Below are 57671 nucleotides of genomic sequence, written 5' to 3' on the forward strand. Positions count from 1 at the left end.
TACTTTTGAATTTTATTCACCACTACAATGCATCATTACTGATTTAGTACTACCACACTCACTACCATCCCCAAGAATTGCTCGCCCTCGTCTTTTCCATGTCAAATTTAATTGGGTTATCAGGCCTGGAGATAGAGAAAGCCAGCCATTAAAGCCAGTATCTATAATTGCATCCTGGGAAAAATAAAACCATCATGACGACGAATAGACAACTGAATAATTGCTTCAAACTCAGCATTTACAAAGCCACTAATCATGAAATTTTCCGGCTACTTTGTCCAAAACGGCGTACATAGCGAGAACCAATCCGCACCATCCAAATTTGAGCATCAGGGTGACGGGCTTCAAGACGATTGGCAGTAGTGATTTCACTAGAATCTACTTCAAAATCTCCTGTTTCAAGATCAATCGCGACGACTTTTCCCTGATTGTCGAACTCCACTTGAGCACGAATCTGAGTTTCATAGAGTGCATCCCCACGCCGGGCAAACTCTTCTTTGGTATATCGGGGGTGTCTAACAGTCACAGGCTTAACCTTAATTGAGTCATCACCTCTCCATTCTAATTGGAGTCCCCATAATCCAATCGCACTTTATAAAATGTCCTGCCGAAGAAACCGCTATCATGGAGTGTCTGGTAGCTTACAAATCTTTCACCCTCAAACTGAATTATGCCCTTAGCTGCGATCAAACGAAGTTGGGCCAAGCTCCCCCTCATTGCCGAACTCACGACCAAGCTCCAACAGCAACAATCCCTGCATCTGACTGGCATCCCCCGACTGGTCAAGGGCCTGGTTGCCTCGACTTTAGCGCAATCACAGCCGCTCCTGGTCATCACTGCCACCTTAGAAGAAGCCGGACGTTGGGCCGCGCAGTTGGAAATGATGGGTTGGGGGTCAGTGTTGTTCTATCCCACCTCCGAAGCCTCACCCTACGATCCCTTTGACATGGAAGCCGAGATGGCCTGGGGCCAGTTACAGGTTTTAGCGGAATTGGGTCGGGAAAACTCGAATTTAGCCATTGTCACCACCGAGCGCGCCCTCCAGCCCCATTTACCACCCCCGGATTTATTTCAAGACTATTGTTTACGGCTTGAGGTCGGTCAGGAAAGCAATCTCAAAGCACTGAGTCAAACCCTGGCCAATTTGGGTTATGAGCGAGTTCCCTTGGTTGAATCGGAAGGGCAATGGAGTCAGCGGGGCGACATTCTCGATATTTTTCCCGTCTCGGCGGAGTTACCGGTGCGTTTGGAGTGGTTTGGAGAACAATTAGAAAAACTGCGGGAATTTGATCCGGCCAATCAACGCTCACTTGATGCCATCCCCAAACTTGTTCTCACCCCTACCAGTTTTAGTCCCCTGATTGACCAGGCCCTGAGTCAGTCGCAAAAATCACAGATTCAAGCCCTTCTTACCCCCCCAGAACAAGAACAATGGCAAGCGGGAACACCCCCCGAAGGAATGCGGCGATTTTTAGGATTAGCGTTTGACCAGCCCGCCAGTTTAATTGATTATCTAGCTCCGAATACATTGGTGGTTTTAGATGAGCCGGAACAGTGCCGTCAACATAGTCATCACTGGTATGAACAAATTGAAAGCCATTGGCAAGAGGTGAATCAACGGTCGTTAATGCCCGCGACCCATCAAACCTTTGTAGACTGTTTAACTCAAATTGATCCCTATCAACAACTCAAGCTGAATGAACTCGCGGAAGTGAATCAGGGGTTAAATTTATCCAGTCGCCCAGTACCAGCCATCCCCCATCAATTTGGCAAACTTGCTGAAACCATCCGCCAAGAACGGGAGAAAAAGTTTACGGTTTGGCTCATTTCGGCCCAACCCAGTCGCTCAGTGGCATTGCTTCAAGAACACGATTGCCCGGCCCAATTTGTCCCTAACCCCAAAGATTTCCCGGCCATTGATAAGCTCCAGGCCCAGCGAGTTCCAATCGCATTGAAATATTCGGGACTAGCCGAGTTAGAAGGGTTTATCTTACCGACTCTGCGCACCGTTGTTGTCACCGACCGGGAATTTTTTGGGCAGCATAGTCTGGCCAATATGGGCTATGTCCGTAAACGCCGCCGGGCCGCCTCGAAACAAGTGGATGTCAACAAACTCCAGCCCGGCGATTATGTCGTTCATCGGCAGCACGGGATTGGGCGATTTCTCAAACTCGAACCCCTGTCAATCAGCCATGAAACCCGCGAATACTTAGTCATTCAATATGCCGATGGAGTCCTACGGATTGCCGCTGATCAATTTAATACCCTCTCCCGCTTACGCACTGGACAAGACACCCCACCCCAGTTAAATAAACTCAGTGGACAGGCCTGGGAAAAGACAAAGCAAAAAGTTAGAAAAGCAATCAAAAAAGTTGCGGTTGACCTGCTCCAACTCTATGCCCAACGGGCCCAACAACAAGGGTTTCGCTATCCCCCAGATCAGCCTTGGCAAGTGGAAATGGAGGATTCATTCCCCTATCAGCCGACACCGGATCAACTCAAAGCCACGCAAGACGTGAAGCAGGATATGGAATCGGATCGGCCCATGGATCGCTTGGTCTGTGGCGATGTCGGTTTTGGTAAAACTGAGGTGGCGATTCGGGCGATTTTCAAAGCCATTACAGCCGGGAAACAAGTTGCGGTTTTGGCTCCCACGACAATCCTGACTCAACAGCATTACCACACCTTGAAAGAACGCTTTGCTCCCTATCCAATTCATGTTGGCTTACTCAATCGGTTTCGCACCGGGGAAGAACGGAAAAATATCCTCCAACGCTTGGCCACTGGGGAATTAGATGTAGTCGTGGGCACCCATCAACTGCTCGGCAAAGGCGTAAATTTCCGCGACTTGGGCCTGCTCGTCATTGATGAAGAACAACGATTTGGCGTGAATCAAAAGGAAAAAATTAAATCCCTCAAAACCCAGGTGGATGTTTTAACCCTCAGTGCGACACCGATTCCCCGAACCTTGTATATGGCCTTGTCCGGTGTCCGAGAAATGAGTGTAATTACTACGCCGCCGCCATCCAGACGACCGATTCAAACCCATTTATCCCCCTATGACTTGGAAGCGATCCGTTCAGCCATCAGACAGGAGTTGGATCGGGGCGGGCAGGTGTTTTATGTGGTGCCGCGGGTGGCCGGGATTGAGGAGGTGGCTGGGAGATTGCAACTGATGGTTCCTGGCGCGCGGATATTGGTGGCCCATGGGCAAATGCAGGAAGGGGAACTGGAATCCACGATGTTGGGATTTTCTAATGCTGAGGCGGAAATTCTCGTCTGTACGACCATTATTGAATCCGGTTTAGATATCCCCCGTGTCAATACCATTCTGGTGGAAGATGCCCAAAAATTTGGCCTGGCCCAACTCTATCAACTCCGGGGGCGGGTGGGGCGGGCCGGAATTCAAGCTCATGCCTGGTTATTTTATCCGCGCCAAGAATCTCTCACCGATGAAGCACGGGCGAGATTGCGGGCGATTCAGGAATTTACCCAACTCGGTTCTGGCTATCAACTGGCGATGCGGGATATGGAAATTCGCGGTGTCGGGAATCTCTTGGGAGCCGAACAACACGGACAAATGGATGCAATTGGCTTTGATTTGTATGTGGAGATGTTGGAAGAAGCCATTGCCGAAATTCGGGGTCAGGAGATTCCCACGGTGGAAGATACCCAAATTGATCTGAGTGTCACGGCCTTTATCCCTGCTGACTATATTCCCGACATGGAACAAAAGATGAGTACCTATCGCGCTATTTCTGCCTCCCAAGATGGCCTGGCGTTGAAACAGGTATTACTCGATTTAACGGATCGCTATGGTGTACCGCCGGCCCCGGTGATGCAACTGATTCGTGTCGTTGAACTCAAACAAGTGGCCAAAAAACTTGGCTTTTCTCGCATCCGGCCCGAATCTAAACAACACGTGATTCTCGAAACCCCGATGGCAGAACCGGCCTGGACTGTGTTAGCGAGCAATTTACCCACCCACCTACAAACCCGATTTGTCTATAGTCCAGGAAAAGTCACCGTGCGGGGCCTGGGGATGCAAACGGCGGATAAACAGCTAGAAAGTCTAATTGATTGGTTAGGTAAACTACAGATCAATGTCGTCAAAGCTGGGCAACAGGGTAATTGACCGCTTGAGAAATCTAAATCGCTCTTTCAGGATTCACGCAAAGTACCTTTATCGCCATTCTAAGCAAGAGTAGGATACTGGGAATATATAGTAATTAAAAATAAGACTTATAGATTACGAGTAGAGTAGTCTCGAATAATGTCATCTATCTTTGTATTCGGTGGTGCGTACTGCCTCCGTTTTTTTAACGCAGCAAAATCGTACTCTATCTTGTTATAGACCAACGGTCGTGCGAAGCAGTCTGGAGAATATTTAGTTAGGAACCGTGAGCTTCGGTAACACCCATGTGGATAGCTACGTCTCTACGAACGTTGCTCTACAAAACAGTCAGCATCAACACTTCCCTTAATGAGCATGGGGGCTAGAAGTTCATCGTTACATCGGCTCATCAGCAGATTATCCCGTGTCTCTCGTTTCCCTGGCCGATTGCCAAAGAGCTTGACCCCTCGTTTTGCCCAACCCCACGGCTGATAGACGCGAGTGTCAAATCCACATTCATCGATGTAAACCAGGTGAGAAGACCCATGTCTCTTCACAATCCCTTGCAACTGCTTCAGGTAGGCTTGACGCTCATGCGTATCTCGTTCTTGATATTTGTGCTGTTTTTTTTCGAGTAATCTGCATGGCTTTCAGGGCAGACCAAATCGCATTAATGTTCACCCCAAAATGAGCCGCTCTATCACTGAGACAGGCATTAGGATAGTCGTGGACGTGGCGTTCTAGGGCAGACCAATCCAGCTTCCGTTGGCGGCGTTTAACGACGGTCGGGCGCAAGTCCTCACGATTTAACCAGTTATAAACTGTTGCCGGGCACACTTGAAAAAAGCGAGCAGCTTCCGCCTTACTGCCTCCCTCCCTCACAAACGTCACAACACGGGTGCGCAAATCCATACTGTAAGGCATTCGCTTTCCTGTCTCTATTTCTTAATTGTAAATACTATATTGGCAAAATCTGGGGGTGAAAGAGTTTGATACCCCTCTGCCGCAAGTGGATGATGTGCTTTATTTTCCGGGGAAGGGAAGCTATATCTGCCATACATCCCCAGTGACCGAGAGCGGCATAATTCCCTGGATTGACGCGGAGCCGGAAGTCTGGCAACCGTTGGCAGGGGATATTCGTTGGGGGTTTCTCTATCGATTCAGTAGCAATACGTCTGATGGGCTGCCCAATCCTACGGCTGGTTATTTTCGGTTTAGTGCGGCTTCCGGCTCAACTCTAACCATTCGGATTCACGCCGAAGATTACGAAGGAAATGATCTGAGAAAACTGCTGGACACCCTGTATTACAAGGCGATTATCTATATTTCCCGTCCCAATCCCAACGATCCTGCTTATCGGATATTCAAGCTCAGTAATAATGGCATCCCTGGCGGTAGCGCGGATTTAACAAGCTATGACCGGGCCTGGACGTTTGCTCAAGTTTTGGGCAGTCAAGGGACGCTTGAGGATAACGAGGTTCTCCGGGTGATGATTTTCCCGGCGGGTGACAAGGGAGATACTGGGCTTAACGGTGATAATGGGGCTGATGGGGTTGATGGGCAGGACGGCAATGATGGGTTTGACGGCATCACAATCCCCATGCGGTTTTCGACAGCAACGGAGGCGGGGGCAGCGGGGGGGCGAGTCCGGCGGAATAATGCCAGTTTTGCCTCAACGACTACGCTTTATTTCAGTAACGAAGACCTGAACACGGTTAACACTACGCCTCTTTTAAGCCTGATCAATTCCGGTTCAGTGGTGCATTTGCGGAAGCTGGACAATACGGCCTATGCGTTTTACAAGGCTTTGGGGTCGGTGGTGGCTGAGTCTGGGTATCTCAGTCTGCCCGTGGAGTATTTGGCTCATCTCGGGAGCTTTGCAGATGAGACGGATTTAAGTGTCGGGCTGATGTTGCGGGGGCCGGCCGGTGAGTCCAATGCTGATGTTTGGCTCCTAGAACCCTGTCGGGCGGCAACCACAGAATCCATTACACTGTCTGGACTGCAAACCGTTGACGGGGTTTCCTTGGCGGGTGGTGATCGGGTGCTAGTTAAAGACCAGGGCAGTGCTACCGCTAACGGAATTTACCTAGCAGCTTCTGGTTCTTGGGAACGGGCTACGGATTTGGATGATGCCGCTAAGTTTAGACAGGGCCTGGGCGTAGCTATCTTGGCCGGCACTGATCAGGAAAATACGATTTGGCTCCTCAAAAGTGCCGTCTCAACCCTTGGCGCAGACCCAGTGAATTGGGAACAGGTGCAAGGCTCCGGGGAGTCCGGTGGAGGCGGTACTCTAGGTAGCTATCAGGTATTAACGGGCAATAACACAGTTCCAGCGGTCAACAACACCTACCTGATCCTCCCTGGAAATTCCGTAACAGAGATTATTAGGCTGCCTGCCAACGAGGATTGCGAGGTGGGCGATTGGCTAGAGTTTATGTCAGATGCTACTCAGCAGGTAGTTCTGAAGGCAAACGTGGATCAGGCGATTATCGTGAGCCAGTCCGCGAACTATACCCTGAACGATATTCCGGCCAGTAATTTCAGGCTCTATGCCTCTAACGGAGGAAACACTTACGAAGGTGTGGGTTGCCGTTTGGTCTATCTCGGGACGGACGAAAACGAGCAGCTAAAGGAGTTTGATATTAATGGCGATCCCGTGCTGGACGAGTACGACAATCAACTTTACTACACCCCTGTTGGTGGCACTGGGGTCTGGAAGCTGTTTTATTCGACCAGCTACCTGAGCAGTTGATAAGTTTCACTTATATGTGATCATTTAATTCTGGATCAAATCTGTCAGAGAGAATGATCCAAAAATCATGATTTCTTGATCCAGAATTTGGTGACTCGTTACAGTGCTCAACGCCTTACGGCATCTAAGGTAGAGGCAACCCTAGTGATTGTTAACGTAAACAATTCACTTAAGTGCTCAACGCCTTACGGCATCTAAGGTAGAGGCAATGGCCTCTGGGGTGATTCAGTTTGCGACTGATGCGTGCTCAACGCCTTACGGCATCTAAGGTAGAGGAACCAACGGTTCAGTTTGGACTTTGTCCCACGCTTTATGTGCTCAACGCCTTACGGCATCTAAGGTAGAGGAACGGCCTCTCACTAGGGGCCTTTCTTTATGGAGAAAAGTGCTCAACGCCTTACGGCATCTAAGGTAGAGGAACTGATCACTTTGACCACGGCCCCTTGATTGGAGATGTGCTCAACGCCTTACGGCATCTAAGGTAGAGGAACGAGTTCGGAAAACTCGAGGCTTTCGGCAAGAAAGCGTGCTCAACGCCTTACGGCATCTAAGGTAGAGGAACGCTACCAAGTGCGGAAGTAACTGCCGCTAAGGGATGTGCTCAACGCCTTACGGCATCTAAGGTAGAGGAACCGTTCCGCAACATGCTCGCGCTGCCGTTCCTGCTCGTGTGCTCAACGCCTTACGGCATCTAAGGTAGAGGAACACGGTAAAGTCGAATGTCCGAGAAAAGAACGACAAGTGCTCAACGCCTTACGGCATCTAAGGTAGAGGAACACCAAACTTAAAGCAACCTGTTTCGGTGAAGCGGCAGTGCTCAACGCCTTACGGCATCTAAGGTAGAGGAACTGGATAAATCAGTGGTCATCTCGGCCAATACCTCTAGGGGTGCTCAACGCCTTACGGCATCTAAGGTAGAGGAACTGAAATCAGACGAATTGACTGATGAAAATGTTGAAGTGCTCAACGCCTTACGGCATCTAAGGTAGAGGAACTTCCACAATTACCCGCCGTAACCAGGCCCCCTTTTGTGGGTGCTCAACGCCTTACGGCATCTAAGGTAGAGGAACGTTATCAGTGGGTAATTTGAAAGACTTACAGATTGTGCTCAACGCCTTACGGCATCTAAGGTAGAGGAACTTAGCTTGGTCAATTCAGCGATTTTAAGACTTTCAAGTGCTCAACGCCTTACGGCATCTAAGGTAGAGGAACTTAGAAAGTAAGCATTATCCCCAAAGTGCTTAAGGCGTGCTCAACGCCTTACGGCATCTAAGGTAGAGGAACCGCCATACGGGATGACGTAGCTCTCAGTTTCTTGGGGTGCTCAACGCCTTACGGCATCTAAGGTAGAGGAACTAGCGTCTAGAGCTAACTCAGCACTAGCAGTAAGTTGTGCTCAACGCCTTACGGCATCTAAGGTAGAGGAACACCAAACTTAAAGCAACCTGTTTCGGTAAATCTGCAGTGCTCAACGCCTTACGGCATCTAAGGTAGAGGAACCGCCTAACGGCCGCTTTATCCTTCCCCTTACGCGTGTGCTCAACGCCTTACGGCATCTAAGGTAGAGGAACCTGTAAGCTATATTTAATTCACTTAATACAGCTTTCGTGCTCAACGCCTTACGGCATCTAAGGTAGAGGAACCCTGGTAGTTGGATATTTTGTAACCGTTCATTATTTCGTGCTCAACGCCTTACGGCATCTAAGGTAGAGGAACAAGGTTATACTTTCGGCACTGCAATAATTAACGGTGTGCTCAACGCCTTACGGCATCTAAGGTAGAGGAACGCTACAATCCGCTCTGGCATAACCTTTGTCTTAATGTGCTCAACGCCTTACGGCATCTAAGGTAGAGGAACTGTAAGATATATTTAATTCACCTAATACAGCCTTCGTGCTCAACGCCTTACGGCATCTAAGGTAGAGGAACAAACCATTCGTTGTAATCTTGCAAATCGTTTAATAGTGCTCAACGCCTTACGGCATCTAAGGTAGAGGAACTTAGACGGTGCTAGTGCAGCACCCAAATCGCAGAAGGTGCTCAACGCCTTACGGCATCTAAGGTAGAGGAACAATAGTTGTAATTTTGTCGTAGAGCAAAGTCAAAGTGGTGCTCAACGCCTTACGGCATCTAAGGTAGAGGAACAGCTCCTAGTTGTCATGGTTCAGACACGAGAATAAGGTGCTCAACGCCTTACGGCATCTAAGGTAGAGGAACCACTGGCTGGCTGTTCTTCATACTGTCATGAATAAGTGCTCAACGCCTTACGGCATCTAAGGTAGAGGAACTTTATTTTTTTTGACAACCTTGCAACTTGTCACTATGTGCTCAACGCCTTACGGCATCTAAGGTAGAGGAACGAAATTGGACAAAGTAGGGGTTACTTGAACTGTTGTGCTCAACGCCTTACGGCATCTAAGGTAGAGGAACTATAGGGGCTGGTCGTCCCTCTCCCTGGCAGCATCGTGCTCAACGCCTTACGGCATCTAAGGTAGAGGAACCCAGTAGACGTTCAAATCAATCTCGCATTCATCTTGTGCTCAACGCCTTACGGCATCTAAGGTAGAGGAACGGAATCGCCGGTTGCCGGTGGTGTCAGCGAGAAATTGTGCTCAACGCCTTACGGCATCTAAGGTAGAGGAACTAAAAAAATAGGGCTAACCATTTTTTAGGCCAGCCGTGCTCAACGCCTTACGGCATCTAAGGTAGAGGAACCCTCAAACTCTCTCCCCTTGCCATCTACCGGATAAAGTGCTCAACGCCTTACGGCATCTAAGGTAGAGGAACCTTGATCAGGCCAAGACGATTGGCCGTGCCGTTTAGGTGCTCAACGCCTTACGGCATCTAAGGTAGAGGAACGTTAATACGGTCTCTAATACTTTAGCTAGTAGCAGACGTGCTCAACGCCTTACGGCATCTAAGGTAGAGGAACCACGAAAGACGTGTGTACTCTTAAGCAGCAAAGTAAGTGCTCAACGCCTTACGGCATCTAAGGTAGAGGAACTTAATAATCGCTGTATGCCTTACCGTGCAAGACATCGTGCTCAACGCCTTACGGCATCTAAGGTAGAGGAACCTGTGTCAAGACCTAATCAAAGGCATTGGGGAGTTGTGCTCAACGCCTTACGGCATCTAAGGTAGAGGAACGAAATTTAAGAAATACTTAGGGTCTCCAATCTTTTGTGCTCAACGCCTTACGGCATCTAAGGTAGAGGAACTTAACAAGAGTTACGGCTTTCTATCTGCTAACGAATGTGCTCAACGCCTTACGGCATCTAAGGTAGAGGAACTGATGTGAGCATTTCCAGATGATGCAGCCCCATAAAGTGCTCAACGCCTTACGGCATCTAAGGTAGAGGAACCTGGCTTTCCAAAAGTTCCGCAAAGGCCGGGATGAGGTGCTCAACGCCTTACGGCATCTAAGGTAGAGGAACCAGACACATCACAGGGTTTACCGTCTAATTCCAGTTGTGCTCAACGCCTTACGGCATCTAAGGTAGAGGAACGAGAAAGTTACTATCGCTGGGATTATTTCAGTTGGGTGCTCAACGCCTTACGGCATCTAAGGTAGAGGAACACAGCTTAGTAATTTTGCTCTGGACATAAGAGCGAGTGTGCTCAACGCCTTACGGCATCTAAGGTAGAGGAACTGATGTGAGCATTTCCAGATGATGCAGCCCCATAAAGTGCTCAACGCCTTACGGCATCTAAGGTAGAGGAACCTGGCTTTCCAAAAGTTCCGCAAAGGCCGGGATGAGGTGCTCAACGCCTTACGGCATCTAAGGTAGAGGAACCAGACACATCACAGGGTTTACCGTCTAATTCCAGTTGTGCTCAACGCCTTACGGCATCTAAGGTAGAGGAACCTGGCTTTCCAAAAGTTCCGCAAAGGCCGGGATGAGGTGCTCAACGCCTTACGGCATCTAAGGTAGAGGAACCAGACACATCACAGGGTTTACCGTCTAATTCCAGTTGTGCTCAACGCCTTACGGCATCTAAGGTAGAGGAACGAGAAAGTTACTATCGCTGGGATTATTTCAGTTGGGTGCTCAACGCCTTACGGCATCTAAGGTAGAGGAACAATAGCTACAACTTCTCTGGCGGGTGAATACTGCGTGCTCAACGCCTTACGGCATCTAAGGTAGAGGAACGGACGAGTATCCGTAATCTGTTCCCTAGTTTGCGGGTGCTCAACGCCTTACGGCATCTAAGGTAGAGGAACCAAACTGAGTTTTGTAGTCATCCCACCCTTTCTTAGTGTGCTCAACGCCTTACGGCATCTAAGGTAGAGGAACGGCGTTTAGGGCGGTGATAGCAATCTTTAGCAGACTGTGCTCAACGCCTTACGGCATCTAAGGTAGAGGAACTACAGAATTGACTTTGGAGCAAATTGCCAATCGGATGTGCTCAACGCCTTACGGCATCTAAGGTAGAGGAACTTTTTGTTCCAGGGTAATTAAGCGCAACCGTTTCTGTGCTCAACGCCTTACGGCATCTAAGGTAGAGGAACAGTGAAATGAAGTGAAACCAAGTGAAATGAGATGAAAGTGCTCAACGCCTTACGGCATCTAAGGTAGAGGAACTTCGGCCACGGACTACACGCCGCCGGGATTGCTCGTGCTCAACGCCTTACGGCATCTAAGGTAGAGGAACACAATTAACAGATATTTGTTTGACGTACTTAGAAAGTGCTCAACGCCTTACGGCATCTAAGGTAGAGGAACAGCTCCGAATTAATCCACCGATTACTAACAGATAAAGTGCTCAACGCCTTACGGCATCTAAGGTAGAGGAACCTTTCTAGCTTCTGATTTAGTAGCGCAATTAACTTGAGTGCTCAACGCCTTACGGCATCTAAGGTAGAGGAACGCCTGATTTTTTTCCCCCTCCAGAAGGGAGGCTCCTGTGCTCAACGCCTTACGGCATCTAAGGTAGAGGAACTGGAACAGAGAATTGATGGTCGCCCTGACCACCGTGTGCTCAACGCCTTACGGCATCTAAGGTAGAGGAACTAAGTAAGATTATTAAAAAGATTACTGAATACAAAGAGTGCTCAACGCCTTACGGCATCTAAGGTAGAGGAACTTGAACCAAATGGGGCGGAACGCGTGGCTGAACTGAAGTGCTCAACGCCTTACGGCATCTAAGGTAGAGGAACAAAAGATTAGTCAATCGGTCAAATCTGAGATTGACGTGCTCAACGCCTTACGGCATCTAAGGTAGAGGAACCGGCCAGGCCTGGGCCGCTATCGTTTTTACTGATGTGCTCAACGCCTTACGGCATCTAAGGTAGAGGAACCCCTCGTCGGCTGCATTCCGCTTTAGCCCCCTCGCGGTGCTCAACGCCTTACGGCATCTAAGGTAGAGGAACTACCGCGCCCTAGTGAATAGTTTTTCCAAAACTCCTGTGCTCAACGCCTTACGGCATCTAAGGTAGAGGAACTACTTAGTTAAGAGATAGTGGATTAGCAAGTGAAGTGCTCAACGCCTTACGGCATCTAAGGTAGAGGAACTAATACGATTAACAATTACTATTACAATACTGTCGTGCTCAACGCCTTACGGCATCTAAGGTAGAGGAACGTGGATTCAGTAAGTAAATCATTCCGAATTAGAAGTGTGCTCAACGCCTTACGGCATCTAAGGTAGAGGAACCATAGTGATAAACCTCATATTGACCATCATAGTAGTGTGCTCAACGCCTTACGGCATCTAAGGTAGAGGAACTTGCCTTTTCCGTTGATTTGAACGTTTTGAAATTCGTGCTCAACGCCTTACGGCATCTAAGGTAGAGGAACGCAATAGTCGCACCCGCTACACCACCACAGACTAAAGTGCTCAACGCCTTACGGCATCTAAGGTAGAGGAACTTTAGATGCCCTGGATAAAGCCCTTGCCGCCTACGAGGTGCTCAACGCCTTACGGCATCTAAGGTAGAGGAACAAGGGTAAGGAAAAGTTGACGTTGGCCTGGGAAGTGTGCTCAACGCCTTACGGCATCTAAGGTAGAGGAACAATCGCTCCTCTGCCGTTAACTGCTCCGGGAACAAGTGCTCAACGCCTTACGGCATCTAAGGTAGAGGAACGAATAGGATTTACAAGAGTCTTTCTAGCCTTTTCAAGTGCTCAACGCCTTACGGCATCTAAGGTAGAGGAACTAAAAGAAGTGAGGCCCCAAGGGGGGCCGGTTAACGTGCTCAACGCCTTACGGCATCTAAGGTAGAGGAACGAGCATATTTCAGGTAATTGATTTAGCCTACCTTTTAAGTGCTCAACGCCTTACGGCATCTAAGGTAGAGGAACTGCCCTTTGACCAATTAGCTCTTGGATCTTGCGAAGTGCTCAACGCCTTACGGCATCTAAGGTAGAGGAACTTGGTTTTCAAAATTACCTATAAAATCTATTGCCAATAGTGCTCAACGCCTTACGGCATCTAAGGTAGAGGAACGAACGATCACGTAAAACAACCACAGTCTAAGCGTGTGGTGCTCAACGCCTTACGGCATCTAAGGTAGAGGAACAAGCTCTAAGCTGTCCCAAGTTACCAGGATTCGATGTGCTCAACGCCTTACGGCATCTAAGGTAGAGGAACCGGCATCGAGGCACGGGGCAAATAGGCTGGGGCGAGTGCTCAACGCCTTACGGCATCTAAGGTAGAGGAACATTCGCTCGAACCCTGCACCTGCTCCCAGTTAACGGGTGCTCAACGCCTTACGGCATCTAAGGTAGAGGAACGTGTCACCAGTTCAAGTCTGGTTCCTGGCATTGTTTTTGTGCTCAACGCCTTACGGCATCTAAGGTAGAGGAACTTACCAATCGGGTAAATGTCGGCCGCCCCGCCGTTGTGCTCAACGCCTTACGGCATCTAAGGTAGAGGAACTTGTGTGCAACTTGCCGACAGTATCGCCTCTGCTGTGCTCAACGCCTTACGGCATCTAAGGTAGAGGAACTAATTCAAAGACTGAATTTGGAACCGATTCCACACGTGCTCAACGCCTTACGGCATCTAAGGTAGAGGAACGCTAAACAGTGAGGTCTGGTTAACCCTGCGATCCAGTGCTCAACGCCTTACGGCATCTAAGGTAGAGGAACCAGGACTCCCCCCCCAGGGAAGTTGTAGCTATTTAGTGCTCAACGCCTTACGGCATCTAAGGTAGAGGAACGGTATTGCAACCACAACTTCCGAATTTTGCTCACAAGTGCTCAACGCCTTACGGCATCTAAGGTAGAGGAACTGCCCAGGCCAAGATTACCCTCAATCAGTTAATAGTGCTCAACGCCTTACGGCATCTAAGGTAGAGGAACTAATTTCTAATCTCGCCGCAACACGCTGAAAACTGTGCTCAACGCCTTACGGCATCTAAGGTAGAGGAACCCCTGTAACTGTCCCCGAAATTCGTGAAGTTGATCGGTGCTCAACGCCTTACGGCATCTAAGGTAGAGGAACTCCTTCCCCTTACGCGTAAATTTTGGGTCTGCCAGAAGTGCTCAACGCCTTACGGCATCTAAGGTAGAGGAACCGCTTGCCCTTTCCTACGTTGTCGCCACGACAGAGCGGTGCTCAACGCCTTACGGCATCTAAGGTAGAGGAACTGAACACCCTGATCAAGCTACTTATGCTCGGCTAGTGCTCAACGCCTTACGGCATCTAAGGTAGAGGAACGAGTTTAGCGTGATGCCACAGGATGAACCATAAGGGGTGCTCAACGCCTTACGGCATCTAAGGTAGAGGAACACAGCGTCAGACCAACACTGATAAAAAATTCGGAGTGCTCAACGCCTTACGGCATCTAAGGTAGAGGAACTCAATAACCTCAGCAAACTTGTAAATTCTGTCTTGTGCTCAACGCCTTACGGCATCTAAGGTAGAGGAACTAGTTGATAAAGTGTACAACTTGTCGTTTTGGGTGTAACGTGCTCAACGCCTTACGGCATCTAAGGTAGAGGAACATCGTGGACGAGTGCGTCTTGCCCTGTTCTGAGTGGAGTGCTCAACGCCTTACGGCATCTAAGGTAGAGGAACCGCCCCCGCTGAAAGGCTTACCAGGCCAGGCCTAGGTTGAGGTCTTTCAAGGATCGGTAAAAACAGGTGGTGCTCAACGTCTTACAGCATCTAATTAACTATAATTGTAGCACGAAATGCTTGCTGTATCAGAGCTGTAGGTCATGCAAGTATCGTAGAAACTAACAACAACTTCAAAAATCAGTGTTGAGGGGCCATTGAGCCAAATCAGGGATTGATCAATGACAAACACGTTCGGATACTTGCATTGGCTAAAAGATTTGGTGAGCATCGCTAGACTCAATCCAGGCCCCAGGCCGATTACAACCACACAAGCGTTCCCGACAACGTTCACACAGGCCAACTAACAAAAGAGCATCTTCGGGTTCGAGAATCTTTTCGAGTTCCCAACGGAGTTTTTCGCAGTTGCGTTGAGTCAATAGACACCGAAAAATCGAGAACTGCAAGCTTTCACCGTAACCCTTGAGAAGTTTATAGGCTTTGCGCCAACGTTTTGGGTCGCGAATGTCATAGCAGATGAGATACCAGTTTTGTTTTTCTGCCATGTCAGCGCACCACCAACTTAGCGAATAATCCTGGCTCACCCATCCATTCCTTTTCCAATAGGCGTACCTCTAATTCCAATAACCGGCGATAGGTGAGGGAGTAATTGGTGACCGGATGCTTCCATTTTTCTTGCTTGCGGCGTTCATAGGCATCAATTAATTTCCGCCGGCCACTCTCACTCAGCCAAACTTGGGAACCTCGGCATTCAAAATCCGTACTAATTTCCCATTGATTACGATTAATTGAGGCGACCACAACCATATCCACTAGGGGCACACGGAAAATCTCCATTAAATCTAAGGCTAAGGGGGCGGCTTGAGAGCGGGGCTGATGGTAAAACCCAAGGGCAGGCTCCAGGCCAACGGTGAGAATCCCATTCATCACGTCTTTGAGCAGCAGGGCATAGCCAAAACTGAGGAGGGCATTAAATGGATCTTTGGGGGGGCGACGATTACGGCCGGAAAATTTGAGTTCTTCCGGAATCCGCTCAGTTAATAGGGCGGGTAAAGCGGAAAAATAGAGGGCGGCCAGATTTCCCTCCAGGCCCAGGAGCGATTCCAGAGAGTTGACTTGCTCGATCTGTTTGAGGACGGCCTGCATTTGTTCAATGATTGGGGTGACGGTGGTGAGAATATCAGACTTTCCCCGCTGACCCCGCATGAGAAACTTGCGTTGGCTTTGGCCCCGACAGGTGACGAGTAATTTGGCTAAATGTAGGCAGACTTGGGCATCGGATAGGGCTTGATATTGACGAATCCGGCGTTGAATACTGCCTTGGCGGGGATCAAAACTGCCGATGTAGCGACCGCCCCCGGTAATAAAATGCACCCCAATATCTCGACTGACACAAAAATGCAGGGCCTGGGTCGAAATTTGGGAAAAGCTGTGGAGAACGACTTGACTCACCCGCTGGGCAGGTAATTTTTCCTCGGGCTGGTCTCGATGGTTGATCTTGATTTGCTCACCGGATTTACCCACTTTCGAGCCAGGGGTGAGGACATGAATAATCTCCCGGTCATCATCGCGGGGAAAAAGGCGAAATGTGGCTCGCTCGGGGTCTTGAGATAAACGGGCTTCTTCCGGCAGGCAAACAGGGGCAAGGGAGCAACTGGCACAGAGTTTTTCATTGGTGGCCACGGGGGGGCGTTGCAGCGATTGACGCAGGGCCTGGGCTTGTTGAATTGCAGTCAGGACTTTTTGGCGGCCGGCAGTTGTTAGGGGAACTCGCACCATGACGTTATCGGCATGATAGCGAATTCGACCTTCTTGGATGGGAATATTTAACGCCTCTTCAATCAAATAGGCATAGGCTAAGATTTGGAGTTCGTCACTGGCCCAGGCCTGGGGTTGTTTATTTTGATCTCGATAGCAGCGGCCCCGTTTGTGTTCGTAGGGAATCACTTGACCATTGCGAGTGCGTAGAGCATCCACCCGGCCCCGAATGCCCAAGGTTTCACTTTCGAGGTTTAATTCTTCCCAATCTTCATCCTCTTGTTTTTGCAGTTCCACATGGAGCCGCCGCCCCGCAAACACTGCTGCATCTTGGGTATAAAGCTCTTCGACTTCCTCTAAATAAAACAATCTGGGGCAATAGGCCAGGGCATGAAGGGCACAAACTCGGATCGTTGGGATAATTGGGGGGGCCTGGGTCAGCATGATCTTCAGAAGGAATGGCAACACGCCCAAGTTAGCTTGTTACGGATAACTAGTCAGGGTTTTCATGCGAATGACCAATTCCCCTTCCTATCAATCAGTCAGAAGATTCTCAACACCTACTTAGAATAGCTATAAGTTTTTACACAGAAAATTAACCACGAGGATCAACTATTGGTGTGAATTTATCTTCTTCTGGCTCTGAATAAATTAATAATGGAGACTCTTCAAATTGATACCGCCTCCATCGAGTATGAAAAGCTCCAACGTGATCAACCCAAATCGGTAACTCAATTTGTCCATTATTCTGAGGATTCAGCCAGTGCCAACCCTGAAAATTCCCATTCCATTGGCAAAGTTTCTCACTCCAATCAGGTAAATCAGAGATCAATGAAATATCATCAACCGCATCATCACTTAAGCCTAGACTAACGATACCAGTGCGATTGACCCTCTCTGGTGTGATGATTGCCTCAGTTAATCGAGCTTCGAGGGTACGACCGTTGGTTTCCTGACTACTATCCACCCAGCATAGAAAGTCAATGCCACAGAGAGTTTCAATGAAGTCTGGAGTACGAGATACACCATACTTAGCACCACTCATCCGACGGAGTGTGCGAGAGATACGAGGCTGTCTGGCAAATGCCAAAGCTAGTTTCACTCCAGAATGATTAGCTCGGAATCGCTCTCCTACAAGGGAAAGCAGCATTCCATAGACTGTTGCAGGTGGAGGAAAAGGATAAGTTTCTGCTAGTGAGCGAGCATAGGACTTACGAAAGCTGGCATAGGGCACTTCAATATGCAAAGTGATCACGAATTCCCTCCTGCCACCACTTGAGGCGCAACAGCTTGATAACTTGGGTCAAGCAGAGCAATACGTCTCCGAGCTTCATCAACCGCAACTTTTACCCCTTTGAAAACAGTCACGCCCAACTCTTCTAGTTTTTTACCCTCTGTTGTGGTTACTACTTCCCCACCCACGATCAGTTCCGATGCAGAAATATCACCTGCTTCCACTCGATGCAGCAGTTTTGCGATTGTATAGGTACGATTCTCTTCATCATGTTCAAAACAGTTCTGAATTTTAGACGAATGGGCACTCGTTACCCGCAAAACAATGGAGGCAGGGGAGAAATCATAGGCAAATCGAGCATGGTTGCCAGCAACGGGAGGTAAGTCAGCCACAGCACTCATCAGCTGACCAATATGGGCTTTATTGATCACATCTGAAAGATTTAATCCAAAGAAGTATTGATACTCCGTTGTATGCATTTCAGCCGCATACAAAGATAACTGCCCAGCTTCTTTAGCACCGCTTACACAGTTGAAAGAAAGTTCCCCGCGATAAGGTCGTAAACTTACAGCGCGTCCCACAGCCAGAGGACTCTGACGGATTGTTACCGTTCCTTTGGCTTTACTCCTACCCTTGCCTTTCTTGGGTTGTTCGTCATCAGCAGCTTCTTCCACCACCTCTTCTTTCTCAGCTACGCTAGCCTTAGCATCCATAAAGCCCATTAGGTCATCATCAATACGAACAGCCCCCGCAACAGGATTCCAGTAGGTGCGATCTTTATCAAAATATTCAAGCTTGCCATTCTCGAATTTTCGGTTGACAGATTCTGGGCTTTCAAGTTGAAAATAATAGCGGAGTGCAAACCGAATTGCTTCCGCAGAGACGCTGGTATGCAGGTCATCTTGATGAAATACCTTTTGCAAGGTTGTAGTATTGCCAATGTTGTCGCCTCGATTATTTGCAGCAACCGCTTCGCCAGTCAAAACAGTCCCGTACAAGTAGTGAACAGTCATGATTTTATCTCTCTCAATATTGTTGGTGAATAGAGTTAGTTGTTGTTTTTCTTGTCAGATGAGTAGCTGACTAGGGCAAAGAGCAAGAGATTCTGAAAGCGATCGAAGTTACGTGGGTTAAACATAAATCGTCGAAGTCGTTCCATCTCCTCTTGAAAAGGCTTAATTGCTGCCCCACTAGAAGCATCGGCACAAAACCGCAAGAACCAACCTGCCAAGGTGTCTGGCGTTTTAGCTCTCAAGATTTCATTACGAATCTTTTCCTGACGCACTTCTACCAATCGACCAAAATCTAGCCCTTGATCTTGCGCCCGTTCTCCCAATTTTGCCATTGTCATTTCCCATGCCTTATGAAAGGCTTGAATAATGGCACGATCCTCCAAGTCCTTAATTGCTTCCTTCATTTTGACTAATCCCTCCCGTGAAAAATTCATACGTTTGAAATCTTCTTTGGTTTGCACCAAAATCTTGAACTGACTGCACCAGTGCCGCTCAGCCGCCAGATTCGCCGCTATCAACTCAGGGATAGCACTAGTGTTAATTGCGAAGGTGTCACCTTTCTTGTTCTTGATAAATTTGCCACTGCTCAAATATTGATGAGCAGCTAGAAAAATATCCATCTCTGGGTAGTCACCGCTAACCCGAACAGTCATGCTGCGATTCTTTTGATTAACATCCCAGGGAACTTTACCCATAACCACCGCTTGACAGCCAGAAATGCCCCGCTCACTGGCAACATTGTCGGCACTAATCGCAATCATGAACCGCAATGCTGCCTCTTCTGCTCCACCAACTACTCGCTCTAAATACCTATGGCTGAAACGTTTCATTTTGCTGTTTTCTCCCATGACACTACGCATGGCGCGAGTAAACTTTTTTAAGTCAGTCACATCTGGAACCACAATGCAGGCTTGGGCAATATCGGGTTGATAAACCTTAGGACGAAGCAAAAAAGTCGGGCAAGCAATAGCCAGAAAGCTCAATAGCAGAACTTCTTCCGACTTCGCCTCCAACAGGGCTACGGCTCCTGGGACTGCAAATTGCCGAATCATTGCCGTTGGCGGAATAGCATCATTGGGCTGCTTCTTTTCTAGTAGGTCGGTCTTTTGTGCCTTCTGATGGGCATAGACATCAATAGTTTTGTAACTCAGGAAATCCCCTGACTCATCATCGGCTCCTTTCAGTTCAATCTTTTTCACTTCTTTTCCAGGACGCATTTTGTTATGTTGCAAAAACGTTAGACATAAGCCCTCATGTACAGCAACTTTGAGGTCAAGAGAATTTTCATCAATGAATTGACCTGGCAGATCGATCAACTTGTCATCGGTTAATCGAAAAGAAGCCTCTAGGATTCGCTTCACCGCTTCCTTTTCAGAAATATCCTCGCTAGATTGAAGGATGACACGATCATGCTCTGCTTTTGCTGTAATTCCATCCGGTTGTTTGTCGCTCCAAGCTGTGATCGTTGCGGCCAAACCACCCAATGCAGCCCGATGGTAAATCGTGAAATTTGGATCGGTTAGCCGATACTCAATATTTAAAGCCATCTTGCACCTGTCCCTTGGTAATTGTTGGGGTCTGCCTCTGCGTTGTCGTATTCGTCATAAGTCACTTGGTCATCTGGAGCAATGCGAATGCCTGCTACTCGTTCCCATTTGAAAGCAGCCTCTCTTACAGGGATTGAGACTTCATGTTCACGGAGCCAATCTCGCTTAGGTTGACCAAACTCTTTATCCTTTTCACCACACTTATCCATATCCTGCTTGAGGATCACTGAGATGGTGTATCCCTCACTGCGAGTCATACCCGGTCGAGTGCGCCACAACCCAGAGAAAAAACAAGCTCGTTCCTCAGCTTTCGCCAGATTAAACTCCAAGGGATCGGTAACTCGCTCAAAATAGTCCGATAGGTGTTTTTGGTGTAATGGCTCTTGTAATGCTTGTAGTTCGTTAATCCACCGTTCGGCTAGCTGAAGTTCTGAAAACTCATAAGGCTTTGCATCTTTCTCTGCAACAGGACAAATTAAAGCGGGCTTGGGCTGTCCTGGGTCATCTAGGGTTGCCCGTCGATTTAGCCGTCCCATGCGCTGAATCAATGCCGGAATGGGTGCAATATCACTTATTAACAAGTCAGCCGAAAGGTCTAGGCTCATTTCAGCTACTTGTGTCGCAATGAGGATGGCGGGTTGTCCTACTTGCTTAAAATCATCAATGACGCGACGGTGGCGTTTACTGCGGTCTTTGTAGCGCAGGCGGGAGTGGTACACATAGACAGGAATATGGGGAAATTGCTTACGGGCTAGATGGTATAAACGGTTTGCCCAATCAACCCGATTACAAACCCAAAGCACTTTGCCTTGATTGGTTTCACTCAGATGACTAACACAGTAATCAACTTGCTCCCATGCGTTTTTTTCATCGATCGGGTATTCGATTAAATAGCGAGGTAGCATTTCTCGATCCGGTGGCCCCGGAATCCGTTGTAAATCCTCCCGAACGGCCTTGATGGCATTGCGTCGTTCCTCTGGTAGGGAGGCTGTCATCAGCAACACAGGTAGATTAGGAAAGTTTTTTAGGAATACTAATAAGTGCCCAAATAGATACTCGTCAAAAGCATGAATTTCATCAAACACAATCACCGATTGCATGATAGCTGGAATGGAATACACAGCCCGTCTAGCATTTGCCATGAGTCCCAAGACTGTATCAGCAGTTGTGACGACTAGCGGGGTACTCCACAGGGATAATGCCTCAATTTTGTCTCGTTCAGCGTTGAGCGCTTGTTGTGCAGCTTTAGCGGCATCATCAGACTCGGCATCTTCTTGGACTACGGTTTGTGCCATTGTTTGCAAATCAACGGAAGCTCTTGAATGCGCCAAACTTGCAGGAATACCAGATTCTAAAGCGTAGTCTTTGAAATGTTCTGTGGTTGTGCCTGTTGTGGGTAAACAGAAAAACATCCGAACATTTGTGCGTCCCGCTTGGGTGAGTTGTTCACACCAGCGTTGTGCCCAAAGGTAGGCAGCCAGACTTTTACCAGATCCACAACCTGCTTCCGCTAAAATTAGGTAGGACGTAGAGTTTCCCACATTCTGTTGAAAATCGAGTAGGTTTGTAATTCCTGAACGTTGTTTTCGCTCTTGAATTAAGTTCTCCAAATCATTTGGTGTTAAGCCCATCGCAAGTTCTTCAGAAACATATCTAGATAATGAGTAAAGTTGAGATGATTTTTTCTGTTTGGCGATCGCACTAGCACACACATCTGCTGCAATTCCAAAAGCTTTGACAAGAGCCACAAAACATTTTGACTCCTCATCCTGAAAGTCCGCTTCTGCCTCTTCAAACTCATCCTTTAGATTACTGATAGACTCTCTGGCAGGCAGGTCACAAGATTGGCGTTTGTTGTGGGCGATTTCCATATCCTTGTGAAATATTGGTGGTGACTCAAGGGACAAATCACTTGCCATTTCTTTCAGTATCAGTTGAAAATCCGGATGTGTTAAATGAACAGAAAGAGGTGGAACTTGTTCGGGTGAGGTATCTTCATTGAATTTTCGGTGATGTCCAATTGCTCCCCATATAGCAATCAACTTCAATTCTTCCAATGGTTCCAACCAATCACAAAATTGTTCATTCAGATGGGCTAGGATGCCTGATAGCGTCTCATGACGAATCAACTGTTTCATACCATTTTGAGTTGTCACCATTTCTTGAAAATGGCTATTGGCTTTACCTAAGTCCTGTATCCAACCATTTGCCACCAGAGTTCGTTCAAACTCTGCAAACTTTTCAATGCTTAATCCTGCATTTTGCAAGGCAATGATTCCGGTCATTTGAACTAATGCTTTGCAAGCTGCTGCTACATCTCGGCTATGCTGAACCAACAGGGCGTAGTCTGGAGGATTGGGATATTTTGTATGATCATAAGATTTCGCTAGTAATCGTTTCATTTTGCAACCTCGTTAGCTTCAATTAGCTTTTGTGGGGTATAAATGGGAACAGTTCGGTCTGTAAAATCTTTTGGATTGCGGGTCACGATTCCATCCAACTGAGATGCAGTCGCCGCCTCATATTGAACCCCATCTTCAAAATCTTTGAAATTACCAGTAAGAGCCTGACGAATGATCGCATCGTCAACAGTAGCAATTTGACAAAAAGAAACAATATGCCTCAAGAAGTCAAGAGCCAAAGATTTTCCCTTACTCTTGCGAAGAATGTAGAACAGATCGCTAAAGCTAGAGGCTGAAACATAGCCGATTAGTGTCTTTTGTTCACAAAGTGCCAAAATGCAATCGCTATCATTAAAAAATGGCTCTCTTTCTAATGCGACATCGAGTAAAACATTGGCATCAATCAAGATTTTCATAGATCGTATTTCTCTTTAAGAGCTTCCCATCTTGCTTCATCCACATCAAAATCTTCAGGTGCAGGTTCTGTTTGCTCAAACCATCCTTCTAGAGCCTTAACTGAGGATTTAACCCTTTTTTTTGTTGAAGACCCGGGTGGAATGGATGGCGAAATTGGCCATACCACTAACTCCACTTCACCCACTGGCAAGGCGATCGCATCTCGAAGATGCAACTGCCCATCAACATCAACCCACCCCTTTAACTTCAGTGCTTCCATGATTTTTATCCTTAAATTATTCAAAATACTTGCATCGGTGTAAATACACCACAACCCATGCGATGCTTACCACCCAAACCTAAAATTTGTAACTTAATCGAATCGTCTGCGTTCAAACCCGAAACTTCTAGTCCAAAACCCACGACAGAATAAGTTTTAATCTTGATCGTCTTCCGGCCTGGTTTACCCTCAGCATCCAAAGGGACAAGCGCCTTTCCCACAATTCCTAGAGCGTCTAACTGAAACCGAGCCGCCTCTAAAAAACTCTCCGGTTCTTGATGATTCTTGATCGTTACAATTCTTGCCCGTAAACGATCCGCAGATCGCAGCATAAAAATTTGAGGAATGCCTAATCTGATCGAATGTGACCCAATACTTAGCTGTTTCCCTGCAAGGTGATAGACCATCGGTAGAGACTCATAGGGCAATCGAATTCGTAAATGTGATCGCTCCGTCAAAAAAATCTTGCCCTGTCGATCTGGAATTCCTGCGATCGTCAAAATGCTTAATCCATCTTGTTCATGAACTTGAGGTGCTAGATGGGCGATGGCACTATATAAACCATAGCCATGATCTGCGGGCAGTGTTTGTCCTACAACAGCAAAACAGAGTTCTACATAAGAGCCAATAGATAACTCTACAGAAGCCGGACTATTCGCAGTCGCTAACATTTTGAATTTCTCCTAATGTGACAGTAAGTTCTGAGATGCCTAGTTCCTTAGCCAAAATTTGCCTCCAGATGCCTGCAATCGGTTCAGATAATTTGAGTTTGCTCAGGGGATTCACCTTAGGGGGATGTATTCAACTATGTTTTGCCATTCTTCTGGCTCTGAGGCCTTGAGGATATGCACATCCATATACAGGGCAATGGCCACCTACAAAACCCCCTGAGCTTTCATTCGCAGATAAAAAGGGGATCGGGTCGCTTGTGATTGATCCGCCTCCACCTGTTGCAACTCAGCCCGAATTTCTTGATCAATTTCAGACTGGTGATCAAAATAGTAGCCCATTGCTGCATGAGCCTCTGCCAAGGTGAGATAAGGATGTTGGCGGCACATTTCCTCCACAGACCAGCCATGAGCCAGATAATCCATGACCAGGTGAACCACACGAATCCGTGGATGGCTTAATAGGTAGGCAGACTGCCCGTCAGGCTTGTGAATATGGGGATAAAGTGCTGGAGGTGGAAACATGAGTGTGTAGGTATAAGAAAATAGTTGTTAGTTTGTCCATCAGGTCATCTAGTGTGGCTGAATTGCTTAAGCCTTAGAAGTAGAAATATAGGCCCCAGGTGCAGGTGCGCCTCGTAGCAGTCCTTCAGCACTCAAGTCTTCATCCAGTTCTTCCCAGTGAACCCCATAGCCACCGCCACAGATTTCCCAGGCCTCCCTTTGTTGAGGCGTTGCGTTCAAGAGCCTGGGATACCAACCTAACGGGACTATAATTATCCGATCGTCCATTAACTCCACGCTAATTGTTGTAGATGTAAAATAAACTTGCTTTACTCTTTCATCAGGCCGAATCGCAAAAGTTGCCATATCAGGACTCCAATAGTAAAGATAGTTTTCTAGGTTCCTGACTATATAAACCATAGCCATGATCTGCGGGGAGAGTCTGACCCATGACCCTAAAGTGCAGTTCGACATACGTGGTATTCAAGTTGTTGGTAGTGTTTGGAACTGTTTCAATAGTTAGCATTCGTCTCTCCTGTGTAGAAAGTATTCATTATGGCAACCTCATCACGAATCATCTGCATCAACTCCGGTGGCTCTCTAACAATGGCTCCTTTGCCGTAGAACAACACCCACCGTTTTAAGTCATTCAGGCCCCGCACCACCATCTGTAATGTCAGAGAACCATCGGGATGTTCCTCGATTTCTTGCGTGGGATGCCAACGCCGTTCCCGGATATAAGGTGCAGTAGGGCAATCAAACCAGATAGAAATGGGCTGTGGAACTCCCCCCGCTTCATGTTGAAAAATCATCTCCAGATAGTCTTTGGCATTAAAGGTGGGGACAATCACAAACGGGGTTTCCAACAGGTCTAAGGCTCGGATCCGGTCAACTCGAAACCAGCGAATTTCTCGGCGATTGTGGCAATAGCCAATCACATAGGGATTTGTGCCGCGGTAAATGTATAAAAGATAGGGATCAAATTTGCGTTCGGAAATACAATTGCGGCTGGCGGTGAAGTAGGTCATTTGGACTTGCCGATGCGCTTGACAGGCCTCTTCTAGGGAATGCCAAATATCTGGATTCAGGTTGATCTCTGCCCCGGAGCGAAAAATGATCCGTTCATCGGCAATGGTTTGTAAATCCACCCAGGCCTGTTCGGGCAACCGTTCACTGAGTCGGGTAATTGCAGACCGTAAATTTTGGGCATAGACTGAGCCACTGTAGGACTCCAACATCCTTGCGCCCACGGTCAAAGCAAAGAGTTCACCTTTACTGAGGGAAACACTCGGTAATCGCCAGGTATCGTCAGTGTAGTGAAATCCCTGTATCCGGCTAAACTTCAAGGGGGCATGAAACCGATCTCGTAAAAACGCCAGATCATTGCGAATTGTCCGCTCACTCACTTCCAAAGATAAGGCCAGATTGCCGATCGTCTGCCGTTGCTTTGCGCGAATCAGCGCATCTAATTGCAGTAGCCGTTCTAGGTGGCGAGACATAAGGTTCTGTCAGTCAGTTGTAACCAATCTAGCAAGACAACCCGGCAAGAATAGTGCCACCTTAAACTTGTTTTAATCTTAATTCTGATAGAGATATCCAAATACTATAGACAGCCAGTTCTAGATAAATTTCGTTTGAATCAGATAGAAATTCAAGATTAAAAAATTGCGTCAATTGGAGTGATAAGGGATTGGGTTCCTCAAACACCCAAACTCAGGGGTGATTTTAAGGGGGGTGGCGGTAACTGATCAGGGGGTAAGCCATAGATGGAGTTGTAGAGGGCATTATATTCTAGGGCAGATTTTTCCCAACCAAAGTCTTGAGCCATGCCCCGTTGCTGTAATTCTTGCCACTTATCCTTATAGCGATACCCCTCCCAGGCCCGGACGAGGCAGGTATATAGATCTAACGGCTCATAGCGATCAAAACAGTAACCCGTTCCTTTGCCTGCCATTGGCTCATGATGGAAGACCGTATCTACTAGGCCCCCAGTCCGCCGCACAATTGGCACACACCCATAACGCAGGGCAATCATTTGGGCAATTCCGCAGGGTTCAAACCGACTCGGCATTAAAAAGGTATCTGACCCGGCATAAATGCGCCGCGACAGAACATCACTATAGAGAAGTTGCACACTACAGCGGCCGGGAAACCGGGAGGCTAATTGCCACATTTGGGTTTCGTAATAGCGCTCTCCCGTCCCCAAGAGGACAAATTGAGCATCACTATAGGATAAAAACCGATCCATAACCTGCAAAATCAAATCCAGGCCCTTTTGCTCAACTAGGCGCGTCACCATCCCAATCAACATCGAACCGGCATTCACTTCCAGGCCAATCTCTTCCTGGAGGGCAACCTTATTGAGTTTCCGCTTCTCAAGGGTATCGGCTGTGAAGGGGTAGGGAATGGCGGTATCGGTGGCAGGGTTGAACATATTCATGTCAATACCATTCAGGATGCCGGACAACTTGCCACTAATAAATGAAAGCAATCCCTCCAGTTTTTCCCCATACTCGGCGGTTTTAATTTGCTCGGCGTAGGTGGGAGAAACCGTATTTACCCGATCCGCAAACTGAACCGCAGCGGCCATGGTGTTGTGACCTTGCATATACCAGGGGCACCAAGTCATTTGTTCTAACCGCCACCGCCAAGGGCCCTGGTAAGCCAAATTATGGATCGTAAACACCGAAGTAATATCCGGGGATTGATTCAACCAAACCGGGATCATTCCCGTATGCCAATCATGACAGTGGGCAATATCCGGTTTCCAGTAATTCCACATGAATTCGGCGGCCCCATTGGCAAAGAGGGTAAACCGCCAATCTTCGTCTTCCCCGTAATAGACTCGCCGGGGTTGAAAACTGGAATGCCCAAACAAATAGAGGGGGACATCCGTTCCAGGCAAAATGGTTTCATGTACCTGGAAAGACTGAAACATGGCGTGCCCATCCCAAACGTGGCGGGGTAGAGTCGTCAGCTTATCCGGCAGAAATCCGTAGTAGGGCATGAAAATCCGCACATCATGGCCTAACTTCCGCAAGACGGCGGGTAAGGCTCCGACAACATCTCCCATGCCGCCAACCTTGGCTAAGGGGGCAGCTTCGGCGGCAATAAACAAGATTTTCATCGGGATTTTCCGGCTCCTTTCTGGATCAGATGAGAGGGATTTCTACTAGCCTCTCCTCGCTTTAGATTAGGGCAATGGGGGGCCGGTGGATCACTCCTTCAGGATGGATTAATCTGAATTTCTCCCTGAGTTTAGCTGGCTAAGTATTCGTGGATGTCACCCCGGCGTTTGCGTAGTTTACCCAAGGCCTCCCGCTCAATTTGCCGCACTCGCTCCCGACTGATGTTGAGTAAGTCACCGACTTTGGCCAGGGTTAAGGGTTGCCCATCTTCCAGGCCAAAGCGGAGGGCAATCACCTGTCGTTGCTGGGGGGTGAGATCGGCCATCAGACGATCTAAGTCTGCTCTGAGGGCGGATTGGGAAGTAAATTCTTCCGGTGATAGGGAGGGATCCTCTAATAATTCCCCTAGTTCTGTGTCTTGGTTATCGCCAACCCGAACATCTAGGGAGAGAGGTTGCCTGGCTCGCTCCAAATATTCCCGGACTTGGGCTGGAGTCAGTTCCAGTTCGACGGCCAGTTCGTTGATGGTAGCGGCCCGGCCTAAGCTTTGGGAAAGTTGACGCTGGGCTTTCTTAATTTTGTTCAGCTTTTCAGTGATATGGATTGGTAAGCGAATCGTCCGCCCTTTTTCGGCAATGGCTCGGGTGATGGCCTGGCGAATCCACCAATAGGCATAGGTTGAAAAGCGATACCCTTTAGTCGGATCAAATTTCTCAACCCCTCGTTGCATCCCAATGGTGCCTTCTTGGATTAGATCCAGAAGATCCACATTTCGTTTGATATATTTCTTGGCAACGGACACCACTAGGCGGAGATTAGCCTCGACCATTTTCCGTTTGGCCCGCTCCCCACCCTGAATAATTTCGTTTAATTCTGCTGGGGATAGGTTGGCTCGGCTGGCCCATTCTTCTAAGCTGGGTTCCCGCCCTAGGGTGGTCTCCAGGCCCGCACGGGTTTCATTCAGAGCCGCTAACATCTGCACTTGCTTGCCATAGAGGATTTCCTGCTCGTGGGTCAGTAAAGGAACTCGCCCTATTTCACGAAGGTAAGTGCGAACCAAATCCTTAGAGGTATCAATAGTGTCCATAGGTTGTTACTACCGTCAGGGTGAATGCAGTCATGGAAGCAGTGGCAAGGAGTTCGGGCAGAATGGCAGTTGGGGATATCAAGTCCAAGCCTGGCCAACAAATATGACTAATATATTAAGAATCTTAACATTTCTAAATCTGTCACTCGGAATACGGAACCAAGTTTTTCTGCCCTTTTAAGGTTTTCTTTATATCTTTTTAAGATTTTTATTTATAACTTTTCCAAAATGATTTCCTTCAAGGTTAACGCCTCTTCTCCAGGGGGGATTGAATTAGACTAGGGATGGCGCACTTCACTAGGAACTGCTATGGCCACTCCTCTGAGTCCGACTCAAATTCAAGCGCAACTTGCCCAGTTACCGGCCTGGACATTAAAAAATAATCGCATTGAGCGGATTTTCACCTTTAATGATTTTCTTGGTTCCATTGCCTTTGTGAATCAGCTAGTCGGGCCTGCGGAAGCTGCGGGTCACCACCCAGACCTCTGTATCTCGTGGAATAAAGTCACCGTCAGCTTAACAACCCATGATGCTGGAGGCTTAACCCAACTGGATTTTGATTTAGCTCGGCAATTCTCGAATCTGTGAAGCCCAAGTTAGCTTTTTTCTAATGCTTTTCTAAGCGTTGAAGATAGTTCTGAAGCAACAGATCAAAAACATAGGGATCACAGGAACCATGGTGAAATTTTGCGGCTAAGGGCATAATCATTGCTTTCGGCTCATTATTGCGGCGTGCGCCAAAGTAGAAAAAAGGCTGACAAAAATTAGCGGGTTGGTGTAGGGTCAGGCTGGTGAAATGAAGGTTAGGTAAATTGCCGATGAATTGACTAAAGCCAAAAGCTGAGGTGTCGCTAGTTTGGAATGTGCCGTCCAGTTGGATTTGCTGTTTCAATGTGTCCCAGGTTTCGGCAAAGTCCACCCAGGCCAGCTTAAACGGATTTTCAAGGATTAAATTGACAAAGCGATCTGCTCTGTTGACCGCAATCGGACAAAACAACGGCGGATTTTTGACTTCAAACCATTGACCGTTGATATATCGCCACTGAAAACAAGGAAATTCTTTCAGGGATTGCAATAGATTCCAGATCAACCAGGCCGTCAGGGTTCCTTTTCCGTTTGCTAATTTTTTCTGCCAGATGGATGAGGCAATGGATATATCAAGTTGAACGGTAATGTCAATGTATGAATTAGACACCCGGCCTGGGTGAGTGAAGAAATCAAGGGCCCAAGTTTGATAGTCTCCAGCTATTTCTGATAATTGCAAGGGAACTACTTCATATCGCTCAAAGAAATCCATCCATTTTTCTCACTTTATCGTCAGGACTATCAGCCCTCTTTTAGACTAAAGATAGTTGGAGAACCTGGCACTGTACCTAACGGTCTAACATGACTGACAAGCTTTGCTAAACCCTGATAACCTGCTGCCACCAGAGATTCCCTAGACAAACCCAAACTCAGGCCTGTCAGTTAATTGTCAGAGGCCGCCCATGTTTATCTTCCGAGACCGCGCTGATGCCGGTCAACACCTTGCTCAACAACTCCTATCCCTGAAGCTAGATGACCCGACTATTTTGGCGATTCCCCGCGGTGGTATTTTAGTCGGCGTTCCCGTGGCGCAAGCCCTTAAAGTTGGCCTGGGAGTTGTGATCACCCGCCGTCTCACCTGTGCCCGCTTTCCAGAATTAGGATTTGGTGCCCTTGGGGAAGGTCAGATTCAAGTTTTAGATCCGGCCTCCATGAATCTGCTCCACATCACCCCCGCAGAACTGAAAGCCGCCCAGGCCAAGAGTGAAGCAGAAATTGAGCAACGTCAGCACCTCTTTCGCCAAGGCCACCCCCTCCCCAACCTCAGTGGCAAAACAGTAATAATTGTTGACGATGGCCTGGCCACTGGACTGAGTGCCAAAGCGGCGATTGAAGTTGTGAAAGCCCACAATGTTAAGCGGATTATTCTTGCCACCCCCGTTGCCAGTCCCCAAACCCTGGGAAAACTCCGCCCGAAAGTGGATCAGATTGTCTGTGTCGCCGAGCGTCCCGATTTGCGCTGTGTGGGCGAATGGTATCAAGACTTTAACCCCAATCTCACCGATACTGAAGTCTTAACAGCCCTGGCCTGGGCGCAACCGCATCCAAATTGATCCTCAAAAACTGATTGCCCAGCCGCCGCTGAAATGTAACCAAAAATATCATTCTTTTTACTTTTATAAATATTCCCAACAACCTCGCTCCAAATAGCAGAATCGGGCTTAAGGTCAGTTTAGAACGTTGAAAAAGTCCTGAAGTTAATTTGAGTATTTTTACTTAATAACCCATCAGTAGTTCACGTTCATCAACCTAACGTCTGACTGTTTCAGCCGTAATTAGTAATGAGGGTAGATTGTGAAACTGGCAGTATATGGCAAAGGTGGGATCGGTAAATCCACCACAAGCTGTAACATTTCTGTGGCCCTAGCCCGCCGGGGTAAAAAAGTCCTCCAAATTGGCTGCGATCCCAAACACGACAGCACCTTTACCCTGACTGGCTTTTTGATTCCCACGATCATTGACACCCTGCAAGAGAAGGACTACCACTACGAAGATGTCTGGCCTGAAGATGTGATTTACAAGGGTTATGGCGGCGTGGATTGTGTGGAAGCAGGTGGGCCACCAGCGGGGGCAGGTTGTGGGGGCTATGTGGTTGGGGAAACGGTCAAACTCCTCAAGGAACTCAATGCCTTTGATGAGTATGATGTGATTCTGTTTGATGTTTTGGGCGATGTGGTCTGCGGTGGCTTTGCGGCCCCCTTGAACTATGCCGATTACTGCATGATCGTTACGGATAATGGCTTTGATGCCCTGTTTGCGGCCAACCGGATTGCGGCCTCAGTCCGAGAAAAAGCCCGGACTCACCCCTTACGGCTGGCGGGTTTAATTGGCAATCGCACCTCCAAGCGGGATTTGATTGATAAATATGTCGATTCTGTCCCCATGCCGGTGTTAGAAGTCCTGCCCTTGATTGAAGATATTCGCGTCTCGCGGGTGAAAGGCAAAACCCTGTTTGAAATGGCGGAAACCGATCCTTCGCTGAACTATGTCTGTGACTATTACCTCAACATTGCCGATCAGATTTTGGCCGCCCCAGAAGGTGTCGTGCCCAATGATGCCCCAGATCGGGAATTGTTTACCTTGTTGTCCGACTTCTATCTCAATCCGGCCCCAGTCCAGGCCAAGCAGGAACTGGAACTGATGATGGTATAGGAGGATACCTGCACCGGCCAAGCGGCACAAACCACTGCATGGCGAGGATCATAGCCCCTTAAAATGCTAAGGCTTTCTCCATGATGAACAAAGGTTATGAACCCAGAACAACTCCGACAAACCATCAAAACTAAGTGGTTAGCCTACTACGAAAACAATCGCCATTGGATTACCCGTTTAGCGGTGTGGGTCAACTATCAAGGTAAGCGGCGGCCCTCGGCCGGGTTTATTCTCGGCACTTTGAGCGTCTTAGAACCCCAGTTGACCTATGTGTTACCTGTGATTGTGGACTTAAGTAATGATCCAGATCGGTTAATTTTGGCCTTGGGTTTAAATTTTAATCCCGATGAAGAGTTAGCAAAGTTGGATCACCAGGCCCTAGAGCGTCAAGAAGTCCGCTACTTACCCCCGAAATCCTTTGTCAGTAACCGGGCCGAGGAACACCGCGAAACCGCCGCTGCCAAAAAGGAACGGGCCACACCCCCCAATGCCTAACCCGGTTGAATTAACCCACCTAAACCCCTAGTTCTCATCCCATCCATAAACTCCCAATTGTTTCTTGTCTCATTCCTCAAAGGAGAAGCCCATGACCCTTGCTGAAACTGCCCCCCAGGCCCTGAATTTTGATTGTGAAACCGGCAATTATCACACCTTTTGCCCGATTAGTTGCGTGGCCTGGTTGTACCAAAAAATTGAAGATAGCTTTTTCCTCGTGATTGGCACCAAAACCTGTGGCTACTTCCTCCAAAACGCAATGGGGGTGATGATTTTTGCTGAACCCCGCTATGCCATGGCCGAGTTGGAAGAAGGGGATATTTCGGCCCAGTTGAACGACTACAACGAACTGAAGCGGCTGTGTGAGCAAATTAAACGGGATCGTAACCCCAGCGTCATCGTCTGGATTGGCACCTGCACCACAGAAATTATCAAGATGGACTTGGAAGGCCTGGCTCCGAAACTGGAGGGTGAAATTGGTATCCCGATTGTGGTGGCCCGCGCCAATGGCCTGGACTATGCCTTTACCCAAGGGGAAGATACGGTGCTAGCGGCGATGGCGGCCCGTTGTCCTACCAAAATTGTCGAATCGGAAACCGAAGAACGGAATGCCATCAGCAAACTCTTGAACTTTGGCCGGAAAAAAGAAGACATTGCCGTTACCGATACGGAATATAAAGATCACGCGCCTTTGGTTTTGTTTGGCTCTTTGCCCGATCCCGTTGTGACCCAATTAACCCTGGAACTCAAACGCCAAGGGATCAAAGTCTCTGGATGGTTGCCCGCAAAACGCTATACCGAACTGCCCGTGATTGAAGAAGGCTACTATGTCGCGGGGGTGAATCCCTTCCTCTCTCGGACAGCAACAACCCTAATGCGGCGGCGGAAATGTAAATTGATTGGGGCTCCGTTTCCGATTGGGCCGGATGGGACGCGGGCCTGGGTTGAGAAAATTTGCAGCGTCTTGGGCGTTGAACCTCAGGGCCTGGTAGAACGGGAAGCTCAGATTTGGGAGGGCCTGGAAGATTATCTGCAACTGATTCGGGGCAAATCCGTCTTTTTCATGGGCGATAACCTCCTGGAAATTTCCCTGGCTCGGTTTTTGGTGCGCTGTGGCATGACCGTCCAAGAAATTGGCATCCCCTACATGGATAAACGCTACCAGGCCGCGGAATTAGCCCTACTGGAGTCCACCTGTAACGAAATGGGTGTGCCGTTGCCAACAATTATGGAAAAACCGGACAACTACAACCAACTACAACGGATTCAGGAACTACAACCGGATCTGGTGATTACTGGCATGGCCCACGCGAATCCCCTAGAAGCCCGCGGGATCAGTACCAAGTGGTCTGTGGAGTTTACCTTTGCTCAAATTCATGGGTTTACCAATGCTCGGGATGTGTTGGAATTGGTGACTCGTCCTCTGCGTCGCAACAAGGCCCTGGAAAATTTAGGTTGGGAAAAATTGGTTTTAGAAGAGGCTAAGAGCTAAACAAAAACAACTTCAGTACAGTCACTAGGATTCACAGGGCAGAAGCACTAAAACTTTTGTCACTATGTTTTTTTACTCAAACTTAAATTTATATTTTGGACAGACGAGATGGCATAGATCGAGCCAAACTGGAATTAGTCGTTTATGCTTCGACTTCAAGTACCTGGCTTGACAGCAATTAAGCCTTGGATTATATAGGCTAATCTGAGGCCTGATTATTACTAAATGGGATACGCAATGTGTTGAATGAAAAAAGCAAAGGAAACCGTATTAATCTATGACAGACTTGATAATTTCTTTGCAACGCTGGCTCGTAGATCCGAATATTGTCAAGTGGGTGCAACTTTGTATTGGCATTTTGATTACCCTAATAATTTTTAAAATTCTAGTTCAGGTATCATCACGCCAAGTTCAAGACTTAGATTTACGCTACCACATTCGTAAGGTGATTGGCTTTGTTAGCTATGGAGTCATTGCCCTCTTAATCATAATCATTTTTAATGACAATTTGGCACAATTAACAGTCATTTTCGGGGTATTGGGTGCTGGAATTGCCTTTGCACTACAAGAAGTAATTGCTAGTTTTGCAGGATGGATTGCAATTTCTTTAGGGCAATTTTACAAGACAGGTGATCGTGTCCAATTAGGAGGCATTATGGGCGATGTGATTGATATTAGCCCTTTGAGAACAACCCTGATGGAATGTGGTGATTGGGTCAAAGCTGATCTCTATAATGGTCGTATTGTTAGAATTGCTAATAGTTTTGTCTTCAAAGAGCCTGTTTTTAACTACTCAGGAGATTTTCCGTTCGTTTGGGATGAAATCATTGTGCCAATTCGGCATGGTAGTGATTTTCGACTAGCCAGAAGTATTCTGCAAGAAGTGGTTGAAGAAGTTACGGGAAGCTATATTCTACCTGCGAAAGAGCACTGGGGGCACATGACTGGCAGATATCTGATTGAAAATGCTCGCATTGAACCGTTTGTGACTCTCATCGCCACCGATAATTGGCTAGAATTTACTGTGCGCTATGTAGCGGACTATAAAATGCGAAGAACGATCAAGGATCAGCTTTTTACACGGGTTTTAGAGGAGTTAGATGCTACCAATCGGAAGGTTGAACTGGCCTCGACAACTGTTGAACTTGTAGCCTTACCCACCTTGAGGATCAATCGAGAATCTAAGCCGGATAACAGTCAGCCAAAAACATGAAAATTCTATTGGGGCTCCGTTTCCGATTGGGCCGGATGGGACGCGGGCCTGGGTTGAGAAAATTTGCAGCGTCTTGGGCGTTGAACCTCAGGGCCTGGTAGAACGGGAAGCTCAGATTTGGGAGGGCCTGGAAGATTATCTGCAACTGATTCGGGGCAAATCCGTCTTTTTCATGGGCGATAACCTCCTGGAAATTTCCCTGGCTCGGTTTTTGGTGCGCTGTGGCATGACCGTCCAAGAAATTGGCATCCCCTACATGGATAAACGCTACCAGGCCGCGGAATTAGCCCTACTGGAGTCCACCTGTAACGAAATGGGTGTGCCGTTGCCAACAATTATGGAAAAACCGGATAACTACAACCAACTACAACGGATTCAGGTCTTACAGCCGGATTTGGTTATCACAGGTATGGCCCACGCTAACCCCTTAGAAGCCCGTGGGATTAGTACGAAGTGGTCAGTGGAATTTACCTTTGCCCAAATTCATGGCTTTACCAATGCTCGCGATGTCTTGGAGTTAGTCACCCGGCCCCTCCGCCGCAATCAAGCTCTGGCCAATCTTGGGTGGGAGAAGTTGGTTTCAGAAGCCGCCCCAGTTTAAGACATCAGCAAAGACGGATATGGCCAAAGTCCAACCAGCAATCCCTGAGGCCACCTGACCGTAAAGGCCGACATTTCAAAAAAAATTGATGAATCACAGGGAATCTTGTTAAACTTTTCTTAATTGAGAGAATAACAGGTTCCCCTTCATCTACGGTCATTATGTCGAGCTTCCTAGAGCCTCAATCCCCTTCAGCCCCCCTGAAACTCAATCTTTTTGAGAAATATCTGTCGGTTTGGGTGATCCTTTGCATGGGTCTGGGGATTGGCCTGGGGCGGCTGGCTCCCAACTTTGCGGTTCAACTGGAGCGCATTAGTCTTTATCAAGTTTCCCTGCCTATTGCCGCCTGTCTATTTTTCATGATGTACCCCATTATGGTGAAAATAGACTTTTCCCAGGCCAAGCAAGCCCTAAACGCCCCCAAGCCCGTCCTCCTTACCCTGGTCATCAACTGGCTGATTAAACCCTGGACCATGCTAGTCATTGCACAGGTTTTCCTGGGGCAACTGTTTCGGCCTTGGTTAATGGGTACAGAAGTTTTACGGGGGCAAACGATTTCTCTGGCTGATTCCTATATCGCAGGGGCAATTTTGCTGGGGATTTCACCTTGTACCGCCATGGTCATGCTCTGGGGCTATTTGGCCTATGGAAATCAGGGGTTAACCTTGGTGATGGTGGCAGTCAACTCTTTAGTCATGCTCCTGCTCTATGCCCCTTTGGGTCAATGGTTGCTCCAACAGAATCATTTGCTTGTCCCCTGGCAGACGATTGTGTTTTCGGTGCTGATCTATGTTGGACTTCCCCTAGTGGTTGGAGCGTTTTCACGGCACTGGATATTGCGGCACAAGGGCAGGGCCTGGCTAGAACAAGTATTTTTTCCCTATTTAACCCCCGTGGCAATCACCGCTCTTTTAATGACGTTAATTTTGCTGTTCTCATTTAAGGGCAACCTAATTGTCCAAGCCCCGCTGATTATTCTTTTGATCGCTATTCCCTTAACCCTGCAAACCTTGCTAATTTTTGGCCTGGGCTATGTGGGGGCCTGGAAGCTAGATCTCGCCTACGAGGATGCAGCCCCCGCTGCCTTAATTGGGGCCAGTAACCATTTTGAAGTCGCCATTGCAACCGCGATTACCGTTTTTGGCTTAAATTCTGGGGCTGCTCTGGCCACTGTTGTCGGGGTTTTAATTGAAGTGCCACTGATGCTTGCCTTAGTCAAATTTTGCCAGGCCACGGCCCCTTGGTTTCGCCGCGAACTGAGTAAAGCCACCTTACCCGACCCCCGATTTTAATTCAGGTTAGCCAATAAAAATACCCCCTGTGGCTCCAGTACCTAGAGAGTAGGCCGCAAAGGGTATGACCAGAAGTTTTGGAATATCGAAGGGGGTAAGGGTAAGTCCTTAAGATTGACGTTGAACCTTATCAATTTGACTGAGGACAAATAAACCAACAGCAGCAGCACCCAAAACTACGGCACCAGCAATTAAGCCAATAAAAAAACCTTTCAAAGAAGGGGTAATGGTCATCAGGGGGGCAGAGTTGAGGATTAGAGCATTCAAAACAGTCATAGGTCTTTTGGTGGGTAGGTTTACTATTGATGACAAAAGATAACAATAATTCAAATTTTACGGCCATTTGTTCCTTCTGCGCCTAGAGTCGGGATCACCGATTCAATCCAGCAGGTTGACTGGGCCGCCTAAAACCCTCGAAATTCACCCCTTGCTCCCTCACATTTAGCCAACTCACACTCAGTACCTTGATTGGGATAGGTGAAATGGCCAAAGTCAATCCTGGCCTGGGCAGAAACAGATAAATTAGATAACCCTAGAGCAAAACTTAAGCCAAGCCGCAAACTATGAGTCGGTCCTTGGAGACAGAGCTTCAGCATAAAATCCCGCTAAATTTAATTAATCTTTGTTTCCCAGACTACGACTAAGAGCCTAAGTTTGGGCCACCCGAACATATCTTAAGCTAATCTTCCAAAGCTTTCGGAGGGGATCAAGCTAGGCTGGGTGTAACTTGTCCATGACCCTAAAGACCCATATGTCACAGCAGCATTTTGGCCTGATTGGTTTAGCCGTAATGGGGGAAAATCTAGCCCTCAATGTTGAACGCAATGGCTTTTCCGTGGCCGTCTTCAATCGCACTCCCACCAAAACCGAAGAATTTATGGCCAACCGGGCCGGGGGGCGGAATTTTAAGGCAACCTACTCTCTGGAAGAACTCGTGGCATCTCTGGAGCGGCCGCGGCGGATTTTAGCCATGGTCAAGGCGGGGCAGCCCGTAGATGATTTGATCCAACAACTCAAACCTCTGTTGGAACCCGGCGATATTTTGATTGATGGTGGCAACTCGCTTTATACCGATACGGAACGGCGGGTCAAGGAACTCGAAGCGGATGGCCTGTGTTTCTTTGGCATGGGTGTCAGTGGCGGGGAAGAGGGCGCGCTGAATGGCCCCAGTTTGATGCCGGGCGGAAGTACGGATGCTTACAAGGCCTTAGAACCGATCCTGACCAAAATTGCCGCCCAAGTGGATGATGGCCCCTGTGTCACCTATATCGGGCCGGGGGGTGCGGGGCATTTCGTCAAGATGGTGCACAATGGCATCGAATATGGCGATATGCAACTGATTGCTGAGGCCTATGATCTGCTCAAAAATACCCTGGGCTTGAACCACGAGCAGTTGTACGAGGTGTTTGCGGAATGGAACGAAACCCCAGAACTCAACTCCTTTTTAATCGAAATCACCCGAGACATTTTCAAATACATTGATCCCGATACAAACCTGCCCTTGGTGGATGTGGTCTTAGATGCTGCGGCCCAAAAAGGCACCGGCAAATGGACGGTGGAGGCTTCTTTGGATTTGGGGGTAGCGATTCCAACCATTGTGGCGGCGGTGAATGCCCGGATTATGTCTTCGATTAAGGCGGAACGGGTGGCTGCCAGTCAAGAAATCACCGGCCCCACGGGTAAATACGAGGGCGATACCCAAACCTTCATCAACAAAATCCGGGACGCGCTCTACTGCTCGAAGATCTGCTCCTACGCCCAGGGGATGGCCCTCATTGGCCGAGCTTCCAAAGACCTGTTTAACAATGCCTTGGATTTGGGGGAAACGGCCCGGATTTGGAAAGGGGGTTGTATTATTCGGGCGGGCTTTTTGAATAAAATCAAACAGGCCTACGACCAAAACCCGAACTTGGCAAACCTGCTCTTGGCTCCCGAGTTCAAGCAAACCATTTTGGATAAGCAGGGGGCCTGGCGGGAGGTCTTAATTGAAGCAACTCGCTTAGGAATTTCTGTTCCCGCCTTTGGCGCGTCCTTGGAATACTTTGATAGCTATCGGCGGGCACGGCTCCCCCAAAATCTCACCCAGGCCCAGCGGGACTTCTTTGGGGCCCATACCTATGAGCGCACCGACAAACCCGGCCATTTCCATACGGAATGGGTCCCCATTGAAGAAGCAAAAGGTTAAATCGTTGTGGTGGTTCAGGTGGGATGCTCTTTTGGTGTTCTGCCTGGGGCTTATCGTCATTTCTGCCAAAACTGAGACAGTCACAACGACTACTCATTATGGTTTCAAGTAACTTTGTGTTTCATTCCTAAGCGAAATGACTATAGTCTCAGATTCGTGAAAATAGGGTGTATCTAACTCCGAAACAGGCGACTGTAAAGCGTTTCATGTCCCATTACCCCTAGGGACAGTCCCCAACTGCAACTATCAAGTTGATCATCTTCAAGGTTGAGAATCTCTGCACAGGCCTGGGTGATTGGCTGATGTAAAGTAAGTAAGAGCCGCTGACCTTGAGTTTGCCCAAGGGGGATCAGTTTTACGCCCGCATTGATTAAGTTACTCGTCCAACTCTGGAGAAAGCCTAAGATTGCTTGCTCTAAATCAATCTGCCAGGCCCCGGCCACCCGCCCAAAGGCCACCGCAAAGTGATGAAACTCCTGGGGATTAAAATTTTGCGTCTCCGGTTCTAAATCACAAAAAAGCTGCCAGAGAGAGCGGCCCATTTGCAGGCTTTGTTGGCGTAAGGCTTCCCCATCTCGTGCCGCCGTTAACCAGTGATTCCAGTATCGGATAGATGTCAAATCACCTTTGACTTGGCCCTGATAGGCACGGATCCCAATGGCGGCATCAACCCGAATTGCCCCAACCATCAATTCAGCGGTAATCCAGTTCTGCAATCCTGCGGCGTTGGTGATTTGTTCAGTTTGAATCAAAAATTCCAGGCCCTCAGAATAGGCGTAGGCCCCCACGGGTAAAGTGGGACTTGCTAATTGTAATAGCCGTAACAGTGCTTCAGAATCCACAGGCCAGAGAAACCCCTATTCCAACGATCTAACTAAGGCGTTAATCATGCCTTGGGCCTGGTGCCAATAGCTCCCCCCAAATAAGTTGCCATGATTGAGAATGTGATAGAGGTTGTAGAGAGTTTTACGGGTTTGATACCCAACGGGGAGACCCTGAACAGATTCATAGCCCTGATAAAATTCAGCCGGAAAGCCACCAAATAGCTCGGTCATCCCTAAATCTACTTCCCAATCACCGTAGTAAGGGGCCGGATCAAAAACTACTGGTTCCCCAGCATCAGTAAAGGCAGCATTGCCACTCCAGAGATCCCCGTGAACTAGGGTGGGTTGCGGGTGGTGATTGGCTAAAAGACGGGAAATATTCCGCAGCAGGTCATCGGCATGATCCAAATGGATGCCGCGTTTGCGGGCCAACTGGAGTTGATAGCCAATTCGAGCATCTCGCCAAAAACTGACCCAATCATCACTCCAAGAATTAATCTGAGGCGTGCTGCCGATGGTGTTGTCTTGATCCCAGCCAAACTGATTACCCCGACCGTTGAGGTGTAACTGGGCTAAATTTTGCCCTAATTGTTCCCAGGCCTGGCTTGAGCCACCTCTGAAGGGTAAGTATTCTAAAACAATAAAACTATGTCGCCCACTCAAGCCTGTGCAGATCACCTGAGGCACACGAATGGCTTTAACCTGATGTAGGGCCTGGAGTCCGAGAGCTTCCTGGCGGAACATTAACTCCCGCTGGGGCTGATTCAGTTTGACAAAATAGCGTGACTGGCCATCCGTGAGGACATAGGCTGGGTTAATACTTCCCCCACCCACAGCCTGAGCATCAGCAGTAACAAAGGGTTGACCGATAGCACTGGCAATGGCCTGGTTGATCTCTGACCACATGAGACTGCAATGAGTGGGGACTGTCAGACAAAAAAGGACGAGAAGAGTTGGGCTTTAGTCGTCGTAAATCCGGCACTCAGCAGCTTCTGGGTTGTCATCACAATATTGCTGGAAGGAGTTTTTTTGCTCCACTTTCGCTTCCCGTTGGTGTGAGGCCTCGGCTTGAATTTCTTCAAGAGCATCCCAGGCCGCAGCACATTCCCCAGAAGTAGATCCCGCAGTATCACAGGCAGCACGGGCTTCCAAACGGGCTTTTTCGATTTCTTGATTGATATCGCTCATAGCGTTTAACTGAATCACCTTTGACAGTATAGGCAGACAAAGCAAGTTCAATGCTGAATCCACGCAAAAGCTTTACATAAGCGAGAATTTAAGTCAGGTTTCTTGAACTCGTAGTCCTATCTTATCGCACCCGGCCGGGAGCCATTTTCAGATTGTCACACCCCGAGCAGCAGCAGACTGGGAGAACCCACACAGTCACTGATAAAGCTTTTTACGGCTTCGTCCGGGTAGGTTTCAGCTATGGCGGGAGATGGAATCAGAAAAGCTATCGAAAACATGGGCAGGGTCAGGACATATTGCATTAATGTGTGACTCCCATGGGTTGAGGCACAGCGAACTGACTCAGAATTTTTTCTGCCATTTGGGGTGGGGTTAACCCTAGCTCAGCTTTAGATTGATCGGCCGTGGCGTGTTCAACCAGAAGATCGGGAACACCGAGGCGCAGGACAGGCACTAAGACTCCGGCATCTTGGAAAGCTTCTAGTATCGCTGACCCGAATCCCCCCGGCAAACAGCCCTCTTCTAAGGTGACGACCCGTTTAATCTGACTGGCTAGGGGAATAATTAACTCCGTATCCAGGGGCTTGGCAAAGCGGGCATTGACCACCGTGGCCTGGAGACTATGCTCACTGAGAATTTCGGCCACCTGCATGGCGGGATACACCATCGAACCATAGGCTAGGAGCAAAAGATCATCCCCCTGCCGTAAAAGTTCACCTTTACCAATGGGCAGTTCTTCCCAGCCTTCTTCCATCAACGGCATTCCATAACCATTCCCGCGAGGGTAGCGCATGGCAATCGGCCCACTGGTGTAATTGATCCCCGTAACGAGCATTTGCTGGAGTTCCGCCTCATCTTTGGGGGCCATCAAAACCATATTGGGCAAGCAGCGGAGATAGGCAATGTCATACATCCCTTGGTGAGTCGGCCCATCGGCTCCAACAATCCCCGCCCGATCCATACAGAAAAAGACAGGTAAGTTTTGGATACAGACATCGTGAACAATCTGATCAAAGGCCCGTTGTAAAAACGTGGAGTAAATCGTGATGACCGGACGCATTCCACTGGTAGCTAACCCCGCTGCCATCGTCACTGCATGCTGTTCAGCAATCCCCACATCAATATATTGATTGGGCAGGTTTTTCTGAAGAATATCCAGGCCTGTGCCCGTGGCCATGGCTGCTGTGATTCCTAAAATGCGGGGATCATTTTCCGCCAGTTTGGTCAGGGTGTCCCCAAAGACCTTGGAATAGCTGGGGGGCTTGGGTTTGCTAGAGGGCTTGGCTTTCCCGGTGGTCAAGTCAAAGGGATTTTGGGCGTGGTAGCCGACTTGATCTTTTTCGGCGATGGCATAGCCTTTTCCTTTGGTTGTTGCCACATGAACCAGGACGGGGCCGACAATTTGGTGGGCGCGATTAAAGGTATTGATCAGCTCTTCAATATTGTGCCCATCGACAGGGCCGATGTAGGTAAAGCCGAGTTCCTCGAAAACCGCTCCCACTTTCGGCACTGCTAGGCGTTTCATCCCCTCTTTAATGCTGCCCGTGAAGGAATGATCCACAAAGGGAAGTTGCTTCAGTTGATCGTTGAGGTTATCGGCAATAAATTGGACTTCCGGGGAGAGACGAATTTTGTTCAGGTAACGGGGGATCGCGCCGACATTGGGAGAAATGGACATCTCGTTATCATTCAGTACCACCATTAAGTTGGTCTGGGGTAAATGTCCAGCATGGTTGATTGCTTCTAGGGCCATCCCGCCAGTCAAGGCTCCATCCCCAATAATCGCCACAACTTTGTAGTTTTCCCCTTGGTGATCGCGAGCGAGGGCCATTCCCAATGCCGCCGAAATACTGGTGGAAGCATGGCCAGCCCCAAAGTGATCAAAGGAACTTTCTTTGCGATTGAGATAGCCAGCAATCCCATTTTTCTGACGCAATGTCGCAAAGTTATTAAACCGACCTGTGACCATTTTGTGGGGGTAGGCCTGGTGTCCCACATCCCAGACGACCCGATCCTTCTCAAAATCTAAGGTTTGATAGAGAGCCAAGGTCAGTTCTACGACCCCCAGGCCTGGGCCGAGATGACCCCCTGTAGCGGCAACCGTTTCTAAGTGCTTATCGCGGATTTGGCAGGCAACCTGTTTGAGTTGAGCAATAGATAAACCATGAAGTTGGTTCGGATGGGTGAGATCACTCAGTTGCATAGTGCCAAGGCCTCGAAAAGAATCAGTAAAGGGTAGAGCAATTTTAGTAGTTACCGAAATAAATTACGAAGTTCGGGAAACGACTGCGACATTTATCACCTTATCAAAACTCTGGGGTATCGAACTTTGCTGGGCGAGTCTCTCAGTAAATCTCTAACTTTTCCCCATAAGTTCTTTCAACTGTCAGTGCCGGCGGAAATGAAAATACTGACTTAAGGCGAGACGGTTCCAAGGAACTAGGTGGAAAATAGGACAGCCCTTTCTTGACCTAGTTGCACTAACAGAGTGTGTGTCCCGCCATTGGCCCCGATATAGGCTCTGCAAAATTAGACTGGGGAATCCATAAAAGTCTGGGGGGTAAATGTGCCGTGGAGACCATAGGGGATATGGTGTTTCAGGTGTAATCGAGCTAGGGGCCCCTGACTGACGTTGGCTGCATCTAGAATCACGAGATCGGATTTTTGCCGACTGGCTTCATAGGTCAAAACCAATAACCAACCCGCGGTTTCTTGGCTGGCTGAGTCCTCAGGATTGATTCGAGTTGGGTCGGGGACAAAAACTGGCTCGGTGACGAATCCCCGTGGGGCCGCACTCCAAAATTCTTGCGTTTGGGTTTCTAGATCAAGTCGCAAAATACCTTGGAGGGGGGCGTTACCAGTCGGATTGTCGGCGGCGGCCGTGTAGAGATAACGGTAGGGTTGACCAACATAGTTGGGGTGCAGACAGGGAAACTCACAACAGCGGGGATCAAGTTGGTTCATGGTGACGGCTTGGCTCGTTTTGTTGATCCGAATCCGCCACAGTTGTCCGGGAGGAAGGCTGGCAAAATCCACCTGGCGGTAGTTGGTGTCACTATCCAGGCCGGGGAAACTCTCATAACAAATGGAGTCCACCACAATGTCATCCCCGAGTTCAAAGGCATTGGCATGGTGGAAGACAAAGCAGGCGGGCATAGTGAAGTGTAAAGGGGTTCCACCTAACCGAGGTAAGAGCCAAATGTGGGTGGGGTGTTGAGGGTTAAAACTTAAGCATTCAGCGGCCCCTTTGAACCCCAATAGGTACGGAATCGGGTTGAGTTGGACAGGGTTTTGGAAAAAGATGCCGTAGTTGGGGGTAAGGGCAAAGTCATGGATGAAAGCAAAGCCCGGAAAATTATAGTCTTGTTCCAAAACACAACGACCATCCAAGGCAAACTCAAAGAGGCGCACGGCTGTGGTTAATCCTGGTTTGAGGGAAAAGTTAACCAATCGCTGTTGCTGGGGATCAAGGCGAGGGTGGGCGGCAAAGGCATCTCCGGGTTTCAACAGGCCATCTAAGTTAATTTCGCCCAAGGTTTCCAGGGTGGCCGGATTGAGTTGGTAGGGCCAAGCGGCTTCCCAAAGAGCTAAAAGTTTTGCGCCCCAATAGATAACCTGGGTATTAGCAATATTTTTCAGCTTCATATCAAAAAGATTGTTCAGCCAGCCACCGGGTTTAGGTGTGCCAAAGACCCCCCGATAGAGAATTTTTCCTGCCTGTTGCTCGGCCTGGTAGCCAGTGGTTTGGACATAGCGATTCCGAAAATGCACCTGCCCATCCTTAAAGGTAAAGGCACAAATCATCCCATCACCATCAAAGGGATGCTTGAGGGCTACACCGCCAATGTCCAAAAGTCCCGGTCCATTCCGAAATAATGTCCCAACCAGGCCGGGGGGAATCTCACCTGTCACCTCATCAATCCAGTAGTCATACTCATCTGGGAGTGAACGGGTTCCCCCTTGCCAATCTGTCAGGCTATAGGTCGGTAAATTCGCTGAGGCCTGGGGGTTTAGAGTTGGCATCATAATGGCATTTGGGGCAGGGTGGAGGAGAGGATGGTACTTGAGTTGTTTTATTGTAACGAATTGTAATCAGATTTTAACAATCTTAGATCTAATACAGGATTTAACCCAGATGCAGGTTAGACCAGTTAACAGGGGAGGAGTTAGTTAACCCTCAAAGCGGTCTTAGGCTCCAGGCCTGGAGGAAGGCAAGAATTTGTCGAAATTTCTTGATTCTCCCAGCTAAATCAAAGCCTAATTTCAGATTAATTTGGGCCAATTACTAATGGCTTAATGTCTAGGCTCAAGCTTTTTAGGCGAGGAAAACATTAGAGTTCAATTGAGATTAATTATTAATAGTCCTGTTGAGCTTTCTTTGGTCTATTAAGAGTTAGTTGGACTCTAAAAAGGTATTACCTACCGGCCAAGGTTTCTTGCCTCCCTCACCAACCTCTGATCAGCCCTTAATCGCCCTGACTGAGATGCTGAACTGGAAAACCTCAACTGGCATAGGACAATTAAGGGGACATTGCAGAAAAATGTTAAGCAATCATCAAGTTTTTCCAGATTTCCTTGACGCGACCCGGCCAGGCTTCTTAGAATCACCCTAGTTAGTCAGTCCTTAAAAATTTATGCAAAATTCAGTATGCATTTTTTAGTCTATGTTTACTGGATTTCGTAATTGCCTTGGTATTTAGCGGGTAATTTAAGGGTCGGCCTAGATTCTCTGGGTCGGTTAACAATCCTGCTTTGGTGAATTTGTTTAGGAGTCAATATTATGTTAAATCTGCGTCATCATCTTTTGGCCGCCCTGGCCCTGGGCACATTAGCCCCAGCATTTTTACCCTTGACGGTAACAGCCGCCCCCAAAGCAGTGCGAGGCGTAATTACTAGTATTGATGGGGATAATTTCACCTTGAAACAGCCTTGGGGCGAAGAAATTACGGTTGTGATTGATGGCAAGCGGCGACGCTGTGGCAGGGGCCCCTTTGAAGTGGGAACGGATGTGGCGATTATTCTTTTCCCTGATGTGACTCCTCTAACGGCTCAGCGTCTTTGCACTCGAATTGTGCCAGCCCCCCCCTATGTCGCTGTCCAACCCATTAAAGTTCCCATGACCAGCGCACCCCCGGCCCCTGTTTCTCGGCCAATTCCTGCTCCTCCGCCGGCCCCTGTCACCCCTCCTCCCGCGACAATTTTGTATTGATCGCCGTTAATTTCAAGGCCATCAGTTAGTGTAGGACGTGGAGTGGATATCGTGAAGTGGTTATGCGGTGGAATTGTTGCAGTCGCTTGGGGGATTTTATCTCTTGCGGCTAGAGCAACTCCCGTGGATTATGTTGCCAGTCAAAGGGGCCTGGGGGAACCCTCGATGCCTATGACTGGCCTGGCTTGGCTGGAATTACCGCCCCTGCAAGAGTCCACTCCTTTTTTACCGGACTTAGAGCGAAAAATTGTTCTAAAACTCCGAGAACGGCGGGTTTATCTCTACGTTGGTGAACAAGTCCAGGCCAGTTATCCGGTGGCGGTGGGTAAACCGGGCTGGGAAACACCTACGGGGACGTTTAAGGTCATGCACATGGTCAAAAATCCGACTTGGAAAAATCCCTTTAATGGCACTGTTGTTCCCCCTGGGCCGGCTAACCCCCTTGGGGATCGTTTAATTGTCTTCACGCCCATTGGCAATAAGGGCTATGCTGGCTTTCATGGCACCACCAATGAGTCTTTGATTGGACAAGCTGTGTCCCACGGCTGTGTTCGGATGAAAAATAATGATATTCGCGCCTTTTTTGAAGCTGTGGAACTAGGAACGCCGGTGATTGTCAAGCCCTAGAGACTTCTAAATACCCAAGCTGAGGAGATCAGGCCCATCTGGGGATCGGCGGCTAAAAATTAAACTTGCTCTCTCAAGCGGTCGTCTATTTCTAAATACTGTTTAGGCTCTAACAACCTTTATGACCTATTGCCTGGGAATCGTAACGCAGTATGGCTTAGTCATGGCCGCTGACTCTCGAACCAATGCTGGGGTGGATTATATTTCTACATATCAGAAGTTGTTCGATTTTACTGTGCCTGGGGAGCGGGTAATCCTGTTGGCAACGGCGGGTAACTTGTCCATGACCCAAGAAATCTTGACGATTTTACGCCGGGATCTCCGGGCCCAGGCCGATGTCAGTTTGCACACCTTGCCCAATATGTACGAAATTGCCCGCTATGTGGGATCAAAGGTGCGCCAAGTGATTGAAACCCACCGGGCCTGGTTGCAGCAGGACAAAATTGATTACCAATGCTCTTTTTTGCTGGGGGGGCAGATTCGGGGTGAAGAGACCTGTTTGTACTTAATTTACAGTCAAGGTAATTTCCTCCAGGCCACGCCGGAAACGCCATTCCTCCAGATTGGGGAGACCAAGTACGGTAAACCCATCCTGGACCGAACCTTAAGCTATGACACCTCCATTGAAGCTGCGGCCAAATATGCGTTGTTGTCCCTGGACTCGACGATGAAATCGAATATTTCCGTTGGCCCACCCCTGCACCTGATCAAATATGCGGCCAACACATTCTTAATTAAGCATCGGGTGGAGTTAGTGTTACGGGATCCCTTCTTGATCAAAATTCGTAAATATTGGGAAGCCTCTCTGCGTCAAGCTTTTGAAGGGATGCCGGCGATTGAATGGCAAGAGGGAGAGTTTGCCGATGTGGCCCTGTTGTCCGCCATTGATCCAGAGGTTCTTCCCCCACCAAGTTAACTCAGACTTTCCGGTATAGCGTTACTCATTGAGGGTGAGCCGGGGACAAGTCGGAAAATGCTTGGCGAGACGTTTTTTGACCTTTCTACTCCCTGAGAACAGTCTGCGTAATGCTATATCACTTCACCCATAGACAGAACTCTCCCTAAGGACTAGAAAACCTCAATGCCAAGAATGTCGCTGTCCTCAGCCAAGATTGTACCGCCCGGCCTGGGGGTAGGCTTTGCCCGGCCTTTTCCCTTAAATTGGGATTAGATGGGATTAGAGTCGCATCGCAACTATTCGACTGGGTCACATTGCAACTAGAAGTTAGGAGAACCCCCCATGAGTGCTGATGTCCAAGCCAAAATTGACAGCCTGGTAAAATCCAACAAAATTATGGTGTTTATGAAGGGGTCGAAGTTAATGCCCCAATGTGGTTTTTCAAACACGGCAGTCCAAATCCTCAATAGCCTGGGTGCGCCCTTTGAAACCTTTGATGTTCTCTCTGATTATGAAGTGCGCCAAGGGATTAAGGACTACTCCAACTGGCCGACGATTCCCCAGATTTATATCAATGGTGAATTTGTCGGTGGTTCGGATATCTTAATTGAGCTATACCAAAAAGGTGAACTCCAAGAGATGGTGGCTGTGGCCTTAGCCTCTTAAGGGTCAACAGTGGTAGCAATTGTCTTGAGACGATACAGATAATGGGCGGGTTGTTGAAAGTTCCAGGCCGGATGTGGGCAGGATTTACAGCGGTATTTCGCGGCCTGGGGTTTATTGCGCGGCATCGGCTTTGGGGGTATCTAGTTTTGCCCGCTGGTCTGAGCTTTGCCCTCGGCCTGGGGTTATTAGGGGGCAGTATTTGGCTCGTTCGCCATGGCTTGGCTCCTTTGGCTGTGGGCTTAAACCCGGCCTGGTTGACTGTCTATGATGTTCTAACCCAAATCATTGCGGTCTTGGTGGCCTTGTTTTTAACCTTAATTGGCTACCAGGCCCTGCTCCCCCTCTTAGTAATTCCCTTTTTAGGCCCCCTGCTCAATCAAACGGAAATAATTTTGACTGGTGAGGCCGTGGAGGTGGGTTGGCAACGGGATATGAAAAATGCCTTAGTGGGGATTTGGTTTGCTTTGCGGGATACCGGGTTACAGCTACTCTGCCTAGGGTTCTCCCTATTTTTGGGGCCGGGACAGCCGCTATTTATGGTGGTGATCAATAGCTACTTTCTGGGGCGGGGCAGCTTTGATTATTTATTGGAGAAGCATAATTCGACTCTCCGCCAACGTCAGCAGCAAACTCGTCAATTATGGCCGGAAATCCAAGGCCTGGGATTAGCCCAAGTAGTGGGATTATTATTGCCGATTGTGGGAATTTTGTTAGTACCAGCGAGTGGCCTGGTGGGGGCTGCACTCTTGTTTTATCAAGCTCAACTTCCCTTTTCCCCTAAAATACCGGAGCTAAACGCCCCTCAGAGAACCTAATCCCAACCGAGATGGCGCATCAGCTTTTCCACAAAATTGGTGTAAACCATGCCGCTCTGAAACTCTGGGGTTTCCAGTATCTTTTGATGGAAATTGATCGTTGTCGGTAGTCCGGTAATGGCACATTCCCGTAAGGCGCGCTTCATCCGCCGAATGGCACTGGCCCGATCCGGCCCCCAGACAATGAGCTTACCAATTAAGGAATCATAATAGGGGGGAATTTCATAGTCCGTATAAACGTGGGAGTCCATCCGCACTCCGGGGCCACCTGGGGGTAAATAACCGTTGATCCGGCCGGGATGGGGGCGAAAATTCCGCTCTGGATCCTCAGCGTTAATCCGACATTCAATGGCATGGCCAGTCAATTTAACATCATCTTGACGCAGGTTGAGACGCTCCCCTTGGGCAATCCGAATTTGCTCGGCAATAATGTCCAGGCCAGTCACCATTTCCGTCACTGGATGCTCCACCTGGATGCGAGTATTCATCTCCATAAAGTAGAAGTTATCACTGCCATCCAAGAGAAATTCAATCGTTCCTGCCCCGACATAGTGGATGGCTTTGGCGACACGCACGGCGGCCTGGCCCATTTTTTGGCGCAATTTTGGGGTTAAGGCAGGGCTAGGAGCTTCTTCTAACAGCTTTTGATGACGGCGTTGAATCGAGCAATCCCGTTCGCCTAGGTGAATGACATTGCCATAACTATCGGCCAAAATTTGAAACTCAATGTGGCGGGGATTTTCAATGAATCGTTCTAAGTAAACTCCTGGATTGCCAAAGGCGGCCTCGGCTTCCCCTTGAGCGGCGGCCAAGAGGCGACTGAGATCTTCTGGGACCCGAACTAAACGCATCCCCCGCCCGCCCCCCCCGGCTGTAGCTTTAATCATTAGGGGATAGCCAATTTTATTTGCAACCGTTTGGGCCATCGCTTCATCGGTGATCAGGCCTTCACTCCCAGGAATGGTCGGCACGCCACAGGATTTCATGGTTGTTTTAGCCGTCGATTTATCGCCCATGGCCTGCATGGCGGCGGGTGAGGGGCCAATAAAGGTAATTTGGTGATCAGCGCAAATTTCGGCAAAGCGGGAGTTTTCGGCAAGAAACCCATACCCTGGATGAATGGCCGTGGCATTACGGGTGAGGGCAGCAGCAATGATGTTGGGAATGTTTAAATAACTGCGGTTACTTGGGGGTTCCCCAATGCAGACTGCTTCATCAGCGAGTTGAACATGGAGGGCATGGCGATCGACAGTGGAATGGACGGCAACGGTGGCAATTCCCATCTCTTCACAGGTGCGTAAGATCCGTAGGGCAATTTCCCCCCGATTAGCAATTAAGATTTTCGAGAACGCCATGGTGAATCCAAAGGTGAGCAACCCCTAATGCTATCATTTCACGATTGAGTTCGGTGATCATGATCTTTGGGCCTCAAGCTAGGTTTTTTTAGCTTGTCCCAGGCCTGGGGGTCTTGGCACAACAGCGGGTCGAGAAAGCCAAGTTGAAATTTTCTAAAGGATTCTAGGGATTTAAAACTCTCTATGTAAAACTCTAGGGAGAGAGTGACTAAGATTTGGGCAAATAGTTTTGATATTGAAGGCAAGATAAATTTGCGGCCTCAATTCCTAACTTTCCCCCCCTTTTGATGGAACTTTCTGTCCAGATATTGGGCCTATCCCTTATCCCCTAGATAAATTTTATTCTTTAGGGATTGTCTAATTGATACATCCCCTAATCCAGAAACATTGAAAGCTGCAACAAAACTTTACATTTTAAGCAATCAATATTTCTGACTACCAATTAAAGCTCCAGTGGGGGATGCTCCTAGAGAGTGTGGGAAGGTGTTTACTTGGCGGTAGTGCCTTCCCTTTATGGTTCAGACCCCAGAATTTAAGGCAAAGCAGTTTAAGTCCTTTGGGGAAGTGTCTCAACCTCTATCCAGTAGGGTACTGGGGATTAAGCTCCCTATAGACCTTGATAAAGCGGTGTTCAATCTTCCGCCTAAAGAACGCGTTCCGTGGGTACGGCGTGTCATCACTGAAGCTGGCCGGCCTGGGTTATTCAACTAAAAAAATCTTAAGGTGATCCTCCCATGTCTGAATGAGTTTTCAAACCTTTACAACTAAATAAAAGCTGACATCTCACTGTCCATACCAGTTCTGGGGCTGGCAGATGAAACACCTATAACAGGGAATTTAACCCCGGTGGTATCTCTAAAGCAATCTCCCATTTTTCAAGCCAGCATTACTTGGGGGTAAATCTGGGGGTATGTATTCACACTATCTCAATGAGAATCGTTATGTATCAATGCCTTCAGAGCTTGATTGCATAGCCCCCCTCTTCGTAGAGTGCGGACTATTTTGGTTATTAGCCAATTTTGTCCGAAAAGACTGTGATTAAAATCACACCCAGGCCTGGTTCAGTCACAGATAATTAAGGACTGATGGATTCTTAACAGTTCCATAATCTTTCTTTTGAATTTTATTCAATGTTACGAATTTGTATCAAACTAGCAACTTGTGCAAATTTTTTGTATGGGATTGTCCAAAATAGAAGTATTTCTGGTGTGTTTTTTGGCTGATTGACAAATTGAGTCCGACTAATTGATTTCCCAAGGTTGATGTCCAATGAGTAAGCGTAATGACCGGTTTGGCCTGAGCAAGCGTACCTATCGTAAGTTAATGGGGACGTTACGCCATCTGTTTCGGCAACTCGGTCAGTGGCTGCGGCGGCGACTCAAGGGCGGTCAACGGCAGAGTCAACGGGGATTGCGTTTAGGGCGAGCGAGAGGATTTGTCCTGCCCACTGCGGTTTTAGTAGTTTTGGTTGTCTCAATCACCATTGGCGCGCTCTTGATTCGGAGCCTGAACCGAACGACACAAGTTTCAGGGCAACGCCAAGACTTAGAGGTGGTCAACCAGGCCACGCCAGCCATTGAACGGGCTAAAGCCAAACTGGAATATATGTTCAGCGAGAGGAACAGCCAGCTACCCAGTGGGATTCCGGGGGAAGAAACGCTTCAGAATATTATGCTGGGTAACTCGGAATATACGTTGTCCGATGAGACTCGCATTAATATTGCTGGTGATTCCGCCCTAGATAATGCTTGGTATTTTCAACCCACCCCCGACTCTATTGTAGCTTACTCGATTACGATGCGCCGTCCCAATGATACCCAGTTGAACCAGGCCGATAGTGTCAAAGCAGCAGCCCTCACCACCCGGAATCGTCCCCTGAAGACCGATGCAGCCTTTGCTGGGGAATGTAACGTTGTGGACACGACTGGGAGTGGGAGCGGGACTGAGGCGGGGTGGGATACGCTGGGCTCAGCAGATCTACGCAAAAACTTTCAGATTGATGCCTTTGTCTATACCACAAATGGCGGTGGTAAGGCTCTCGCGACGGTTGAAACAGTCCAAGAACGCCGATATACAAGGGGCAACAAATGGGGAGCTTGGTTCCGTAATGACCTAGAGATATTTCCTGGCCCGGCGTTTCGCTGGAATGGAGCGATGCATACGGAAGGCACAGTCTATATGGGAGGAGATCAATTTTCTGCCTATTTAGTCAGTGCGCCCAAATCATGTATTTATTCTCGGAAATCCTCTGAAATTACGTCCCCAGGAGACATTAATGACACCAATAAATTTTTAGGGCATTTTGTTTCTGGCACAATTCGGGATAACACCTTTGCGGGGACAACAATTGTCCATTCTATTGGCAGTGGTGATGCGTTAGTAACCACAGGCGATGCCAACCCTACAGCCCAAAACGTCACTTACAACCCAACCCGTGATTCCGTTAATCCTGGCTCTCGGACTCCCGCTTCTATTGCACTGAATCCGGTCAAAATTATTACCCAAGATGTGAGTGAGTCTCGGACTAGCACGGATATTTATAACCATGCCATTAAGGATAGTGCCTGGCCGACTCAGTTCTATACCCAATGGAAGCGCACCTACAACCAGGCCGAGGAAAAGCCCTATGTGGACGATACCTATCGCGCCGATAACCGCTATGGACCCAAGCCTGTTTATGGCAAAGACTTAAACACAGAAGATGCAGACCTGAAAATTCCGACTGGTTCTTCCGTTGGCGATCCAATTCCAAGTACAAATTGGAAGCTCCTGGCAAACGTCCCCTACAATGATCCCTCTACGGATAACGATGACAACAAGCCCAAGGAAGAAATTGGTCTGGATGGTTATTGGGAGCGGCGAGCGCGGGCTGAGGGCTTACGGCTGATTGTGGGGCAGCGTTTAGAAGTTGGGAAACCTTTGGAAGTGCCAACGGCTTGGACAAGTGGACGGGCCAATGAATTCATGCAGCATCGGGCCTTGTGGGACAATCTGGCGGCGGTGCAAGGGACTGTGCTTTATCCCTACAATGTGGGGAGTACCGGGGCGGTTGATACCAGCATTACAGACCCTCTTGGTTCTTCCACAACCCTCAATTCTGGGGGCGGTCAAACTCCAATCGCTTGCCTAGCCAGTGCCTATCATCCCGGAACCCCTCAAACCGCTTTACGCAGCATCAGATTTAATGAATATCGGGGTGTCACAGGTATTTCGACAACTGTTCCGTTTACTGACTTTTTAACAGGCCGAGGTACGGATGGCTGGGAATTTGCTCAACCGAGTTTTAATTCCTCAATGGTGACAGCTTTAACGAACTTGACTAATTTTTCGGCGGATCGAACCACAAGTGGCAGTCGTTACAAGGGAGCATTTCCACCAGTTCAGGAAAGTAGTGCTACAGTTCGGCCGAACTTTACTGATATTACCCACGGGGACTTTTCCAATCTTTACCGCGCTTTGCAACTTTCGAGTGGAAATCGGACGGCGACGGGCTTAAGTTTGGCGGATCAATCGTATCTCGACTCGGCGGCTTGTGGGGTTGGCTTATTGGCCTATGAACTGTCGGTGTTACAAGGGACGGATAATGCCTTTACAAGTAATGATGATTTCTATACCTCAACCCTGGGTAATGGCTCTGGTAGTCAACTTTTGAACTTAGATAATAATGGCACCGCCTCCAGTACAGATCGGGGTTTGCCCATTCTCTTCAATAACATCCCCACTGCTGTCGGTACTGCCACTGCCAACGAGTCGGAGTTTAGATATAGCATTGGGACAGATGGTGTACCCCTAGTTAGCTTGCAGCGGATCAATGTTAGTACTCAGTTAACAACAAATTCTGGCTATGCCTCACCTGAGCTTTATGTCAGTGGCCTGGTTTCAGATTGGTCGGCTCGGCCTGGAACTACGGGCGCGATTGCGAATGAACAAAACAACACCCGTTTAGCCCGACTCATTGCGACCCGCGAACAGGCTGCCCATGATATGCTCACTTCCTATTCGGCCTCTACCTCTACCTATGAGTGTGGTCTGAAGGGGTTAACCAACGCACGGCAAAATCTGCGTACTTTATTCTGTTTAGGTGAACTGGGTGCAGCAGGAACAAATGCCGCAGGATATGCCTCTGGAACTGGGAAAGACCTCTGGCTGCCGGGTAAATTTGGGGCGGTATTGGCCAGTAGCCCTGCAAATCCAGCCGGTTCACCCTTACAAACAACATTGACCCTAGCTGCTAATAATCCCAGCCTGAATTACAACTATGACCTGACTTGGTTGAATCGGTTGGCAGCGGGTGACAGGGTTTATATCAGTGGGAGCGGGGTTTATACGGTTATTAGCTGGAATTCATCCACCAGAGCCTTGGTTGTCAATACCGCCACGCCAATTTTTGAATCCGGAACAGGAACAATAGCCGGATCACCGATAGCTTGGACAAGTTTAGCCGCCGGGACAACGGTAACTCCTGCATTTACCTTCAGTAGTGGTTCTTCCGCTCAAGGGCCCATGACTCGTGGAAGTAACTTCACCTTCTCAGGTACTAATGCAATTGATACCAGCCTTTTACCTAGTTCTCTCACAGGTTCAAATGCTCCAGCAAACCTGAGTAATGCCCGGATTGGCTTTCGTTTCAGCGGCACAGACTATGTTGGCACTCTAGTCACAGCCACAACCAACCAACTGAGTTACGTTGTTAATATTGATGGCTCTGGTACTAATTTTACAATTCCAGCCAGCACCCCAATTGCGCTACTAGAATATCCAATCATAAACGCTGCTACAGTCAAACGCCTACCTCTTTACACGTTTAATACGGTACAGAAATATACGGCTCTCCAACCCCTGTTTCGGCCTACAGGTGGTACAGCAGTTAATCCTAATGATGTGAAGGCCACCCCGCGGGCGATTGGTTCTTGGACGACACCGAATAGCACCTCTACAGCATTGTCAGACACAAATCAAATTATCGGGCCAGCAGCTACGGATCAAGTTTATAATGTGGCGTTTTTAGATGGTGCCTTGTTTAATGGCCGGGAAGAAATGAATGTCCGAGCGATGGATATTAACCTGGGGCTGTTGCGCGCGACTGGGTTAGGTACAGATACCTGGCTGCCGATGAGTGGCCTGGTCTATGCGGCCCGGGAAGATGGGATGCGAGAAGATGGGATTGCTCGGCCGACTGGGACTTGGATGAATGCAGCGGCTAATCCTGGTACTGATCCTGCTCTGGGGAGTTTTGGTATCTCGATCAAGCCCGTTGACTTCTTTGCCGATCCAATGCGCCGTCCTCATGGATTTAAGTTGAGGAATGGTCTCAGGCTAGATCGGGTTGGTTTAACCGCTGCTAAAAATGTTCGCGGACTATCGTTTATCAGTGACAACCCCGCTTATATTGAAGGTGACTTTAACTGGCACACGACTAATGGCACAACGGGCGGGCGAATCGAAGAGTTTACTCAGCTTTTGCCTAATGATTTTGATGCCACCACTTTTTACACCAACCGGACAACTCGGAATACAAGCTTTGCTCGGCCTACAACAGATACTTGGCGGCCCACTGAAATTTTGGCTGATGCGGTAAGTATTCTTTCGGGTAACTTCTGCTCTGGATCGGCTAATGACTACTGGGCTGAAGCCTATAACGATACGGTGACTGGGTTAGGCGCAAACTCACCCGAAAACTGGGCAATTAATTTTCCGAGTGCTAATAATGGAACTGCTGAGGTTGTTAATAGTCCTAGTACCTCTCAGATTTATCGCCAATGTGGTGCTTCGGCCAGTTTGAGAACTTCTTACCTAAATGCTAATCGGCCCCGTGGGGATGGCACAGAAGGCTCAACAACAGGTGGTTTACCTGCCAATAGTGTCTGGGTGCGGGAAGATCCCTTTGACCCCAGTACACCCGTTTATGTCAACCCCAATGGCCTGCCGATGCAACTGACCTATACGACAGGGGTACGGGCTGATTTTACGAATGCCTCCGGGGCCTGGTACAACGCGTTTACCGGGGATAATGGCCGCTCAGTCATGTCCCCTTCTGATACCCGCACAAATGCCGTAATTGTTAGCGGTACGGTTACGTCTCGGCCCGGGCAGTCTTATGGGGGAATGCACAACTTCCCAAGGTTTATCCAGGCCTGGGGAAATCTAAATCTCTGGATTCAAGGCTCATTCCTGCAACTGAACTTCTCCACCTCTGCCACTGGCCCCTTCGATCAAGATCGTTGGGAATCTGGTTCTGGTGTTCCAGCTTTGACCGCTTACACTTTTGCTGCTGACACATCCAATGAACGGATTAACTACTACGGAGCGCCCACTCGTCGTTGGGGATATGACCCTGGATTACAGCTTGCGCCTGCGGGGCCTGTGGCGGCCCGGTTTATTAACAAAGATAAGGCTCGAAGCGTATTTTTCACCGAACTACCTGCTGATGATCCTTACATCTTGCGTTTGCGTTGCGCGTTTGGCCCCAGTGGCACGATTGACCCCTCAGTAACCGGATGTCCGACCTAGAAAAAATTGGGAGAGTCTGGATGTTAACTCTATCTTCAAAAAAACTGCACTGGCGAACTGCCCTCAATCAAGGCTTAACAATGGCAGAGTGCTTATTAGCTGTTGCTGTCACTGGCATCCTGTTGGCTGGCCTGGCTCCCCCCCTGTTTATTTTGC

42 protein-coding genes, 2 pseudogenes and 1 CRISPR repeat array (1 of these 45 running past the window's edge) are annotated in these 57671 nt (G+C 48.5%); of the genes and pseudogenes, 20 read left to right on the plus strand and 24 right to left on the minus strand.

All coding sequences use genetic code 11. The features are described from left to right. Positions 1–187 (plus strand): hypothetical protein (locus RIF25_RS07090; protein ID WP_322877853.1); only part of this gene is annotated, 187 nt, incomplete at its 5' end. Positions 188–253: 66 nt separating this feature from the next. Here the strand turns inward: RIF25_RS07090 and RIF25_RS07095 are convergent. Then, a complete protein-coding gene (locus RIF25_RS07095) occupies positions 254–526 on the minus strand; it encodes a hypothetical protein (protein ID WP_322877854.1) in 273 nt (90 codons plus the stop codon). 144 nt (positions 527–670) lie between these two features. On the opposite strand from RIF25_RS07095, the gene mfd reads away from it, so the two are divergent. After that, entirely contained in the window at positions 671–4135 is a 3465-nt protein-coding gene (mfd, locus tag RIF25_RS07100; protein ID WP_322877855.1) for a transcription-repair coupling factor, read from the plus strand. 320 nt (positions 4136–4455) lie between these two features. On the opposite strand, the pseudogene RIF25_RS17215 reads toward mfd, so the two are convergent. Then, positions 4456–5038: pseudogene (locus RIF25_RS17215) on the minus strand (IS630 transposase-related protein); the annotation flags it as partial. Positions 5039–5093: 55 nt separating this feature from the next. Between RIF25_RS17215 and RIF25_RS07105 the strand changes: the two are divergent. Then, positions 5094–6869, plus strand: coding sequence for a hypothetical protein (locus tag RIF25_RS07105; protein WP_322877856.1), 1776 nt, complete (start codon positions 5094–5096; stop codon positions 6867–6869). 103 nt (positions 6870–6972) lie between these two features. Beyond that, positions 6973–14891: a CRISPR direct-repeat array (repeat unit 36 nt; unit sequence GTGCTCAACGCCTTACGGCATCTAAGGTAGAGGAAC). A 251-nt stretch (positions 14892–15142) separates the two neighbouring features. Here RIF25_RS07105 and cas2 read toward each other — a convergent pair. The 14 genes from cas2 to RIF25_RS07175 all read right to left on the minus strand — a co-directional run bounded on the left by cas2 (position 15143) and on the right by RIF25_RS07175 (position 28908). After that, positions 15143–15436 carry a CRISPR-associated endonuclease Cas2 gene (gene cas2, locus RIF25_RS07110; RefSeq protein WP_322877857.1) on the minus strand — a complete coding sequence of 98 codons (294 nt, stop codon included), beginning with the start codon at positions 15434–15436 and terminating at the stop codon, positions 15143–15145. Between the two features lies 1 nt (position 15437). Next, positions 15438–17093, minus strand: a complete 1656-nt coding sequence (locus RIF25_RS07115; RefSeq protein ID WP_322877858.1) for a type I-MYXAN CRISPR-associated endonuclease Cas4/Cas1 — start codon at positions 17091–17093, stop codon at positions 15438–15440. Between the two features lie 151 nt (positions 17094–17244). Continuing rightward, positions 17245–17904 (minus strand): CRISPR-associated protein Cas5, encoded by a 660-nt coding sequence (cas5, locus tag RIF25_RS07120; protein WP_322877859.1) that lies wholly within the window; start codon positions 17902–17904, stop codon positions 17245–17247. Continuing rightward, on the minus strand, positions 17901–18896 hold the full coding sequence (locus tag RIF25_RS07125; protein ID WP_322877860.1) for a hypothetical protein: 996 nt from the start codon (positions 18894–18896) through the stop codon (positions 17901–17903). Before RIF25_RS07125 ends, cas5 begins: the two co-directional genes overlap by 4 nt. 35 nt (positions 18897–18931) lie before the next feature. Beyond that, complete coding sequence (gene cas8a1 / locus RIF25_RS07130; protein WP_322877861.1) at positions 18932–20443, minus strand: type I-MYXAN CRISPR-associated Cas8a1/Cmx1; 1512 nt, start codon at positions 20441–20443, stop codon at positions 18932–18934. Further along, positions 20434–22845: a CRISPR-associated helicase Cas3' gene (gene cas3, locus RIF25_RS07135; protein ID WP_322877862.1), complete on the minus strand. Its 2412-nt coding sequence runs from the start codon at positions 22843–22845 to the stop codon at positions 20434–20436. Before cas3 ends, cas8a1 begins: the two co-directional genes overlap by 10 nt. Continuing rightward, positions 22842–23261, minus strand: a complete 420-nt coding sequence (locus tag RIF25_RS07140; protein WP_322877863.1) for a PIN domain-containing protein — start codon at positions 23259–23261, stop codon at positions 22842–22844. Before RIF25_RS07140 ends, cas3 begins: the two co-directional genes overlap by 4 nt. Continuing rightward, on the minus strand, positions 23258–23521 hold the full coding sequence (locus RIF25_RS07145; RefSeq protein WP_322877864.1) for a hypothetical protein: 264 nt from the start codon (positions 23519–23521) through the stop codon (positions 23258–23260). The genes RIF25_RS07140 and RIF25_RS07145 overlap by 4 nt, the downstream gene beginning before the upstream one ends. Positions 23522–23541: 20 nt before the next feature. Next, positions 23542–24192 (minus strand): type I-MYXAN CRISPR-associated protein Cas6/Cmx6, encoded by a 651-nt coding sequence (cas6, locus tag RIF25_RS07150; RefSeq protein WP_322877865.1) that lies wholly within the window; start codon positions 24190–24192, stop codon positions 23542–23544. Positions 24193–24396: 204 nt separating this feature from the next. Next, positions 24397–24714 carry a DUF433 domain-containing protein gene (locus tag RIF25_RS07155; RefSeq protein WP_322877866.1) on the minus strand — a complete coding sequence of 106 codons (318 nt, stop codon included), beginning with the start codon at positions 24712–24714 and terminating at the stop codon, positions 24397–24399. A 66-nt stretch (positions 24715–24780) separates the two neighbouring features. Continuing rightward, positions 24781–25059 carry a DUF2442 domain-containing protein gene (locus RIF25_RS07160; RefSeq protein ID WP_322877867.1) on the minus strand — a complete coding sequence of 93 codons (279 nt, stop codon included), beginning with the start codon at positions 25057–25059 and terminating at the stop codon, positions 24781–24783. 146 nt (positions 25060–25205) lie between these two features. After that, positions 25206–26192 carry a helix-turn-helix transcriptional regulator gene (locus tag RIF25_RS07165; protein WP_322877868.1) on the minus strand — a complete coding sequence of 329 codons (987 nt, stop codon included), beginning with the start codon at positions 26190–26192 and terminating at the stop codon, positions 25206–25208. A 200-nt stretch (positions 26193–26392) separates the two neighbouring features. After that, positions 26393–27820 (minus strand): glycogen synthase GlgA, encoded by a 1428-nt coding sequence (gene glgA / locus RIF25_RS07170; RefSeq protein WP_322877869.1) that lies wholly within the window; start codon positions 27818–27820, stop codon positions 26393–26395. 131 nt (positions 27821–27951) lie between these two features. Further along, complete coding sequence (locus tag RIF25_RS07175; protein ID WP_322877870.1) at positions 27952–28908, minus strand: RNA polymerase sigma factor, RpoD/SigA family; 957 nt, start codon at positions 28906–28908, stop codon at positions 27952–27954. Between the two features lie 309 nt (positions 28909–29217). Here RIF25_RS07175 and RIF25_RS07180 point away from each other — a divergent pair, with 309 nt between their 5' ends. Further along, complete coding sequence (locus RIF25_RS07180) at positions 29218–29496, plus strand: 4a-hydroxytetrahydrobiopterin dehydratase (protein WP_322877871.1); 279 nt, start codon at positions 29218–29220, stop codon at positions 29494–29496. 19 nt (positions 29497–29515) lie between these two features. On the opposite strand, the gene RIF25_RS07185 is transcribed toward RIF25_RS07180, so the two are convergent. Next, positions 29516–30205 carry a CatA-like O-acetyltransferase gene (locus tag RIF25_RS07185; RefSeq protein WP_322877872.1) on the minus strand — a complete coding sequence of 230 codons (690 nt, stop codon included), beginning with the start codon at positions 30203–30205 and terminating at the stop codon, positions 29516–29518. A gap of 190 nt (positions 30206–30395) precedes the next feature. Between RIF25_RS07185 and RIF25_RS07190 the strand changes: the two genes are divergently transcribed. The 7 genes and pseudogenes from RIF25_RS07190 to arsB all read left to right on the plus strand — a co-directional run bounded on the left by RIF25_RS07190 (position 30396) and on the right by arsB (position 37238). After that, complete coding sequence (locus tag RIF25_RS07190) at positions 30396–31046, plus strand: phosphoribosyltransferase (RefSeq protein WP_322877873.1); 651 nt, start codon at positions 30396–30398, stop codon at positions 31044–31046. Between the two features lie 241 nt (positions 31047–31287). Then, a complete protein-coding gene (gene bchL, locus RIF25_RS07195) occupies positions 31288–32145 on the plus strand; it encodes a ferredoxin:protochlorophyllide reductase (ATP-dependent) iron-sulfur ATP-binding protein (protein WP_322877874.1) in 858 nt (285 codons plus the stop codon). 96 nt (positions 32146–32241) lie between these two features. Continuing rightward, positions 32242–32640: a DUF5331 domain-containing protein gene (locus RIF25_RS07200; RefSeq protein ID WP_322877875.1), complete on the plus strand. Its 399-nt coding sequence runs from the start codon at positions 32242–32244 to the stop codon at positions 32638–32640. 91 nt (positions 32641–32731) lie between these two features. Continuing rightward, complete coding sequence (locus tag RIF25_RS07205) at positions 32732–34132, plus strand: ferredoxin:protochlorophyllide reductase (ATP-dependent) subunit N (RefSeq protein WP_322877876.1); 1401 nt, start codon at positions 32732–32734, stop codon at positions 34130–34132. A gap of 277 nt (positions 34133–34409) precedes the next feature. Beyond that, on the plus strand, positions 34410–35345 hold the full coding sequence (locus RIF25_RS07210) for a mechanosensitive ion channel family protein (RefSeq protein WP_322877877.1): 936 nt from the start codon (positions 34410–34412) through the stop codon (positions 35343–35345). Positions 35346–35352: 7 nt separating this feature from the next. Then, positions 35353–35946 (plus strand): annotated as a pseudogene (locus tag RIF25_RS07215) (nitrogenase component 1); the annotation flags it as partial. Positions 35947–36107: 161 nt separating this feature from the next. Next, entirely contained in the window at positions 36108–37238 is a 1131-nt protein-coding gene (gene arsB / locus RIF25_RS07220) for an ACR3 family arsenite efflux transporter (protein WP_322877878.1), read from the plus strand. 108 nt (positions 37239–37346) lie between these two features. Here the strand turns inward: arsB and psbX are convergent, their stop codons facing one another. Next, positions 37347–37514, minus strand: coding sequence for a photosystem II reaction center protein PsbX (gene psbX / locus RIF25_RS07225; RefSeq protein WP_407682357.1), 168 nt, complete (start codon positions 37512–37514; stop codon positions 37347–37349). Positions 37515–37989: 475 nt separating this feature from the next. On the opposite strand from psbX, the gene gndA reads away from it, so the two are divergent. Continuing rightward, on the plus strand, positions 37990–39423 hold the full coding sequence (gene gndA, locus RIF25_RS07230) for an NADP-dependent phosphogluconate dehydrogenase (protein ID WP_322877982.1): 1434 nt from the start codon (positions 37990–37992) through the stop codon (positions 39421–39423). A 173-nt stretch (positions 39424–39596) separates the two neighbouring features. On the opposite strand, the gene RIF25_RS07235 is transcribed toward gndA, so the two are convergent. From RIF25_RS07235 to RIF25_RS07255, 5 genes are all read right to left on the minus strand, one after another. Next, the gene (locus RIF25_RS07235) at positions 39597–40265 is read right to left on the minus strand and encodes an urease accessory protein UreF (RefSeq protein ID WP_322877879.1); all 669 of its coding nucleotides are present in this window, start codon (positions 40263–40265) and stop codon (positions 39597–39599) included. A 15-nt stretch (positions 40266–40280) separates the two neighbouring features. Further along, complete coding sequence (locus RIF25_RS07240) at positions 40281–41153, minus strand: fructosamine kinase family protein (protein WP_322877880.1); 873 nt, start codon at positions 41151–41153, stop codon at positions 40281–40283. Between the two features lie 54 nt (positions 41154–41207). After that, positions 41208–41435, minus strand: coding sequence for a Calvin cycle protein CP12 (locus tag RIF25_RS07245; protein ID WP_322877881.1), 228 nt, complete (start codon positions 41433–41435; stop codon positions 41208–41210). Between the two features lie 301 nt (positions 41436–41736). After that, complete coding sequence (gene dxs, locus RIF25_RS07250) at positions 41737–43638, minus strand: 1-deoxy-D-xylulose-5-phosphate synthase (protein WP_322877882.1); 1902 nt, start codon at positions 43636–43638, stop codon at positions 41737–41739. Between the two features lie 326 nt (positions 43639–43964). Continuing rightward, entirely contained in the window at positions 43965–45461 is a 1497-nt protein-coding gene (locus RIF25_RS07255) for a carotenoid oxygenase family protein (RefSeq protein WP_322877883.1), read from the minus strand. Between the two features lie 754 nt (positions 45462–46215). Between RIF25_RS07255 and RIF25_RS07260 the strand changes: the two genes are divergently transcribed. From RIF25_RS07260 to RIF25_RS07280, 5 genes are all read left to right on the plus strand, one after another. Beyond that, positions 46216–46644, plus strand: a complete 429-nt coding sequence (locus tag RIF25_RS07260; RefSeq protein ID WP_322877884.1) for a hypothetical protein — start codon at positions 46216–46218, stop codon at positions 46642–46644. A 51-nt stretch (positions 46645–46695) separates the two neighbouring features. Further along, positions 46696–47271 carry a L,D-transpeptidase gene (locus tag RIF25_RS07265; protein WP_322877885.1) on the plus strand — a complete coding sequence of 192 codons (576 nt, stop codon included), beginning with the start codon at positions 46696–46698 and terminating at the stop codon, positions 47269–47271. Positions 47272–47392: 121 nt separating this feature from the next. Next, positions 47393–48187, plus strand: a complete 795-nt coding sequence (locus RIF25_RS07270) for a proteasome-type protease (protein ID WP_322877886.1) — start codon at positions 47393–47395, stop codon at positions 48185–48187. Between the two features lie 324 nt (positions 48188–48511). After that, positions 48512–48835 carry a Grx4 family monothiol glutaredoxin gene (grxD, locus tag RIF25_RS07275; protein ID WP_322877887.1) on the plus strand — a complete coding sequence of 108 codons (324 nt, stop codon included), beginning with the start codon at positions 48512–48514 and terminating at the stop codon, positions 48833–48835. 41 nt (positions 48836–48876) lie between these two features. Further along, positions 48877–49650, plus strand: coding sequence for an EI24 domain-containing protein (locus RIF25_RS07280; protein ID WP_322877888.1), 774 nt, complete (start codon positions 48877–48879; stop codon positions 49648–49650). Here the strand turns inward: RIF25_RS07280 and accC are convergent. Further along, the gene (gene accC, locus RIF25_RS07285; protein WP_322877889.1) at positions 49647–51005 is read right to left on the minus strand and encodes an acetyl-CoA carboxylase biotin carboxylase subunit; all 1359 of its coding nucleotides are present in this window, start codon (positions 51003–51005) and stop codon (positions 49647–49649) included. The two genes, RIF25_RS07280 and accC, sit on opposite strands and share 4 nt — an antisense overlap. A gap of 513 nt (positions 51006–51518) precedes the next feature. Between accC and RIF25_RS07290 the strand changes: the two genes are divergently transcribed. From RIF25_RS07290 to RIF25_RS07300, 3 genes are all read left to right on the plus strand, one after another. Beyond that, on the plus strand, positions 51519–51716 hold the full coding sequence (locus tag RIF25_RS07290) for a hypothetical protein (RefSeq protein WP_322877890.1): 198 nt from the start codon (positions 51519–51521) through the stop codon (positions 51714–51716). Positions 51717–52274: 558 nt separating this feature from the next. Next, positions 52275–57515: a hormogonium polysaccharide biosynthesis protein HpsA gene (gene hpsA / locus RIF25_RS07295; protein WP_322877891.1), complete on the plus strand. Its 5241-nt coding sequence runs from the start codon at positions 52275–52277 to the stop codon at positions 57513–57515. A gap of 20 nt (positions 57516–57535) precedes the next feature. Then, positions 57536–57671 carry the 5' portion of a hypothetical protein gene (locus RIF25_RS07300; RefSeq protein ID WP_322877892.1) on the plus strand. Its footprint extends 518 nt past the window's final position, so only the first 136 of its 654 coding nucleotides appear in the window; the start codon lies at positions 57536–57538; its stop codon lies off the right edge, out of view.

The sequence above is a fragment of the Pseudocalidococcus azoricus BACA0444 genome, assembly GCF_031729055.1.
GTDB lineage: Bacteria > Cyanobacteriota > Cyanobacteriia > Thermosynechococcales > Thermosynechococcaceae > Pseudocalidococcus > Pseudocalidococcus azoricus.

Excerpts from the sequence above, each read along its gene's own strand:
- mfd (WP_322877855.1), top strand. The coding sequence starts at position 671 with ATGCCCTTAGCTGCGATCAAACGAAGTTGGGCCAAGCTCCCCCTCATT.
- cas2 (WP_322877857.1), bottom strand. The coding sequence starts at position 15,436 with ATGGCAGAAAAACAAAACTGGTATCTCATCTGCTATGACATTCGCGAC.
- RIF25_RS07115 (WP_322877858.1), bottom strand. The coding sequence starts at position 17,093 with ATGCTGACCCAGGCCCCCCCAATTATCCCAACGATCCGAGTTTGTGCC.
- RIF25_RS07125 (WP_322877860.1), bottom strand. The coding sequence starts at position 18,896 with ATGACTGTTCACTACTTGTACGGGACTGTTTTGACTGGCGAAGCGGTT.
- cas8a1 (WP_322877861.1), bottom strand. The coding sequence starts at position 20,443 with ATGGCTTTAAATATTGAGTATCGGCTAACCGATCCAAATTTCACGATT.
- cas3 (WP_322877862.1), bottom strand. The coding sequence starts at position 22,845 with ATGAAACGATTACTAGCGAAATCTTATGATCATACAAAATATCCCAAT.
- RIF25_RS07140 (WP_322877863.1), bottom strand. The coding sequence starts at position 23,261 with ATGAAAATCTTGATTGATGCCAATGTTTTACTCGATGTCGCATTAGAA.
- RIF25_RS07145 (WP_322877864.1), bottom strand. The coding sequence starts at position 23,521 with ATGGAAGCACTGAAGTTAAAGGGGTGGGTTGATGTTGATGGGCAGTTG.
- cas6 (WP_322877865.1), bottom strand. The coding sequence starts at position 24,192 with ATGTTAGCGACTGCGAATAGTCCGGCTTCTGTAGAGTTATCTATTGGC.
- RIF25_RS07155 (WP_322877866.1), bottom strand. The coding sequence starts at position 24,714 with ATGTTTCCACCTCCAGCACTTTATCCCCATATTCACAAGCCTGACGGG.
- RIF25_RS07160 (WP_322877867.1), bottom strand. The coding sequence starts at position 25,059 with ATGGCAACTTTTGCGATTCGGCCTGATGAAAGAGTAAAGCAAGTTTAT.
- RIF25_RS07165 (WP_322877868.1), bottom strand. The coding sequence starts at position 26,192 with ATGTCTCGCCACCTAGAACGGCTACTGCAATTAGATGCGCTGATTCGC.
- glgA (WP_322877869.1), bottom strand. The coding sequence starts at position 27,820 with ATGAAAATCTTGTTTATTGCCGCCGAAGCTGCCCCCTTAGCCAAGGTT.
- RIF25_RS07175 (WP_322877870.1), bottom strand. The coding sequence starts at position 28,908 with ATGGACACTATTGATACCTCTAAGGATTTGGTTCGCACTTACCTTCGT.
- RIF25_RS07180 (WP_322877871.1), top strand. The coding sequence starts at position 29,218 with ATGGCCACTCCTCTGAGTCCGACTCAAATTCAAGCGCAACTTGCCCAG.
- RIF25_RS07185 (WP_322877872.1), bottom strand. The coding sequence starts at position 30,205 with ATGGATTTCTTTGAGCGATATGAAGTAGTTCCCTTGCAATTATCAGAA.
- RIF25_RS07190 (WP_322877873.1), top strand. The coding sequence starts at position 30,396 with ATGTTTATCTTCCGAGACCGCGCTGATGCCGGTCAACACCTTGCTCAA.
- RIF25_RS07200 (WP_322877875.1), top strand. The coding sequence starts at position 32,242 with ATGAACCCAGAACAACTCCGACAAACCATCAAAACTAAGTGGTTAGCC.
- RIF25_RS07205 (WP_322877876.1), top strand. The coding sequence starts at position 32,732 with ATGACCCTTGCTGAAACTGCCCCCCAGGCCCTGAATTTTGATTGTGAA.
- RIF25_RS07210 (WP_322877877.1), top strand. The coding sequence starts at position 34,410 with ATGACAGACTTGATAATTTCTTTGCAACGCTGGCTCGTAGATCCGAAT.
- arsB (WP_322877878.1), top strand. The coding sequence starts at position 36,108 with ATGTCGAGCTTCCTAGAGCCTCAATCCCCTTCAGCCCCCCTGAAACTC.
- psbX (WP_407682357.1), bottom strand. The coding sequence starts at position 37,514 with ATGACTGTTTTGAATGCTCTAATCCTCAACTCTGCCCCCCTGATGACC.
- gndA (WP_322877982.1), top strand. The coding sequence starts at position 37,990 with ATGTCACAGCAGCATTTTGGCCTGATTGGTTTAGCCGTAATGGGGGAA.
- RIF25_RS07240 (WP_322877880.1), bottom strand. The coding sequence starts at position 41,153 with ATGTGGTCAGAGATCAACCAGGCCATTGCCAGTGCTATCGGTCAACCC.
- RIF25_RS07245 (WP_322877881.1), bottom strand. The coding sequence starts at position 41,435 with ATGAGCGATATCAATCAAGAAATCGAAAAAGCCCGTTTGGAAGCCCGT.
- dxs (WP_322877882.1), bottom strand. The coding sequence starts at position 43,638 with ATGCAACTGAGTGATCTCACCCATCCGAACCAACTTCATGGTTTATCT.
- RIF25_RS07255 (WP_322877883.1), bottom strand. The coding sequence starts at position 45,461 with ATGATGCCAACTCTAAACCCCCAGGCCTCAGCGAATTTACCGACCTAT.
- RIF25_RS07260 (WP_322877884.1), top strand. The coding sequence starts at position 46,216 with ATGTTAAATCTGCGTCATCATCTTTTGGCCGCCCTGGCCCTGGGCACA.
- RIF25_RS07270 (WP_322877886.1), top strand. The coding sequence starts at position 47,393 with ATGACCTATTGCCTGGGAATCGTAACGCAGTATGGCTTAGTCATGGCC.
- grxD (WP_322877887.1), top strand. The coding sequence starts at position 48,512 with ATGAGTGCTGATGTCCAAGCCAAAATTGACAGCCTGGTAAAATCCAAC.
- RIF25_RS07280 (WP_322877888.1), top strand. The coding sequence starts at position 48,877 with ATGGGCGGGTTGTTGAAAGTTCCAGGCCGGATGTGGGCAGGATTTACA.
- accC (WP_322877889.1), bottom strand. The coding sequence starts at position 51,005 with ATGGCGTTCTCGAAAATCTTAATTGCTAATCGGGGGGAAATTGCCCTA.
- RIF25_RS07290 (WP_322877890.1), top strand. The coding sequence starts at position 51,519 with ATGGTTCAGACCCCAGAATTTAAGGCAAAGCAGTTTAAGTCCTTTGGG.
- hpsA (WP_322877891.1), top strand. The coding sequence starts at position 52,275 with ATGAGTAAGCGTAATGACCGGTTTGGCCTGAGCAAGCGTACCTATCGT.